Annotated in this window: 35 protein-coding genes (1 of these 35 cut by a window edge); 6 read left to right on the top strand and 29 right to left on the bottom strand. The window is 68.4% G+C overall.

Going from position 1 to position 41,629, the window contains the following annotated elements; all coding sequences use genetic code 11:
* From RKE40_RS08030 to RKE40_RS07975, 12 genes are all read right to left on the bottom strand, one after another.
* Window positions 1–4,657, bottom strand: a 4,657-nt coding sequence (locus RKE40_RS08030; protein WP_390893284.1) for a beta strand repeat-containing protein, incomplete at its 3' end; no start/stop codon positions are given.
* 299 nt (window positions 4,658–4,956) lie between these two features.
* Window positions 4,957–5,877: a LytTR family transcriptional regulator DNA-binding domain-containing protein gene (locus RKE40_RS08025; RefSeq protein ID WP_316017706.1), complete on the bottom strand. Its 921-nt coding sequence runs from the start codon at window positions 5,875–5,877 to the stop codon at window positions 4,957–4,959.
* A gap of 187 nt (window positions 5,878–6,064) precedes the next feature.
* Window positions 6,065–8,428 (bottom strand): heavy metal translocating P-type ATPase, encoded by a 2,364-nt coding sequence (locus RKE40_RS08020; RefSeq protein ID WP_316017705.1) that lies wholly within the window; start codon window positions 8,426–8,428, stop codon window positions 6,065–6,067.
* Window positions 8,429–8,499: 71 nt separating this feature from the next.
* The gene (locus tag RKE40_RS08015; RefSeq protein ID WP_316017704.1) at window positions 8,500–8,766 is read right to left on the bottom strand and encodes a heavy-metal-associated domain-containing protein; all 267 of its coding nucleotides are present in this window, start codon (window positions 8,764–8,766) and stop codon (window positions 8,500–8,502) included.
* Window positions 8,767–8,882: 116 nt separating this feature from the next.
* Entirely contained in the window at window positions 8,883–9,881 is a 999-nt protein-coding gene (locus RKE40_RS08010; RefSeq protein ID WP_316017703.1) for an ABC transporter ATP-binding protein, read from the bottom strand.
* Complete coding sequence (locus RKE40_RS08005) at window positions 9,878–10,924, bottom strand: ABC transporter ATP-binding protein (protein WP_316017702.1); 1,047 nt, start codon at window positions 10,922–10,924, stop codon at window positions 9,878–9,880. Before RKE40_RS08005 ends, RKE40_RS08010 begins: the two co-directional genes overlap by 4 nt.
* A gap of 2 nt (window positions 10,925–10,926) precedes the next feature.
* Complete coding sequence (locus tag RKE40_RS08000) at window positions 10,927–11,787, bottom strand: ABC transporter permease (RefSeq protein ID WP_316017701.1); 861 nt, start codon at window positions 11,785–11,787, stop codon at window positions 10,927–10,929.
* Complete coding sequence (locus RKE40_RS07995; RefSeq protein ID WP_316017700.1) at window positions 11,787–12,728, bottom strand: ABC transporter permease; 942 nt, start codon at window positions 12,726–12,728, stop codon at window positions 11,787–11,789. The genes RKE40_RS08000 and RKE40_RS07995 overlap by 1 nt, the downstream gene beginning before the upstream one ends.
* Window positions 12,729–12,995: 267 nt before the next feature.
* A complete protein-coding gene (locus tag RKE40_RS07990) occupies window positions 12,996–14,531 on the bottom strand; it encodes an ABC transporter substrate-binding protein (protein WP_316017699.1) in 1,536 nt (511 codons plus the stop codon).
* 58 nt (window positions 14,532–14,589) lie between these two features.
* A complete protein-coding gene (locus RKE40_RS07985) occupies window positions 14,590–15,348 on the bottom strand; it encodes a creatininase family protein (RefSeq protein ID WP_316017698.1) in 759 nt (252 codons plus the stop codon).
* A 16-nt stretch (window positions 15,349–15,364) separates the two neighbouring features.
* Window positions 15,365–16,513: a mandelate racemase/muconate lactonizing enzyme family protein gene (locus RKE40_RS07980; protein WP_316017697.1), complete on the bottom strand. Its 1,149-nt coding sequence runs from the start codon at window positions 16,511–16,513 to the stop codon at window positions 15,365–15,367.
* A 300-nt stretch (window positions 16,514–16,813) separates the two neighbouring features.
* On the bottom strand, window positions 16,814–17,698 hold the full coding sequence (locus RKE40_RS07975; RefSeq protein ID WP_316017696.1) for a MurR/RpiR family transcriptional regulator: 885 nt from the start codon (window positions 17,696–17,698) through the stop codon (window positions 16,814–16,816).
* A gap of 347 nt (window positions 17,699–18,045) precedes the next feature.
* Between RKE40_RS07975 and RKE40_RS07970 the strand changes: the two genes are divergently transcribed.
* Window positions 18,046–18,414 carry a hypothetical protein gene (locus RKE40_RS07970; RefSeq protein ID WP_316017695.1) on the top strand — a complete coding sequence of 123 codons (369 nt, stop codon included), beginning with the start codon at window positions 18,046–18,048 and terminating at the stop codon, window positions 18,412–18,414.
* A 219-nt stretch (window positions 18,415–18,633) separates the two neighbouring features.
* Here RKE40_RS07970 and RKE40_RS07965 read toward each other — a convergent pair whose 3' ends face one another.
* From RKE40_RS07965 to RKE40_RS07935, 7 genes are all read right to left on the bottom strand, one after another.
* Entirely contained in the window at window positions 18,634–18,759 is a 126-nt protein-coding gene (locus tag RKE40_RS07965; RefSeq protein WP_282568049.1) for a hypothetical protein, read from the bottom strand.
* A gap of 777 nt (window positions 18,760–19,536) precedes the next feature.
* Window positions 19,537–19,740: a CsbD family protein gene (locus RKE40_RS07960; protein ID WP_066476002.1), complete on the bottom strand. Its 204-nt coding sequence runs from the start codon at window positions 19,738–19,740 to the stop codon at window positions 19,537–19,539.
* 55 nt (window positions 19,741–19,795) lie between these two features.
* Window positions 19,796–20,332 (bottom strand): general stress protein, encoded by a 537-nt coding sequence (locus RKE40_RS07955; RefSeq protein ID WP_316017694.1) that lies wholly within the window; start codon window positions 20,330–20,332, stop codon window positions 19,796–19,798.
* Between the two features lie 33 nt (window positions 20,333–20,365).
* Complete coding sequence (locus RKE40_RS07950; protein ID WP_316017693.1) at window positions 20,366–20,665, bottom strand: PepSY domain-containing protein; 300 nt, start codon at window positions 20,663–20,665, stop codon at window positions 20,366–20,368.
* Window positions 20,666–20,836: 171 nt separating this feature from the next.
* The gene (locus RKE40_RS07945) at window positions 20,837–21,532 is read right to left on the bottom strand and encodes an aspartate/glutamate racemase family protein (RefSeq protein WP_316017692.1); all 696 of its coding nucleotides are present in this window, start codon (window positions 21,530–21,532) and stop codon (window positions 20,837–20,839) included.
* A gap of 46 nt (window positions 21,533–21,578) precedes the next feature.
* Complete coding sequence (locus RKE40_RS07940; protein WP_316017691.1) at window positions 21,579–22,658, bottom strand: TRAP transporter substrate-binding protein; 1,080 nt, start codon at window positions 22,656–22,658, stop codon at window positions 21,579–21,581.
* Window positions 22,642–23,049: a Rid family hydrolase gene (locus tag RKE40_RS07935; protein WP_316017690.1), complete on the bottom strand. Its 408-nt coding sequence runs from the start codon at window positions 23,047–23,049 to the stop codon at window positions 22,642–22,644. Before RKE40_RS07935 ends, RKE40_RS07940 begins: the two co-directional genes overlap by 17 nt.
* Before the next feature lie 78 nt (window positions 23,050–23,127).
* Here RKE40_RS07935 and RKE40_RS07930 point away from each other — a divergent pair, with 78 nt between their 5' ends.
* Together RKE40_RS07930 and RKE40_RS07925 are read left to right on the top strand one after the other, a co-directional pair.
* On the top strand, window positions 23,128–23,601 hold the full coding sequence (locus RKE40_RS07930) for a MarR family winged helix-turn-helix transcriptional regulator (protein ID WP_316017689.1): 474 nt from the start codon (window positions 23,128–23,130) through the stop codon (window positions 23,599–23,601).
* Window positions 23,602–23,771: 170 nt separating this feature from the next.
* Window positions 23,772–27,776, top strand: a complete 4,005-nt coding sequence (locus RKE40_RS07925) for a Pls/PosA family non-ribosomal peptide synthetase (protein ID WP_316017688.1) — start codon at window positions 23,772–23,774, stop codon at window positions 27,774–27,776.
* Window positions 27,777–27,788: 12 nt separating this feature from the next.
* Here RKE40_RS07925 and RKE40_RS07920 read toward each other — a convergent pair whose 3' ends face one another.
* Together RKE40_RS07920 and RKE40_RS07915 are read right to left on the bottom strand one after the other, a co-directional pair.
* The gene (locus RKE40_RS07920; protein WP_316017687.1) at window positions 27,789–28,394 is read right to left on the bottom strand and encodes a TetR/AcrR family transcriptional regulator; all 606 of its coding nucleotides are present in this window, start codon (window positions 28,392–28,394) and stop codon (window positions 27,789–27,791) included.
* Window positions 28,391–28,861, bottom strand: a complete 471-nt coding sequence (locus RKE40_RS07915) for a MaoC/PaaZ C-terminal domain-containing protein (protein ID WP_316017686.1) — start codon at window positions 28,859–28,861, stop codon at window positions 28,391–28,393. Before RKE40_RS07915 ends, RKE40_RS07920 begins: the two co-directional genes overlap by 4 nt.
* Before the next feature lie 148 nt (window positions 28,862–29,009).
* On the opposite strand from RKE40_RS07915, the gene RKE40_RS07910 reads away from it, so the two are divergent.
* Both RKE40_RS07910 and RKE40_RS07905 read left to right on the top strand, forming a co-directional pair.
* Complete coding sequence (locus RKE40_RS07910) at window positions 29,010–30,608, top strand: acyl-CoA carboxylase subunit beta (RefSeq protein ID WP_316017685.1); 1,599 nt, start codon at window positions 29,010–29,012, stop codon at window positions 30,606–30,608.
* 5 nt (window positions 30,609–30,613) lie between these two features.
* A complete protein-coding gene (locus RKE40_RS07905; protein WP_316017684.1) occupies window positions 30,614–32,608 on the top strand; it encodes an acetyl/propionyl/methylcrotonyl-CoA carboxylase subunit alpha in 1,995 nt (664 codons plus the stop codon).
* 70 nt (window positions 32,609–32,678) lie between these two features.
* On the opposite strand, the gene RKE40_RS07900 is transcribed toward RKE40_RS07905, so the two are convergent.
* The 8 genes from RKE40_RS07900 to RKE40_RS07865 all read right to left on the bottom strand — a co-directional run bounded on the left by RKE40_RS07900 (window position 32,679) and on the right by RKE40_RS07865 (window position 40,919).
* Window positions 32,679–33,449, bottom strand: coding sequence for an enoyl-CoA hydratase-related protein (locus RKE40_RS07900; RefSeq protein ID WP_316017683.1), 771 nt, complete (start codon window positions 33,447–33,449; stop codon window positions 32,679–32,681).
* A gap of 270 nt (window positions 33,450–33,719) precedes the next feature.
* Window positions 33,720–35,438, bottom strand: coding sequence for an ankyrin repeat domain-containing protein (locus tag RKE40_RS07895; RefSeq protein ID WP_316017682.1), 1,719 nt, complete (start codon window positions 35,436–35,438; stop codon window positions 33,720–33,722).
* Between the two features lie 179 nt (window positions 35,439–35,617).
* Complete coding sequence (locus tag RKE40_RS07890; protein ID WP_316017681.1) at window positions 35,618–36,052, bottom strand: Ivy family c-type lysozyme inhibitor; 435 nt, start codon at window positions 36,050–36,052, stop codon at window positions 35,618–35,620.
* Window positions 36,053–36,129: 77 nt separating this feature from the next.
* On the bottom strand, window positions 36,130–37,320 hold the full coding sequence (locus RKE40_RS07885; protein ID WP_316017680.1) for an ABC transporter substrate-binding protein: 1,191 nt from the start codon (window positions 37,318–37,320) through the stop codon (window positions 36,130–36,132).
* Between the two features lie 49 nt (window positions 37,321–37,369).
* On the bottom strand, window positions 37,370–38,398 hold the full coding sequence (locus RKE40_RS07880; RefSeq protein WP_316017679.1) for an N-acetylglucosamine-6-phosphate deacetylase: 1,029 nt from the start codon (window positions 38,396–38,398) through the stop codon (window positions 37,370–37,372).
* Between the two features lie 7 nt (window positions 38,399–38,405).
* Window positions 38,406–39,149: a glucosamine-6-phosphate deaminase gene (locus tag RKE40_RS07875; protein WP_316017678.1), complete on the bottom strand. Its 744-nt coding sequence runs from the start codon at window positions 39,147–39,149 to the stop codon at window positions 38,406–38,408.
* Window positions 39,150–39,312: 163 nt separating this feature from the next.
* A complete protein-coding gene (locus RKE40_RS07870) occupies window positions 39,313–40,557 on the bottom strand; it encodes an RNA polymerase sigma factor (protein ID WP_316017677.1) in 1,245 nt (414 codons plus the stop codon).
* Window positions 40,554–40,919: a YciI family protein gene (locus RKE40_RS07865; protein ID WP_316017676.1), complete on the bottom strand. Its 366-nt coding sequence runs from the start codon at window positions 40,917–40,919 to the stop codon at window positions 40,554–40,556. Before RKE40_RS07865 ends, RKE40_RS07870 begins: the two co-directional genes overlap by 4 nt.
* A gap of 254 nt (window positions 40,920–41,173) precedes the next feature.
* Here RKE40_RS07865 and RKE40_RS07860 point away from each other — a divergent pair, with 254 nt between their 5' ends.
* A protein-coding gene (locus tag RKE40_RS07860) for a FadR/GntR family transcriptional regulator (RefSeq protein WP_316017675.1) crosses the window boundary here: on the top strand, window positions 41,174–41,629 show its 5' portion. It continues 270 nt past the right edge of the window; only the first 456 of its 726 coding nucleotides appear in the window; it begins with the start codon at window positions 41,174–41,176; its stop codon lies beyond the right edge, outside the window.

Here is a 41,629-nt window from a genome sequence, read left to right as displayed (position 1 = left end):
GCGTGATCAGGCCGGGCGCGGCGGTGAGGGCGGTCACGCCGCCGCCACCGCCGATGCTCTGGGCGAGGATACCGACCGCGTTGCGCCCTTGCGTGGCGACGAGGCCGCCGGTTGCGAGCGTGACTCCGACCGCGCCGCCATCGCCCCTGGCGCCGGCGCTCGCGCCCAGCGTCGCCTTGGTCGGCGTATCGAGAAGCCCGTCGCCGGCGGCCGCGACGGCATAGCCACCGCCATTGCCGATGCTCTGGGCGAGCACGCCGAAGGAGGCGGCGCCCCGCGTGGTGATCGTGCCCGCGATATCGTTCGTCACGGTGCCGCCATGGGACGTGCCCGAGCCGCCGGTCGCGCCCAGCGCGTAGGTCGGCGCGAGGGCCGGGGCGTCGGAGGTCTTGGGCAGCACGAACAGATGAGCGCCGCCACCATTCGAAATGCTCTGCGACAGGATGCCATGCGACAGGGGCCCGCGTGTCGCGATGCTGCCTGATGTCGTGACCGTGACGTCGCCGCCGGCGCCGGTGGCGCCGTCCGCGCCCATCCTGACCTCGCCGCTGCCGCCGAGGCTTCCGGTCAGGGCATTACCGCCGCCACCGAAGATCTCGGCGCTCTTGCCGCCGCCGCCGCCGATACTCTGCGCGAGAATGCCGGAAGAGCCCGCCCCGCCGGTGGTGATGGTGCCGGCATTGGCGACCGTGACCAGGCCGCCGGCCCCACCGCCGCCGCCCTTGCCGCCGTGCTGGAAGCTGAGGTTGAGGGTCGCTCCGGCCAGCGTCGGCGCGGCGTGCGCGCCATTGCCGCCGCCGCCGCCGATGCTGTGGGCGAGGATGCCGTCGGACGCATCGCCCTTGGTGGAAATGCTGCCGCCGGCGCCGTTGGTGACCGTGACGGTTCCGCCCGTTCCGGCAGCGCCGCCGGAGCCGCCGATATTGACGTTGGTGGTAGCGGAGAGCTTGAACGGCAGGATGTTGCGGAGAACGTCGAGCATCGCCGACCCTTCCGGCGAGGCGTCGAGATCGCCGTTCTCCTTGCCGAAGCCGCCGCCATTGCCACCGCCGCCGCCGATGCTCTGGGCGATCATGCCCGCCGCAGCGTGGCCAGAGGTCGCGATCGCTCCGCTGTTGCTCACCGTGACAGCGCCGCCATCGCCGCCGGCGCCTCCCGAGCCGCCGACGCCGATATTCGCGCCGACCGACAGCGAGAATTTCTTGTAGCTGCTGGCATTGCCCAGGAACCGGGCCAGGGTGTCGTTCAGGGCCGTCAGATAGGCGGCCTGCATGCCGGCATAGGCATGGCCGCCCTTGCCGCCGCCGCCGCCGACACTCTGTGCCACGATGCCGGCGGAACCCGCGCCGCTCGTCGTCACCGGCCCTGTGCTGGAGACGCTGACCGTGCCGCCATGATTGCCGCTGCCACCGCTGCCGCCGACCGAGACGGAGGCGTTGACGCTCGGCGTGAAGTCGGGGTTGTCCCAGCCTTCCGAGCCAAGTTTTCGCAGGAAGGTGACGAGCTTGCCGAGCGCGCTGGCATCGCCGACCAGCGAGTTGAAGGTGTCGCCGGTGAGGCGCTCCGCATTGCCACCGGAGCCGCCACCGCCGCCGATGCTCTGCGCGAAGATCGCGGTGGCATCGACGCCGCCGGTCGTGATCGTTCCGCCGTTCGTGACCGTGACGGCGCCACCGAGATTGCCCGAGCCGCCCTTGCCGCCGATGTTCACCGCGCCGCTAAGAGTGGGGAGCGACGATGCGAGCCCTGCGGCGTTGCCGCCGGAGCCGCCGCCGCCGCCGGTGCTTTGCGCCTGCACGCCGTAGGACGCATCGCCATGCGTGACGATGCTGCCGGCATTGGTCACGGTGACGCTGCCGCCCTGGCCGCCGCTGCCGCCGGTTCCGCCGACAGCCACGCTGAAATTGCCGGTGATCTTGGTCGCGGCGCTCGGGTCGAGCCCCGTCGGCGGCAGCGAGCCGAGCGTGACCACGCTCATCGTGTTGCCGCCCGAGCCGCCACCGCCGCCGACGCTCAGGGCGGAAATGCCCGCAGCGCTCGTGCCCCGCGTCTCGATCGCCGGCGGCTCGTCGCCCTGTTCATGCACGACATTCGAGACGGTGACCTGACCGCCATTGCCGCCGGCGCCGCCGCGTCCACCCACGGCAGTCGAGACGGCGAGCGAGGCTCCGGTCGCCAGCAGCACGCTTCGGGAAATCGCCGAGCCGCCGGAGCCGCCGCCGCCACCGACGCTGTTGGCGAAGATGCCGGCGGCATTGTCGCCGGCGGTGGCGATCGTCGCATTGTTGGTGACGGTGACGAGGCCACCTGCGCCGCCCGAGCCGCCTGCACCGCCGACCACCGTGTTCACGCCGAGGCCCGAGGGGTAGTTGGGCGGCGCAACGCCGATCGTGAGCTGGTTCGAGGTTGCGGCTCCGCCCGCGCCCCCGCCGCCGCCGATCGATTGGGCGTCGATGCCGAGGCTTGCGGTGCCGCGCGTCGCGATGGTGCCGAACGGGCCATTGGTCACCGTGACAGAGCCGCCGGAGCCGCCGCCACCGCCCAGGCCGCCGACCGCCGTCGCGACATTCACCAGCGCCCCCACTGCGGTCATCTCGGCGGGGCCGCCCTTGCCCCCGGCGCCGCCGATGCTGTGCGCCAGGATCGCGCTCGCCTTCGTGCCTTCGGTCCTGATGTCGCCTTCGTTCTCGACCGTCACGGCGCCGCCATTGCCGGTACCGCTGCCGCGCGCGGCGTCGCCGCCGACGCCGACGCTGACGACCGGGAACACGTTGACGGAGAATGTGTAGGTGCCGCCGGCATTGCCGCCGCCGCCGCCAATCGACTTGGCGTCGATACCGGTGCTGCCGGCGCCCTTCGTCAGGATGGTCTGGTCGATGTTGGAGACCCGGACCTCGCCGCCATTGCCGGCGGCACCGCCCTTGCCGCCGATGGCGACGTTGACGAAGCTGACGCCGATCAGCCGCGCCTGGTTGGCATTGCCGCCGCCGCCGCCGATGCTGTGCGCCACGATGCCGGCCGCATCGTGCCCGAGCGTCGTCAGATCGCCGGAGTTCCGGACCGTGACGGCGCCGCCATCGCCGGCCGCGCCGCCATCGCCGCCGAGACTGACGCCGACGCCATAAGGGACGCCCGGCGTCGCGAGCGAGCCGCCGCCTAGGCCGCCACCGCCGCCGATGCTCAAGGCCATGAGGGCGTTGGCGCCGTCGCCGCTGGTCCGGATGCCGACGAGCTCGCCCTGCGCCGTTCGGACCAGTGCGCTGTTGGTCAGCGAGACCGTGCCGCCGCTTCCGGCATTGCCGCCCTTGCCACCGATCGAGACGAAGCCGCCGCTCGCGCTGCCGGCGGAAGCGCCGCCACCGCCGAGGCTCTGCGCCACGATGCCGTGCGAGCCGATGCCGAAGGTCGAGATCGCGCCGCGATTGATGATCCGCAGGTCTTCTTCGGCGCCGCCGCGACCGCCGGCACCGCCCTTCGAGTAGATGATGCCGGAATCCGAGCCGCCGGCGCCGCCTATGCCGCCGGCGACGATCGCGTCGATGCCGACCGAGTTGGTGCCATGCGTTTCGATGCCGATGGCACTGTCGATGGTGATGCTGCCGCTCGAGCCGCCATTGCCACCGGCCTTGCCGGTGTGTGGATTGCCGGGATGGCTCGATCCGCCATGGCCGCCACTGCCGCCGGTGCTCGTCGCGAATACGGCGTCGACGCCGTCCGCCGTGACGGTGATCAGGCCTTGCCCGAGGCTGAGCGCGATGTTGCCGCCCGCGCTGCCGTAGCCGCCCGGCGTCTGGTAGTCGTCGCCATTGCTGTCTTGCGCGGCGCTCCCGCCCGCGCCGCCGCGGCTTTCGGCATAGATGCCGTAGCGCCGCGATTGTATCGTGCCGGAGAAGTTCAGGCCGATCGTGCCACCCAGCCCGCCGTCGCCGCCGCTCCGCGGCCAGGCGCCGCCGCCATCCCCCGCACCGTTGCCGGCAGCGCCGCCATTGGCGCTCAAGGTGATCGCGCCGTCGCCGCCGGCTCCGGTCGTGGTCAGGTTGCCGGAGATATTGGCGATGATCTGCCCGCCATTGCCGCCGGCTCCGCCGCGCGGATTGTGAGCGGCCGGCCGGATCGCGCCGTTGGCGCCGTCGCCGCCGCGCACGTTCACCTTGACGCCGCTCGCCTGCGTCGCCGTGGTGATGCCGCTGAGATCGACGACGACGACACCGCCCGCGGCGCCATAGCCGCGGTCGCGCCCGTCATAGTCGTTCTCTGCCGCATTGATCGCCGAAGGGCCGCCATTGCCGCCGCGCGCCCAGATGTCGATGCCGTAGCCGGCATTGTTGATGACGCTCGTACGGGTCCCGTTGACGTGCAGCCCGCCGGCCGACCCGCCATTGCCGCCCCAGCCATAGCTCGGGCGGGAGCGGTCGCCCCAGCCACCGTCGCCGCCATTGCTCGCTATCGTCGCGGCGGCCGATCCGTTGGCGTGGACGGTAGAAGGCAGGGTGACGTTTCCGCTGCTTCCGTAGTCGCCCCATTGCCCGTCGCCGCCGAGATAGTCGTTGCCGCTATGGCCGTCGAAGCCGCCGGCGCCGGAGATGTTGAAGCAGAACCCGCTGGGCAGGGCGGGGCAGTCCGCCCGCGCCGGAGTGATCGCGGCCCCCAGGCTCAACGAGCCGATCAGGGCCGAAAGCGCGAGATGGGAAACCGAAAGGCAAAATTCCACTGCACGCGAGCGGGCATGGGAAAGGCTCTCGCTGCGCCTTGCGGCGCGGCCTGCAATCCCGCCCTGTCTCATAGGCCCAGCCCCGAATCGTCGTTGCGTCGCCACGCTCCCGGAATGGTCCCACAGTTCGGGCGGTTGGCAATTGCGAGCGGACCAATCGACATGTGGGGTGGACGAACGGCGTAAGGGCGCGAAACATCGTAAACGAATTCCGTGCCGGAACGCTCCGGCTGCCGGCGCGAGGGTTAGATGCCGAGGCGCGAACGCAGTTCCTGACGATGAGGACGCGACACCGGCCAGGCGCGGTCGAGCGCGCGCAGCTTCACCTGCCAGCGGTCGCCGGAGGGTCGCTCGACATCCTGGACATGAAGCAGGTTGACCAACGCCGTGCGGTGGATGCGCAGGAACGAGGCCTGCGGGACGAGCGCCAGCCAGAGCGCGAGCGGGCGCAGGTCGAGCACCGAGGACCCGTCTGCGAGCCAGACCTCGGTGTAGTTGCGCGCCGCCCGCAGGCCGACGATCAGGCTCGCCTTCACGCCCTGCGCGCCGCCGCGCTTGCGCAGATAGATCAGCGGCTCGAAATCCGGCTTGCCCGCGCCGGGCTGTGCCGCGTCATTGCGGCCATAACGCGCGCTCGCGATCAGGTCGGCGCACTGGAAAAGCCCCTTCACCTCGGCGCCTGGCCAGCGATGCTGCGCCCTGACCGCATCAAGGCCGATGCAGGCGCGCAAGCATCCGTCATGGAAGACCGGGACCGACAGCACGCTCTTGTCGCCCTGCCGCAACATCTCGACCTGCAGCACCCGCGCCGCCCGCGGCAGGGCTTCGACGCGGTCGATCATCACCGCCCTTCCGGCTGCCAGGAATTGCTGCAGCCAGGCAATCATGGTGACCGGGGCGCCCTGCAGATCCTCGACGAAGGAGGCCACGCCCGGGCGGCACCATTCATGCGTATTGCGGAAGCGCAGCAGCTCGGCGTCGTATTCGAACATCCAGGCCCGGTCGGCCGCCGCTTTGTGCCCGAGCTCCTCCAGCAACGAGGAGATCGCGGCATCGACCGGCTGCGCCAGCAGATGCAGGGCGGATCGGAAGGCCCAGTCCGGTGCCGTCAAGTCTGCGAGCTCGTCGCGCGCCAGTGTCTGGTAGCTGGAGGTCAAGCTGGTCACCGCTCGGGAGCGCGGCAGTCAAGCGCGCGCGTCATCGCTTGGCAAGGCGGGGCGGCGGTGGAGACGGCACGAAAAAGCGCCAGTCGCGGGCGAGTCGGGCTGGCGCCTTCGCCATCAAGCGATGCGGGCCCGGAGTTTCCTCCGAGCCCGCGAGTAGACGGCTGCTCCGCCTGAAATCAGCTCGCGATCAGTCGAGCGCGGTGACGCGCAGGCGCAGCGCGTTGCCGATCACGCTGACCGAGGACAGCGCCATCGCCGCCGCAGCGATGATCGGCGAGAGCAGGATGCCGAAGAACGGATAGAGCAGGCCCGCTGCGACGGGGACGCCGGCGGCGTTGTAGATGAAGGCGAAGAACAGGTTCTGCCGGATATTGCTCATCGTCGCGCGGCTGAGCTGGAGCCCGCGCACGATGCCCTGCAGGTCGCCCTTGACCAGGGTGACGCCGGCGCTCTCGATCGCGACATCGGTTCCGGTGCCCATGGCGACGCCGACATCGGCGGCGGCCAGCGCCGGGGCGTCGTTGACGCCGTCGCCGGCCATCGCGACGACCCGTCCCTGGGCGCGCAACTTGTCGACCACGGCGCTCTTCTCCTCCGGCAGCACCTCTGCCTCGACCTCGTCGATGCCGAGCTGGCGCGCCACGGCCTGCGCCGTCGTGCGGTTGTCGCCGGTCAGCATGACCACGCGGATGCCGGCGTCGCGGAGCGCGCGGATCGCAGCCGGTGTGGTCTGCTTGATCGGATCGGCGATCGCCAAGAGGCCGGCGATCTTGCCGTCGATGGCGACGAAGATCACCGTGCCGCCTTCGCCGCGCAGGGTTTCCGCCTCGGCGGACAGGGCGGAGAAGTCGATGCCGAGCTCGCCCATGATCCGGTGGCTGCCTATGACCAGCGCGCGGCCTTCGACGCTGCCGGTCACGCCCTTGCCGACCGGGCTGTCGAAATCCCGGGCTTCGGCGAGGGCGAGGCCGCGCTCCTTGGCGGCCTCGACGATTGCATTCGCGAGCGGATGCTCGCTCGCGCGCTCGAGCGAGGCGGCGAGCCGCAGCAGCTCGTTCTGGTCGATGCCGCCTGCCGTTCGCATGGCGATCAGCCGGGGCTGGCCCTCGGTCAGCGTGCCGGTCTTGTCGACGACCAGCGTGTCGACCTTCTCGAAGCGCTCGAGCGCCTCCGCATTCTTGATCAGCACGCCGAGGCCGGCGCCGCGCCCGACCCCGACCATGATCGACATCGGCGTCGCGAGGCCGAGCGCGCAGGGACAGGCGATGATCAGCACCGCGACCGCGGCGATGAGGGCGTGGGCGAGGCGGGGCTCCGGGCCGAACATCATCCAGGCGGCGAAGGCCGCGATGGCGATGACGATGACGAGCGGGACGAACCAGCCGGAGACCTGGTCGGCCAGCCGCTGGATCGGCGCGCGCGAGCGCTGCGCGTCGGCGACCATTTTGACGATCCGGGCGAGCATGGTGTCGCTGCCGACCTTGCCGGCGCGCATGATGAAGCCGCCGGTGCGGTTGAGCGTGCCGCCGATCAGCGCCGCGCCGACCTCCTTGGTGACCGGCATGGATTCGCCGGTGACCATGGATTCGTCGAGCGAGCTGCGGCCTTCGATGAGTTCGCCATCGACCGGCACAGTCTCACCCGGGCGGACGCGCAGGCGGTCGCCGACATGGACGGATTCGAGCGGGATGTCCTCGTCCTCGCCATCCTCGCGCACGCGGCGTGCGGTCTTCGGCACGAGGTCGAGCAAGGCGCGGATCGCGCCGCCGGTCTGCTCGCGGGCCCTGAGCTCCAGCACCTGGCCGAGCAGCACCAGCACGGTGATGACGGCGGCGGCCTCGAAATAGACGGCGACCGAGCCGTCGGCGGCGCGCAATGTCGGTGGGAAAATGCCGGGGGCGAAGGTCGCGATCACGCTGTAGATCCAGGCGACGCCCGTGCCCATGGCGATCAGCGTGAACATGTTCAGGCTGCGATTGACGAGCGATGCGAAGGCGCGCTCGAAGAAGGGCCAGCCCGCCCAAAGCACGACGGGCGTCGCCAGGACAAATTGCAGCCAGTTGGAGTTCTGCGGCGCGATCAGGCTGTGCAGGCCGATGAGATGGCCGCCCATTTCGAGCACGAAGACCGGCAGCGTCAGGACGAGGCCGACCCAGAAGCGCCGGGTCATGTCGACGAGCTCGTGGCTCGGCCCCTGGTCGGCAGTCGGCATCTCCGGCTCGAGCGCCATGCCGCAGATCGGGCAGCTGCCCGGGGCGGGCTGGCGGATCTGCGGATGCATCGGGCAGGTATAGATCGTGCCCTCGGGCGCCGGCGCCGCGGGCTTCGACGTCGCGCCCTCGGCATAGGCGGCCGGCTTGGCCTCGAACTTGCCGCGGCAGCCATCGGAGCAGAAGAAGTAGCGCTTGCCGGCATGGGAGGCGCTGTATTTTGCCGTCGCGGGATCGACGGTCATGCCGCAGACCGGATCCTTGACGCTGTCCGGCGTGGCGTGGCCATGGCCGTGATGGTGACCGTGCTCGTGATGTCCGTGATGCTGGTGATCAGCCATCGTGCCTTCTCCCCTTTCCCGCAGCGCCGCGATGCGCAGCCGGCGGGATGCCCGCCGGCTGCGCGTGCTTTTCAGCGGACTAGCTGCGGGCCGGGCGTGTAGCCGGCGGCGGTGACGATCGACTTGAGCGCCGAAAAGTCAGCGCCGCCGCGGACGCTGACCAGCTTGGATGCAGGGTCGGCGTCGACGGACGTCCCCGGCAGCTTGCTCTCGATCGCGGTCTTGATGGTGCCGGCGCAATGGCCGCAGGTCATGTCGTCGACGCGAAAGCTGATCGCGCCTTCGGGCGGTGCCGCGGTGGTCGCGGCAGTCTGGGAACGTGGCTGGCAGCAGCTCATGACTCGATGTCCTGGTTGACGATGGCAGCAGCCTGCACCTTCCCACAGTGGTAAGGTCAAGGCCTTCTGCGCACGCCAAAGGGCGACGAGCGGGTCTGCTCGCCGCCGAGCCTGCGTCAAGCCGTACCGGCGAGCTCCTTCTGGCGGATGCAGGCGACGCTGTGGCCGGAGCCGACGTCCTCGATCGTAGGGATCGCGCTGGCGCAGGCGTCGATCACGTGCGGGCAGCGCGTGCGAAAGACGCAGCCCGAGGGCGGGTTCAGCGGGCTCGGGATGTCGCCCTTCAGGATGACGCGTTCGCGCTTGACGCTCGGGTCTGGCACCGGCGCTGCCGAGAGCAGCACCTTGGTGTAGGGATGGCGCGGATTGGCGTAGACCTCCTGCGCCGGGCCCTTCTCCATGATCCGCCCGAGATAGAGCACGACGATGTCGTCGCAGAGATACTCGACCACCGAGAGGTCATGGCTGATGAAGACCATGGTCAGGCCGAGCTCGCGCTGCAGTTCCTGGATCAGGTTGAGCACCTGCGCCTGCACCGAGACGTCGAGCGCCGAGACCGGCTCGTCGGCGATGATCAGCTCGGGCTCGACCGCGAGTGCCCGGGCGATGCCGATGCGCTGGCGCTGGCCGCCGGAGAATTCATGCGGGTAGCGCCGAGCATGCTCGGCATTGAGGCCGACCCGGCCGAGCAGCTCGGCGATCCGCGCCTCGCGCGCCTTGCCCTTGGCGAGGCCATGCGTGTCGATCGCCTCGCCGATGATCTCGCCGACGCGCATGCGCGGGTTGAGGCTGGAATAGGGGTCCTGGAAGATGATCTGCAGCCGCCGGCGATAGGCGCGCAGCGCTTTCTCCGGCAGGCCGAACAGATCGACGCCGTCGAACACCGCCTCGCCGCCGGAGGGCTCGACCAGGCGCAATATGCAGCGCCCGACCGTGGTCTTGCCCGAGCCGGATTCGCCGACGATGCCGACGATGCTGCCGCGGCGGACCTCGAAGGAGACGTCGGAGACCGCCCGGACCTCGCCGCCACGGGTCGAGAAGACCTTCTGGAGATTGCGGACGGAGAGCAGTGGCGCTTCCGAGCCGAGGGTTTCGGTCGTGCTTGCAGCCGTCACAGCGCGTCGTGCCTCCAGCAGCGGGTGAGATGGGCGGCCGCGACGTCGAGCAGCGGCGGCACGGCTTCAGTGCAGCGCGCCTCGACGAGCGGGCAGCGCGGCGCATAGGTGCAGCCGGGCGGCAAAGCGAGAGGGCTCGGCACGCTACCGGGGATGGCGTTGAGCAGGCGGCGCCCCTGGCCGGGAACGCGGTCGCGCCGCGCATCGGGAATGCAGGAGAGCAGGCCGCGCGTATAGGGGTGGCGCTGGCGCGCGAAGACGCCGGCGACCGGCCCCTGCTCGACGACGCGCCCGGCATACATCACCGCGACCTCATGGGCGATCTCGGCGACGACGCCGAGATTATGGGTGATGAACAGGATGCTCATGCCGATCTCGGCCTGGAGCCGGCGCAAGAGGTCGAGGATCTGCGCCTGGATGGTGACGTCGAGCGCCGTCGTCGGCTCGTCGGCGATCAGCAGGGCCGGATTGCAGGACAGAGCGAGCGCGATCATCACGCGCTGGCGCATGCCGCCCGACATTTCGTGCGGATACTGCGCGAGGCGCCGCTCGGCCGCGGGGATCTCGACCAGCTCGAGCATGCGCTTGGCCCGCGCCCGTGCCTCGCTGCGCGACAGCTTCTCGTGCAGCAGGATCATTTCCATGATCTGGTCGCCGACGGTGAAGAGCGGGTTCAGGCTCGTCATCGGCTCCTGGAAGATCATCGCGATCTCGCTGCCGCGAATGGCCCGCATCTGCTTCAACGGCATCTGCGCGAGGTCGACGACCGCGCCGCTGCGCAGCCGGTAGAGGATGCGCCCGCCGACGATGCTACCGGGATGGGCGAGGAGCCGCATGATCGACAGGCTGGTCACCGACTTGCCGGAGCCGGACTCGCCGACCACCGCGAGCGTCTCGCCGCGGCGCAGCGAGAAGCTGACGCCGTCGACCGACTTGATCGCATTCGAGCCGATCAGGAAGTGGGTCTGCAGGTCCTCGACCCTGAGCAGGATATCGTCCTCGGCCGCGCGCGTGGCGACGGGTGCCATTTCCGTGGTCGCCATGGTCAGAGGTCCTTGCGCAGGCGCGGATCGAGCAGATCGCGCAGGCCATCGCCGACCAGCTGCAGCGATAGCACGCTGAGCACGATCGCCGCGCCGGGGAAGAGCATCATCCAATCGGCCTGGCCGATGTACTGGCGGCCGCCGGCGATCATCGTGCCCCAGGTCGGGATCTCCGGGCTGACGCCGACGCCGAGGAAGGACAGGCTCGCCTCTGCCAGCATCGCATAGGCGAAGATGAAGGTGGCCTGGACCAGGATCGGCGAGACGAGGTTGCGCAGGACATGGCGGGTCATGATCCGCCAGGTCGGAACGCCGAGCGCCCGGGCCGCCTCGACATAGGGCAGCTCGCGGATGATCAGCGTCGAGGCGCGCACGATGCGGGCGAGGCGCGGCGCGTAGACGATGCCGAGCGCGACGATGACCGTGGCGAGCGAGGGGCCGAGCGCCGCGACCAGCGAGATGGCCAGCAGGATGTCGGGGAAGGCCATCATCGCGTCGATGATCCGGGCGATGACGCCGTCGGCCCGGCGGAAGAAGCCGGCAACGAGGCCGAGCGTGATGCCGAGGATGGCGGCGAGCGCGGTCGCCGCCGCGCCGACCAGCAGCGAGAGCTGGCCGGCATAGATGGTGCGGCTGAAGATGTCGCGGCCGAACTCGTCGGTGCCGAAGAACCAGCGCTCGCTAGGCGGCTTCAGCCGGTTGACCACCGAAAGCCGGCTCGGCGAGTAGGGCGCGATCAGCGGCGCGAGGATCGCGAGGAGGGCGATGATCGCGAGGACGACGAGGCCGATCACCAGCGTCTTGCGCTGCAGGATCAGGCTGGCGAGCCGCGGACGGGCGGCGGGCGAAGAGGGGGCGGCCATCAGTAGCGCACCCTTGGGTCGATCGCGAGATAGAGCATGTCGATCAGGAAATTGATCAGCACATAGAGGGCGGCGATGACGAGCAGCGCGCCCTGGATGACCGGATAGTCGCGGCGCAGCACGGCCGAGACGACGAGATTGCCGATGCCCGGCAGGCTGAACACCGTCTCGGTGACGACCGCGCCCGAGATCAGCAGTGCCGCGGTGAGGCCGATCACGGTCAGCACCGGGATCAGCGCGTTCTTGAGGGCGTGCTTCATCACCACGCCCCACTCGCCCATGCCCTTGGAGCGGGCGGTGCGAACATAGTCGTCGTTGAGCACGTCGAGCATCGAGGCGCGGGTGAAGCGGGTGATCAGCGCCGAGGAGACGATGCCGAGGGCGAGCGCCGGCAGGACGAGATGGCGCAGCCGCTCGAGGAAGGAGGCGTCCGGGCCGCCATAGCCGGAGGCCGGCATCCAGCCATAACGCACGGCGAAGACCTGGATCAGGATCAGGCCGAGCCAGAAGCTCGGAATGCTCGCCGCGAACATGGCGAACGTCGTGGCGAGCTGGTCGAAGAGCGAGCCGCGCTTATAGGCCGAGAGGATGCCGACCGGCAGGGCGATGGCGCTGGCGATCAGGATCGAGAACAGGGTGAGGAAGAAGGTCGGCTCGGCCCGTTCGGCGAGCGCGCTCAGCACCGGCATGTTGAGGAAGATCGACTGGCCGAGATCGCCGCGCAGGAGCTGGCCGAGGAACAGCACGTATTGCGTCGGCAGCGACTGATCGAGCCCGAGCCGGCTGCGCAGGCCGGCGATGTCGGCCGCCGTCGCATCGGGGCCGAGCATCACCGCAGCGGGGTCGCCGGGGGCGATGCGGACGATGATGAAGACGATCGTCACGACCGTGAACATCACCGCCAGCATGCCGAGGATGCGCTGCATCACATATCGCGTCATCGCGTGCCGATCTTCCCTTCTGTGCTTCCCGGCGTTCATCGCCGGTCAGCCGCCGTTGCAGGCGTGTTCTGCCCATCGGCGTTCGAAAAACTCTGGTCATCCCGGACGGAGCGAAGCGGAGATCCGGGATCCATGCCGGAGCCTTTCCGCAAGAGTTTCCGGCATGGATCCCGGGTCTCCCTACGGTCGCCCGGGATGACACGCGCTTGATCGGGAGCAGCCCGAGGCCGCTCCCGAAGCGCGTGGAGTTGGCTTCCTGATGATCGCTCAGGGCTTGAGCGAGGCGTTCCAGAAGTACGGCCAGGGCGAGGCGGTGTAGCCGGTCAGGCGCGGCGACTTGGCGCTGAGGGCGGCGAAATCGCCGACCTTGTAGAAGGGCACCTCTTCGAAGATCAGCTTCTGCAGATCGGCGAAGATCGCCTTGCGCTTCGTCTCGTCGGCTTCGGCGTTGAGCGCGTTGAGGAGCTTGTTCTTGGTCTCGCTCGCCCACCAGCCGGGATAGCTGTCGGGCAGCGGCGCGATCAGGGCGGGCTCGGCCAGGAACGGGCTGTGGGTGATGAAGATATCCCACAGGGCCGGCTCGGCGCGGCGCTGCACCAAAGTCGCCCAGTCGACGACCTGCAGGTCGACCTTGAGGCCGGCGGCCTTGAGATATTCGGCCGCGACCTGCGCCATCTTGTAGTGGAACTCGTATTGGCGGCTGGTCAGGATCCGGATCGGCGCGCCGTCATACTTCGCGGTCTTGGCCAGAGCCTTGGCCTTGTCGGCGTCGCCCTGGTTGTAGGCCTTGATGCCGGCATCGCTGCGCCAGGTGTAACCTTCCGGGTACATGGCGCCGTCGACCTTGTAGAACTCCGGCTTGCCGAAGGCGGCAGCCAGCATGTCCTCGGCATTCAGGGCAGCCTGGACAGCCTTGCGCATGTCCTGGTTGGTCATCATGCCCTGCTTGTTGTTCATGATGAACATCGGCCAGCCGAAGCCCTGCATCAGCAACGGCTCGGTCTTGGCCTGGCCCTTCAGCCGATCGAAAGCCTCGACCGGGATCAGGTCGGCGAAGTCGAACTGGCCGGCAAGCGCGCCCTCGACACGGGTGTTGGCATCGGGAACCGGCACGAAGCGGATCTCGTCGAGATACTGCTTGCGGGCGCCGCCGAAGCCGTCGGGCTCGCCCTGGCGCTGCTTGTAGTCGTCGAAGCGGACAAGCTGGATGTACTGGTCGGGCTTGCGCTCCTTGAGCTGGTAGGGCCCGGTGCCGATCACCTCCTTGATCGGGTTCTCCATCTTGTCGGCCGGCATGATCACGGCCGCGGAGTTGTTGAAGGCGAGCAGCGCGGTGAGCGGCGCGAACGGGGCCTTCAGCGTGATCTTGACCGACTTGTCGCCCTCCGCCTCGATCGAGGCGATGTTGGAGGCGACGAGCTTGCCGCGCGAGGCGAGCTCGGTCCAGCGCTTCAGCGAGGCGACGACGTCCTGCGCGGTCATCGCCTTGCCGTTGTGGAAGGTGACGCCCTGGCGCAACGGGATGGTGTAGACCTTGCCGCCGTCGCTGATCTGCGGAAGCGCCTCGGCCAGGAGCGGGGTCAGCGCCCAGTTCTTGTCGAAGGTGTAGAGCGTCTCGTAGAAATGCTGGGTGATCATGCCCAGAAGGTCGCCGGCGGCGACCATCGGGTCGAGCGTGTTGGGCTCGCCGATCGTGGCGACGTTGAGCGCGCCGCCCTTCTGCTGGGCGAGAGCCGGCGCCGCGGCGCCCAATCCCGCGACGGCGAGCGCGGTCGCGCCGATGCGGGCCAATTTCTTCAACATCTCAGCTTCCTCCCTGTGGTTTCTTGTCAGTCGGTGTTGAAATCAACGGCGCTTCCCATCAGCGCCGGCGGATGGTCTCCACGACATGGGCCAGCTGCTCGACCACCGCGGCAGTGATCTGCTCGCCCTTCTCGCGCGTCGCCAGCGAGGGGTCGCCGACGACGCCGGTGCCGCCGGACATTTCGTGCATGGAGCGGAACAGGGCGCCGCGGGCCGGCAGGATCATGTCGGCATTGGCCCAGTCATGGGTGCCGACATAGCTCATCCCCGAGACCAGCGCGGTTCGTACGCTCGCGGGCGCACCGAGCAGCATCAGCGAGGTCTCGAACTCGCAGGCATGGTTGACGCCGGCGAAGCTGCTCTCGCGGATCGTGCCGAGTTCCTTGGCGGCGAGGCGCCACCAGGTCAGGAAGGCGACGCGGCAGTCGCGATGCTTCGTGCCGAAGGTCTCAAGCAGCACTTGGCCGATCGCCTGATTGCCGCCATGGCTGTTGAACAGCACGATGTTGCGGAAGCCGTGGCGCACGACGCTTTCGAGGATATCCCCGACATAGGCCAGGAAGGTCTCGTGGCGGACGCTGAGCGTCCCGGCGAAATCCATGTGGTGCTCGGAGCAGCACACCTTCACCTGCGGCAGGATCAGGACCCGATCCCCCAGCCTGGCTTCCAGCGCCTGCAGGAAATGATCGCCGATGACGGCGTCAGTCTCGAGCGGCAGATGGGGGCCGTGCTGCTCGATGGCGGCGACGTTCAGGACGACCGGGATGTCGCGATCGAGCGCGGCGACTTCGTTCGTCGTGAGGGTTTCCCAACGCATGGTTCTGGTCCGGCTCTCAGGAGATCGTGCGTTCGGAGACGCGGAAGCGGGCGATGGCGGCTTCGTCGAGGGTGATGCCGAGCCCCGGCCCGTCATCGGGGATACGCACATGCGGCGGCTCGAAGGCGAGCGGCTTGGCGAGCAGGTCGTGGCTGCGGATCATCCGGCCGAAGATGTCGCTCGGCCAGACGCAGCTCTTCGCCGCGGCGGCCTGGTGGACATACATCGCTTCGAGGATGCCGAGATCGACCTCCGAGCCGTGCCAGCAATAGACGCCGGCGGTCGAGGCGATGTGGTCGAGCGTCTGGAACTTGGCGAGGCCGCAATTGAAGTTGAAGCCGTCGACGGCGCCATGGGCGATGGCGTTGATCGCGTCATGGGCGCGCTGGCCCTGGTAGATATAGGGCAGCGAGACGTGCAGCACGATCGGGATCGAGGAGAAGCGGCGCAGCTCCGCGAAATCCTGCAGCATCCAGCGCGGCAGCGGGTCTTCGAGCAGCAGGACGTTGCCGACCTTCTCCAGCTCACGGATGATCGGGCGGGCATTGCCCGAGTTCTCCCAGCGCTGGTTGGGATCGAAGATCACCTTCATGCCGGGCGCGTACTGCTTGATCTGTGCGCACCAGCCGGCGACGTCGTCCTCGAGGTCGCATTTGAACTTGATGACCTTGTAGCCTTGCTCGAAATAGCGCTTCACCCAGGGGCCGACCTCATCCTGGGTGCGATGGCTCGACCAGGCGCTGACATTGACCCGGTCGCGGATGGCGCCGCCGAGCAGGCGGTGCATCGGCACGCCCAGCGTCTTGGCATAGGCGTCCCAGATCGCGCATTCGAAGCCGTCATATTCGCGGCAGAGCGGCAGCGGCAGGTCCTGCAGCGGCAGATCGAAGATCGACTGGCCGATCAGGTTGGCGCAGATCGCCTCCAGGCGCGGCCATTCATGGTCGCGATAGAATTCGCCGATGCCGACGACGCCGTTCTTCAGCTTCATCCGGACGATCAGCTTGGGCAGCTCGTCGAACTGCACGCTCCAGCTCGCCTTGCCGCCGACCGGCAGCATGTGCAGCGGCTTGGCGAGGCTCTCCGAATTGATGACGCCGGGATTGGCGGGGACGATGACCTCGTCGAACTGGAAGGACAGGATCGTTCCGTCGGCTGGCTGCATGGCTCGGCTCGTCTTCTCATCGTTGGCGCTTGGCGCGGCGGCCGGGAATGTAGCTGGATTACATTTACTGTCAATCTAGCCAGTGCGATTTGCACAGTCGGCCGCCTTCCGGCGTCACGCGACAGGAACGAAACGCCCGTGGGCGCGGAGGAGGCGTTTCGGCTTTCGCCAACCTTCTCAATAGTCAAGTGGCTGATTTCGTGAATAATTCTAGATGGACTTATGCGTCGTCAGGCCGCGCCGTATGTCCCGGCCGGCTCTGCTGGTCCGTCAATGTAGCGAAATTACCTTTCGAGGAGATCAGTCGCCGATCGGCTGCCCCTCGGTGCTGCCGTGAAGGGCGATGAGCGTCGCGCGGGCGCGCCAGAGCTTCTTCGAGACGACCTTCATGCGGCGGGCGCCGAGCAGGGTCGCGATGCAGTCGAGCAGGAAGAGCTGCCCGTAGCGGCCGCGATTGGGCATGTAGAAGAACTTCTCCTCGTCGAAGGCCTGCAGCGGCACGAGCACGCTGGCGAGTTCGGCGAGCGGGCTCGGCGGGTGGGTGACGGCAATGACGCCTGCGCCCTGGCTGCGGGCGATCTCGGCGCTGTCGAGCAGCGAGCGCGGCTTGCCGGTGACCGAGAAGATCAGGAGGACGTCGTCGGGTCCGCAGGTCGCGGCCATGACGCGCTGCTGATAGGGGTCGGCTGTCGAGGATGCTGCGACGTCGAGGCGGAACAGCCGGTTCTCGGCCTCGGTCGCGACATTGGCCGAGCTGCCGCCAACGCCGAAGCAGAAGACGCGGCGGCCCTTGTCGAGCAGGTCGACGGCGGCCTCGATCGCTTGCGGATCATGCTGGGCGAAGGCCATCGACAGCGCCTGCACGGTCGCGTTGTAGACGTGCTCGGCGACCTCGTTGCCGGTGTCGGCGGGCTGCTGGCGCTCGGCGGCGAGATACATCCGGCCGATCGCATATTCCTGGGCCAGGCGGATCTTGAAATCGGTGAAGCCGTCGCAGCCCATGCGGCGGGCGAAGCGCACCACCGTCGGCTCGCTGACATGCGCCTGGGCCGCCAGGTCCCTGGTGCTGATCCGCGCTGCGCCGTCGATATCCGCCAGAATGATCTCGGCGACATTCCGTTCGGCCCGGTTCATCTCAGGTGCTTCGACCCGCATGCGGTCGATCAGGCTGCTCACGTGGCGCATCGTCCCAGTTTCCGGCACTCGCCGCGGTGGCGTCAGATATCTCTCGCCAGGACCCAAGAAAATCCGTGGCGCACTTGATTCCACAGTTTCCCGCCGAGGGCGCGGCGCTTCCGGCGATGCGGCGGTCGATCATTAAGTATTTCGACGGGTGGGCAATCAGGCAAGGGGCGCGGTGCCGAGAGCCAAGGGGTCAAGCAGTTATGCTGCGAGGGCCGGTTGTTTCAGTGCTCGCCACGCACCCGCCGCGAGATGGTCACGAAATGACCCGATTGGGTTCAGCCCGTCATCCCATTTCCGGTGTCTAATCGCGCACTCATCCGCAACCGATGGAAGGAAACTCCATGCGAATGATCACGATTGCCGCTGCCGGTGCCGCGCTCTTGCTGGCGGGCGCCGCCAATGCCCAGACCCGCCCGGCCGATCCGCCAGCGAGCGCGCCGCCTACCACAGCGCCGCAGACGCCATCGACCGCGCCGACGATCAAGTCGATCAATGTGGTGGAGCTCGACGCGCTTCCCGAGGCGACCCGGGCACAGGTGAACCAGGTTGTGGCGACCCGCACGGCGAATGAGCTGCAACAGCTTCAGAAGGCCATCGAGGCCGCTCCGGCGGTGAAATCCGCCATCGAGGCCAAGGGCTTTTCGACCCGCGATGTGGTGCTGGCCGAAGTGAACGACGAGGGCGAGCTGACGGTCGTCACGAGGCGGCTCGGCTGACCGATATGCCGCGCAGGTCAACTGCTCCGAAGGAGCCGTATCTCCCAGGTGGCGGAGGACCATTCAGCCCTCCGCCTCTTCTCAATTGGAATTATCGAGGCAGGGCAGACGGGCGATAGCGTCGCCCTGCGTACTCCAGTCCTGCCTCCGGCGTCGATGATCGACGGATACTGCTTTCAGATGGCAACGCCTGGCACTGCCATTTGAAAGCGTCCGGTACTAGCTCCAGAACCCATCCTGATGGGCGCGTGGCGAGAACGTTTCCGAGTCGTCCTGTTCGGTCGTCTCGATGTCGTTCTCGTGTTCGGCGTCGAGTGCGCCGTCCGAGTCGTGCCGTTCGAGCATGGTTCTCTCCTTTCATAATCTAGGGGGAGGGTTGCTTCAGGCACACCAAAGATAGGGGTTTTTGCTGCGCTGCACAAGGTTTTGGGCAGGGTCTCGGCCTTCCCGAAGGGCAGGTTGGGCTCAGCCATTGCCCCCCGAGCGTGCTTCCGTCGCGGTCGCCGACTGGCTCTCCGCGGCGCGATCCAGGCATTCGGCCATGGCCGATGTTCCCCATGAGTGCTTTGAGCACTGCGCCGTTCCGACGGTCAGATTAGGGGTGGATCCTTGTGGCTGCTGCGCGCCGCTGCATCCGCCGAGGGCCAGGGCGAGTATGGCCAAGGTCAGTCGCATTTTGCTCTCCCGTTTCGAAACCCGGCCAGCCCAGCACAGTGGTTGGGCAGGAGTTTGATGCCGGGCAGGCGCTGATGGTGGCGCGTGATTTGCGCGGAGCAAGGCGACTATGCCGATGCCGTCCAGTTTCGAAACGTTTTGTCCCAAAAACGCGCAATCGGAGACGTCCATGTCGTCGCGCCGCCCATCCCTGCGCCTAGCCCGAATCCTCGACCGCCTCGACAGGCGCAAGCGCGCCGCCCGCAAGGCCGCCGCGGCGGCCCGAGCGGCGGAGCAAGCAAATAGCGCCGAGCCATCGGCACAGATGAGCAAGGACGATGAGGGGGCAGGGCGCGGGAGCAAGTAGCCGGCAGGCGCGGCGCCGAACAAACGGCCCGCCGGTCCTTTCGGGCGGCGGGCCTTCGATCGAGCCCCGCACGGGCAGTGCGCGGGGCTCGTGACATTCGGTTACCAGGTCTGGCGGTTGTACCAGGTATCGACGTCCGTCTTCACGCGGTCCTTCTCGATGCCGTAGCGCTCCTGGATCTTGCCTTCGAGCTGGTCGCGCTTGCCTGCGATGACATCGAGATCGTCATCGGTGAGCTTGCCCCACTGCTCCTTGACCTTGCCCTTGAGCTGCTTCCAGTTTCCTTCGACGCGGTTCCAGTCCATCGGATTTCTCCTGTCAGGCGTTGAGGGTTGAGTGTCCGCTGTCGCGGGAGAGCGGTCAGATCAGCGGGCCGCGATAGGGCTCCGCCCTCTCGTCGAATTGGCTCCAGCCGCTCTGGCGATACTCGGCGAGGCGCTCGTCGCGATCGATCGGCGTCGCGCCCTCCATGATCGCCTCGGCGGTCGGAGCGCGATCGTCGCTGGTCCGCACCGAGACCACCGAGCCTCCGCGGCGCACGGTTTCGGCATAGTAGTTGGCGTCGTCAGCGCTGGTGCCGGCGCTGGTCAGGGCGCCGACAATGCCGCCGGCCGCGCCGCCGGCCACCGCGCCGGCCGCCGTCGAGGCGAGCCAGCCGGCCGCAACCACCGGGCCAATGCCGGGAATCGCGATCAGGCCAAGGCCAGCGAGCAGGCCGGCAGCGCCGCCGAGCGTCGCACCGATGCCGGCGCCTTCTCCGGCGTTGCTGTCGTCCGTCTTCTCGTGACGACCGACAATGCTGATCTCGGAGCTCGAAAAGCCTGCGGCCTCGAGCTGCTCGACGACGATGCGAGCCGATTCATAGTTGTCGTAGGATCGCGTGATGGTCTGGGTCATGTCTTATTTTCTCCCGATATCGATTACGGTCGCTCAGTTGCGGGTGATGTTGCCGCGGTAGTCGACCGATACGTTGACCTGAGCGCCCGAATGGGTGGCCGTTCCCTTCCAGACGCCGTTGTCGTCCTTCTTGAGACCGCCGACATTCGAGTAGCCATTGGCTTCGAGACGGCTCTTGGCCTGGCCCTCGGTGAAGCTGTTGGCGCCCGGAAGCGGCGCATTGGCGTCGGCCGGTGCATTCGGGGCTGGTGTCGGCGATGTGGTCGACGTCTGCGCCAGCGCGCTTGTCGAAAGCAAGGCGCAGAAAATCGACGTGAGAACCACGTTCCGCATCATTATCTCCTTGTGGGTAAACGGCATTTCGTCCGCTGCCGATAAAACCGGCAGCGGCCGCGATGGTTCCCGAAAAAGTGAAGATGCGAGGAAGGTTCTCGCGGCTCAGTAGCCAAGCCGCGGGCGGGTGGATGCGAGGCCTGCGCTTATTGGGGCGGCCTGCGGCCTGGCTCAGCCGGGAAGAGCGAAATCCAGGGCGGCGGCGACATGCAGCTTCGTCGTGTCGAAGACCGGCAGGCTGAAATCGCCCTGCGAGAGCAGCAGGGTCAGTTCGGTGCAGCCGAGGATGACGCTGTCGATCGCTTGCGGGCGCATGCGCTCGACCTCGCGCAGGCAGGTCAGGCGCGATTGCGGGCGGACGATGCCGCGGCAAAGCTCCTCGAAGATGATGTCGTTGATCGCCAGGCGCCCACGCGCGTCAGGAATTACCGGGGAGAGCAGCCCGCTGCGCGCCAGCCGGTGGCGATAGAATTCCTGCTCCATGGTGTAGCGCGTGGCGAACAGCGCCGGCCGACTGCATCCCGCGGCCTCGATCGCGCGTGCGGTCGTGTCGACAAGATGGATCAGAGGGATGCCGACCGCCGCCTCGATCTCCGGGGCGAGGCTGTGCATGGTGTTGGCGCAGATCAGCAGGCCGGCGGCGCCGGCCCGCTCCAGACCGCGTGCGGCAGCCGTCATCAGCCCGGCAAGTTCCGCCATGGCGCCGGCCGCCTGAAGGCGAGCGATCTCGGCGAAATCGAAGGAATGCAGCAGGAGCGGGGCGGAGTGGAGCCCGCCGAGCCGGGCCCGCGCGCCCTCGTTGAGCAGGCGGTAATAGACCGCCGTGCTCTCCCAGCTCATGCCGCCGAGCAGGCCTAGTGGCTTCACGATGCGACAGTTCCCTGCCGGGCGCCGGCGCCGATCTTCAGCTCGCTCATCGCTTCTGCGTATGCGCGAAGACGTCGTAGTTCAGCTCGGCGATGCGGAACCATTGCTGGATCTCGTCGCGGAAGCGCGTCCACGGCTCGTAGATCCGCCGGAACTCGGCATTGCGGGCCGCTTCCTCGCGATAATAGGCGTCTGCCGCCTTGAACGCGGCTTCCATGACGTCGCGTGGGAAGGAGCGAAGCTGCACGCCAGCGCCGACCAGACGGCGCAGCGCCGCCATGTTCTGGGTGTCGTATTGCGCGAGCATCAGCATGGTCGACTCGGCGCTCGCGGTCTCGATCGCAGCCTTGAAATCGTCGGGCAGGGCGGCCCAGGCCTTGTCGTTGATGTAGAGGCTGATCTGCGGGCCGCAATCCCACCAGCCCGGCGAGTAATAGTAGCGCGCAACCTTCTGGAAGCCGAGGCGCTCGTCATCGGCCGGGCCGACCCATTCGACCGCGTCGATGGTGCCGCGCTCCAGCGCGGAATAGATGTCGCCGGCGGCGATGGTTTGCGGCACGACGCCCATGCGCGACAGGATCTCGCCGCCGATGCCGGGAATGCGCATCTTCAGGCCGGAGAGGTCGGCGACGCCATTGATCTCCTTGCGGAACCAGCCGCCCATCTGGCACCCGGTGTTGCCGAGCGGGAACTGGACGATGCCGAAGCGGGCGAAGAGCGGCCGCAGCAGTTCGAGGCCGCCGCCCTGCATCATCCAGGCGATGTGCTGGCGCGAGTTGAGGCCGAAGGGCAGGCCGGTGTCGAAGGCGAGCGCCTTGTCCTTGCCGGTGTAGTAGAAGGTGGCGCTGTGGCCGCATTCGATGGTGCCGGCGCCGACCGCATCGAGCACCTGGAGCCCGCCGACGATCTCGCCGGCCGCGAAGACCTGGATCTTGAAGCGCCCCTTGGTCAGCTGATCGACCCGGCGTGCCAGGTTCTCGGCGGCGTTGAACAGGATGGGCAGCGATTTCGGAAAGCTCGAGGCCAGGCGCCAGCGCACCTCGCCGGATTGCTGCGCCACGGCCGGTGCCGCGACCGTCGTGGCCGCGGCTGCCCCGGCCAGCATTCTCCTACGCGTGAACGCCATCTTCTTCTCCCCCGAGAATTGCGTCAGCTTCGATTTCGATCAGGATGTCCGGGTGGATGAAGGTGATCCCGGCGAGAAAGGACGTGACGGGCTGGATCTGCCCGAAGAACTCGCCGTGGATGTTTCCGACCTTCTCCCAGTCTTCGGCATGGCGCAGGAAGATGCGGGTGCGGACCGTGTTCGCCAGCCCGTTCATGCCGCAGGCCGTTAGCGCTTCGGCGATCTTGCGCAGGCTTTCCCGGGTCTGGATTTCGACATCGTTCGCCCCGATCACGCCGTCCGGGCCGAGGGCTGTGGTGCCGGCGACGACGGCATGGTTGCCGACGCGCACCGCGCGGCAGTAGCCGATCCGCTTTTCATAGGGCCCGTCGCTGACTACCTGCTGTCTCACAACCGTCTCGCTCTCTTATGTTCCGTTCGGAACATAAGAGAGCGGGCATAGATTCCTGTCAATCGGATTCAGGGCGCGATGCGAGATTCTGCGAAGGCCATGCTCACCGGCAATGCGATCACCACGGGCTATCGCATCAGCTTCCTGGCCAATTATCTGATGGGGGCGATCTATGCGCGGGTGCAGGCCGATCTCGGCTTCAACCGGGCCGAGGCCGCGATCCTGTTCTGCCTGGCGCATATGGCGCCGCTGAGCGGCATCGAGATCGCGGAGATGACCGGCCGGCCGCGCAACAGCATCAGCCCGGCGGTCGGCAAGCTGCTGCGGCTCGGCATGATCGTGAAGGAGCCGGCCGAGCAGAACCGCAAGATCGAGCTGCTCTCGCTGACGGGGGAGGGCAAGGCGATGAGCGAGAAGGTCGTCGCCTATTTCGTCGCGCGCGAGCGCCCGATGCTCGAGCCTTTGGCCTCGGCCGCCGATCGCGCAGCGCTGGACGGGCTTCTCGCCCGGCTGATCTTCCGGAGTGACGACTGGCTCGACACCACCGTCTAGAGCGACGGCGCCGCCTGTCGGCGACAGTGGGACCGCTCCGCTTTTCGGTCAGGCGATAACGCAATTTACACAACGTCACCCCTATCAACGGTGCGATGCGGGGGCGTCGCGGCGCCGTCTTGCCCCCGGCCGGAGCGGCCAAGCGCGTCCGCAAAGAGGGGTGGGATTCGATGGAGATGTCCGTAAGCGGCGACCGTGCCGGCGTGCTGCATGGTGTCGTGGATCCGTCGCTGCTCCGGGACGAGCTGCTTTCCGAGATCTTCGAGGCTTCGGCGGTACGGACGCCCGAGCGCACCGCGATCGTCTTCGAGGATCGTCGCATCAGCTATGCCGAGCTCAATGCGCAGGCCGACCGGGTCGCCCGGGCGCTGCGCAAGCAGGGCGTGAAGCCGGGCGAGTTCGTCGGGCTGTGGATGTCGCGCTCGCTCGACCTGCATGTCGGCCTGCTCGGCATCCTGAAGTCCGGTGCGGCCTATATCCCCTTCGACGTCGACGCGCCGGCCGAACGCATCGGCGAGTGCCTGAGCGATTGCGCGGCGAAGGTCATCGTTATCGACGCCGTGACCGCCGGAAAGCTCGACCGCGAATTGCCGGCGACGGCGCGGGATTGCCTCGAACTCGTCGCCGAAGGCGGTGAGGGCGCACCTCTCGACCTGCGCTCCGACGGCGTCACGCCCGAAACCCCGGCCTATGCGATCTACACCTCGGGCTCGACCGGAAAGCCCAAGGGCATCGTCATCGAGCACCGCAACATCTGCCATTACCTGCGCTCGTCCAATGCGATCTACGGGATGACGCAGGACGACGTCTCCTTCCAGGGCGCCTCGGTCGCCTTCGACCTGTCGCTGGAAGAGATCTTCGTCCCCTATCTCGTCAGCGCGACGCTCTGGGTCGCCTCCCAGAAGGTGCTCGGCGAGGTCGAGCGCCTGCCGGAGCTGATGAACGCGGCCGGGATCAGCGTGCTCGACACCGTGCCGACGCTGCTCGCCATGCTGCCGCAGGATGTGCCGAGCCTGCGCATCATCATCCTCGGCGGCGAGGCTTGCCCGCCCTCGGTGAAGCAGCGCTGGTGCCGGCCGGGCCGCAAGATCTTCAATTCCTACGGTCCGACCGAGGCGACGGTCGTCGCGACGGTCGACGAGGTCACGCCGGAGGAGGCGGTAACCATCGGCGTGCCGATCCCGAACTACACCTGCTATGTCGTCGACGAGCAGATGCGGTTGGTCGGCCCCGGCGTCGAGGGTGAGCTTCTGATCGGCGGGCCGGGCGTCGCGCGCGGCTATCTCGGCCGCCCCGACCTGACCGCCGAGAAGTTCATCGCCAACCCCTTCCACCCGATGGCTGGCGACCCGGTGCTCTACCGCTCGGGCGATGCGGTCAGCGTCGCCGAGAACGGCAAGATCCTGTTCCATGGCCGCATCGACGACCAGGTCAAGCTGCGCGGCTTCCGGCTCGAGCTCGGCGAGATCGAGGCGCGCCTCTCCGACCTGCCCGGCATCGCACAGGCGACGGTGGTGCTGCGCCGCGACGACGGTATCGATCGGCTGGTCGCCTTCGTGGTGCCGGCGGGGGGCGCCGCGCTCGACCGTGCCCAGATCCGCGGCGCGCTGAAGCAGACGCTGCCGCCCTACATGGTGCCCTCGCATTTCGAGGAGATGGCGGTGCTGCCGCGCCTGACTTCGGGCAAGGCCGACCGCAAGGCGCTGAAGGCGGCGCCGCTCAGCGCCCCGGCCGAGGCCGAGGAGCAGGAGGAGCCGCAGACCCCGACCGAGGCTGCGCTGCTGGCGGCGGCGAAGCCGCTGTTCCCCGGGCAGAACGTCGGATTCGACGCAGACTTCTTCGCCGATCTCGGCGGTCATTCGCTGCTCGCCGCGACCTTCCTGGCGGCTGTGCGCGGCAATCCCGACCTGCCGGCGATCACGCTGGAGGACATTTACAGCTTGCGCAGCCTGAGGGCGATCGCCGCCCGGCTCGACGAGCGCGAGCAGGCAGCCGGCGGGCGCAAGCGGCGCGATCTCAGCTTCACGCCGCCACCGCTGCTGCGCCGGGTGCTCTGCGGGCTGGCACAGCTCGCCTGCATGCCGCTGCTGCTGCTGGCGCTGACCGGGCCCTGGCTCACCATCTTCGTGACCTATGAGCTGATCACGGTCGACGAGAAGGTCGAGTTCGGCGAAATCCTGATGCTGATGGGCGTCTACATGCTGGTGACGCTCGCCATCCTGATCGCCGGCATCGTCGGCAAGCGGCTGGTGCTATGGCGGACGACGCCGGGGCGCTATCCGGTCTGGGGCGTCTATTTCTTCCGCTGGTGGCTTGCCCGGCAACTGACCTCCTTCATCCATCTCAACCGCATGCAGGGCACGCCGCTCGGGCCGTTCGTGCTGCGTCTGCTGGGGGCGAAAGTCGGCAAGCGCGTCTTCTTCAGCGGCTTCGAGGCCGGCGCGGTCGATCTCGTCGAGATCGGCGACGACGTCACCCTCGGCGGCAAGCTCAGCATCGCCAACGCCGAGGTGATCGGCAACGAGCTGGTGATCGGCACGGTGACGATCGGGCGGGACGCCTATATCGGAACCTCTTGCGCCATCGGCCATGACACCGTTATCGGCGAGGGCGCCGAGCTCGCCGACCTGACCGCGCTCTCGCCCGGCATGCGGGTCGGAGCCTTCGAGCATTGGGACGGCTCCCCCGGCCATAAGGTCGGCACGGTCGATCCGGCGAAGTGGCCGCAGCATGCGCCGGCGCCCTCCGCCCCGGTTCAGGCCCTGCAGACCGTCTATTACGCGCTGATGGTGCTGGCGATGCCGGCGCTCAGCCTGCTGCCGATCTTCCCGGCCTTCTACCTGTTCGACCGCTACGACACGGTCCTCCAGCAGATGGTCGGGGTCGACTATCACTGGTACCTGCCGGTGCTGACCTGGCCGACGGCGATGCTGATGATGCTCGGCACCGTGCTGCTGGTGACCGCGATCCGCTGGATCGTGCTGCCGAGCGCGCCGGCCGGCACCAAGTCGATCCATTCCGGCTTCGCAGTACGCAAATGGACGGTCGGGCTCGCTTCCGATGTCATGCTGGACAGCCTGAGCTCGCTGTTCTCGACCATCTACATGCGGGTCTGGTACCGGCTGATGGGCGCCAAGATCGGCAAGGACACCGAGATCGCCACCAATTTCGCCGGGCGCTACGACACGATCGCGATCGGTGACCAGTGCTTCGTCGCTGACGAGGTGGTGCTGGGTGACGAGGATGTGCGTCGCGGCTGGATGACCTCCGGCCAAGTCAGCACCGGCTCGCGCGTCTTTATCGGCAATGATTCCGTGCTGCCGCCCGGCGCCTCGATTCCCGATGGTGCCCTGATCGGCATCAAGTCGAAGCCGCCTGCCGACCAGCCGATGGCGCCGAACGAGACCCGTTTCGGCAGCCCGCCGATCCTGCTGCCGGCCCGCCAGCGCTTCGACGATGCCGATGTCGCCAAGACCTTCCGGCCGCCGGCCTGGCGGCGCGTGCTGCGCGCTGTGTTCGAATTGTTCAGCGTCTCGATGCCGACGATGATGTTCATCACGCTCGGCACCTTCGCCGCCGAATACGTGCTGTTCCCGGCCTTGGAGAAGTCGCAGAGCTGGGCCGAGTTCGCGCCGACCTTCATCGCGACCGCCGTCGCCTGCTCGATCATCCTCGCGAGCGTCGTGCTGGTGGTGAAATGGCTGATGATGGGCGTCTATCGCCCCGGCAATCACGGGCTCTGGTCATGGTGGGCGCTGCGCACCGAGGCGATGACGACCTTCTACTGGGGCACCGCCGGGGCGCTGCTGCTCAACGCGCTGCGCGGCACGCCGATGCTGCCCTGGGTGATGCGTCTCTTCGGCGCGAAGATCGGCAAGGGCGTCTTTCTCGACAGCACCGACATCACCGAGTTCGACTGCGTTTCCATCGGGGACCATGCGGCGATCAATGCGACCTCGAACCTGCAGACCCATCTCTTCGAGGACCGGGTGATGAAGATCGGGCAGATCGAGATCGGCCAGGGCACTGCGATCTCGGCGCTGACGACGGTGCTCTACGACACCCGCATCGGCGATTATGCCCGGCTCGGCAACCTCACCATCGTGATGAAGGGCGAGGCAATCCCGGCCCATACGCAATGGGCTGGCGCCCCGGCACAGCCGGCGGCCGCGTAGAGAGGCGGCGGGTCAGCGCAGGATGCTGGCGGCGAAGTCGCGGGCGATCTCGTCGATGCTCATGCGCTCGGGCCGGTACCATTCGCCGGCCCAGTTCACCGCGCCGAGCAGCAGGAGGCGCACCGAGTCCTGCGAGACGGCGGGGGCGAGGAGCCCCGCCGCGGCGGCCTCCGCCACCAGCCCGCGCCAGATCTCCTCATAACGCCTGCGCTCGACGCGGCAGCCCTCCTGCACCGTGGCGGGCAGGAAGGAGAAGGCGCGGATGCTGGCCGAGGTATAGGCGCTGTGCTCGAGTGAGGAGAGCAGATGCGCCTTGATCGCGGCCTCCAGACGCTGCCGCGGCGTCGCTTCCGGTCCGAGCGCTGCGAGCGCGGCTGTGACGGCCTCATGGACGACACGCACGCCTTCGTTGACGACGGTGCCGACGATGTCGTCCTTCGAGGCGAAGTGGTGATAGATGCTTCCGGCCTTGATCCCGACCCGGGTGGCGATCTCGCGCGTGGTCGTGGCGTCGTAGCCCTGGCGCAGCAACGCCGCGGCGGCGTCGAGGATCTGGCGGCGCGCGCCGCCTTCCGGGCGCTGGCCGGCCGCCGGATTGCTGGCCGGGTCCTGCTTCACGAAATCTCGCCCCAGGCGGTGCCGGCGATCCGCTCACGGCGCATCAGGAGCCGGGCCGTGCCGTTCTGGACCACTGTGCCGTGCTGGTTCTCCAGCGCGATCGCAAGCGCGATCAGGCCGCGATCGGGGTGCTTGACTGCTCGCATCTCGGTGACCTCGATCACGGCGCGGATGGTGTCGCCGGGGCGGACGGGGGCGGCGAAATCCCAGCTGACGCCGAGCAACGCGATCACCGTCCCGTCGATCAGGTCTAGCCGCGAGGCGAGGCCGAAGGCAATGCCGATGCCCATCGGGCCATGGGAGATGCGGGTCTTGAACTCGGTCTTGGCCGCAAACTCGGCATCGGTGTGGACGGGGTTGTAGTCGCCGGTCAGGCCCGCGAAATCGCCGATATCGGCTTCGGTGATCGTCCGGCCCGGCGTCACGAAACGCTGGCCGGGCGAAAACTCGTCATAGACGCGGCCCATCGATTTCCTCCCGGATTGGCAAGGCATCCTCCGTTCGCCCGGCGCGGAATGACCCTTGCCTTTGCTGTCTCCCTAACGGTAGTTAGGTAGCAACGCCGCGGCGCGCTGGCAAGGCGCCGGGGCGGCAGATGACGGGAGGCACGGGCGAATGCCGGTGATCGAGAGCAGGCTGCGCGGCGGGGCCGAGCAGGATGAGAGGCGGGCCGCCTATGCGGCGCTGATCGAGACCTTGCGCGAGCGGCACGGCCGCGTGCTGGCCGGCGGCGGCGCGAAGCTGCAGGCACGCCATCGCGAGCGCGGCAAGATCCCGGTGCGCGAGCGCATCGACCTGCTCGTCGACCCGTTCTCGCCCTTCCTGGAATTGTCGCCGCTCGCGGCCTGGGAGCTCTATGGCAACGAGGTGCCGGCCGCCGGCATCGTCACCGGCATCGGCATGGTCTCGGGCACCCCCTGCATGATCATCGCCAATGACGCGACGGTGAAGGGCGGCTCCTTCTTCCACGAGACGGTGAAGAAGCATTTGCGGGCGCAGGAGATCGCCTTCGAGAACCGTCTGCCCTGCCTCTATCTCGTCGATTGTGGCGGCGCCTTCTTGCCCGAGCAGGACCGCGTCTTCCCGGATCGCGACCATTTCGGCGGCAGCTTCCTGCAGCAATGCCGGATGTCGGCTTCTGGCCTGCCGCAGATCTCGGCGGTGTTCGGCGGCTGCACGGCCGGCGGCGCCTATATTCCGGCGCTGTCCGACGAAGTGGTGATGGTGCGCGGAACCGGCCGCATCCATCTCGGCGGCCCGCCGATCGTCAAGGCGGCGATCAACGAGATCGTCGACGGCGAGACGCTGGGCGGCGCGGAAATGCACACCCTCGTCTCCGGCGTCAGCGACTATCTCGCCGAAAGCGAGTTCGAGGCGATCGCCAGGCTGCGCGACATCGTCGGCGCACTGAACTGGCCGCCGGCGCCGCGCCCGCAGGCGCGCCCGGCAAACCCGCCGCTCCACGACCCCGCAGAGATCGAGGGCATCGTCGGCACCGATCTGAAGCAGCCCTTCGACGTACGCGAGGTCATCGCCCGCATGGTCGACGGCAGCGTCTTCGACGCCTTCAAGCCGGACTATGGCGCGACGCTGGTCACCGGCTTCGCCCATATCCATGGCCAGCCGGTCGGCGTCCTCGCCAATAACGGCGTGCTGTTCTCCGAGAGCGCGCTGAAGGGCGCGCATTTCATCGAGCTCTGCGACCAGCGCCGGATTCCGCTGCTCTTCCTGCAGAACATCACCGGCTTCATGGTCGGTACCGAGGCCGAGCGCGGCGGCATCGCCAAGCATTCGGCGAAGCTGGTCTACGCCGTCTCGAACGCCCGTGTGCCGCGCTACACGGTGATCATCGGCGGCTCCTATGGCGCCGGCAATTACGGCATGTGCGGCCGGGGCTTCCAGCCGCGCTTCCTCTTCGCCTGGCCCAATGCCCGGATCGCGACGATGTCGCCGGAGGTGGCGGCGACGGTGGTGACCGAGCTCAGGCGTTCCAGCCTGACGCGCGGCGCCGCCGACGAGAGCGAGATCGAACGGGTCGACCGGGCGACGCGGGCGCAGTTCGAGGAGCAGAGCACGCCCTATTACGCCACCGCCCGCCTCTGGGATGATGGCATCATCGAGCCGGCCCAGACCCGCGACGTGATCGGGCTCTGCCTCGCGCTCGCCGCGCGCGAGGTCGAGCTGCCGGGGCACCGCCCCGTCTACCGGATGTGACAGCGATGATCGGTTCCCTTCTGATCGCCAATCGCGGCGAAATCGCCGTGCGGATCATGCGCACCTGCCGGCGCCTCGGCATCCGCACGGTCGCCGTCTTCTCGGATGCCGATCGCGATGCGCTCCATGTGGCCTGCGCCGACGAGGCTGTGCGGATCGGCCCGGCTGCGGCGCGCGACAGCTATCTGCGCGCCGAGGCGATCATGGAAGCGGCCGCGCGCAGTGGCGCCGAGGCGATCCATCCCGGCTATGGCTTCCTCTCCGAGAAGCCGGATCTGCCGCTGCTCTGCCGGGAGGCCGGGCGCATCTTCGTCGGTCCATCCGCCGATTGCATCCGCGCCATGGGGCCGAAGATCGGCTCGAAGCTGATTGCTGAACAGGCCGGCGTGCCGAGCGTGCCGGGCTATGCGGGCGAGGACCAGTCGAATGCGGCGCTGGCCGAGGCTGCGGCGCGGATCGGCTATCCCGTGATGATCAAGGCCTCGGCCGGCGGCGGCGGCAAGGGCATGCGCCGGGTATTCTCGGCGGCGGAGCTCGTGCCGGCACTCGACCTCGCCCGCGCCGAGGCGCAGGCGGCGTTCGGCGATCCGGCGCTGCTGATCGAGAAGCTGGTGCTGCGCCCGCGTCATCTCGAAGTGCAGGTCGCCGGCGACAAGCACGGCAATGTCGTGCACCTGTTCGAGCGCGACTGCTCGGTCCAGCGCAACAACCAGAAGGTGCTGGAGGAGGCGCCGGCGCCCAATCTCGCCCCGGCGATCCGGGCCAAGCTGCTCGAGCGCGGCGTCGCGCTCGCCCGGACCATCGGCTACGACAATCTCGGCACCGTCGAGTTCATCCTCGAGGAGGGCTTCGACGAGCCCTGGTTCCTCGAAATGAACACGAGGCTCCAGGTCGAGCATCCGGTGACCGAGGCGATCACCGGCTACGACCTCGTCGAATGGCAGATCAGGATCGCGGCGGGCGAACGGCTGCCGGCGCTGCAGCATGAGATTCGCGAGAGCGGCCATGCGATCGAGGCCCGCATCACAGCAGAACGGGCCGATCAGAGCTTCCGTCCCGATGCCGGCCGGATCGAGGGTTATCGCGAGCCCGGCGCGATCCGGGTCGACAGCGGCGTGCGGGCCGGCTCCGAGGTGACGCTGTTCTACGATTCGCTGCTCGCCAAGGCGATCGCCACCGGAGCCGACCGGGCCGAGGCCTGCGCCCGGCTGGCGGCCGGCCTGCGTGATTTCGCCATTCTCGGCCCGGCGACGACGCTGCCCTTCCTGGCCGACGCGGTCGAGCATCCGCTGTTCGCCGAAGGACGGGCGACGACGCGCTTCATCGAGGAGGCCTTCCCCGATGGCTGGGCGGCGAAGCGCCCGAACCAGCGCTTGGCACGTGCGGTCGCGGCCCTGCTCTGGCTCGCGCGGCAGGAGGCGGCGCGACCAGGCGGCGATGCCTGGGCCGGGCTGTCCGGTTTCCGCGTGCTGGCGCCGGCCGGTGGTCTTGCCGCGAGCCATGTCGTCGCGAGCGAGGAAGGCACGACGACCCGGCTTGAGGTTCGGGCTCTGCTGGACGGAGGGCGTGCGGTCCGCGATGGGGAAGGAGAGATCGAACTCGTGCTGCGCAGCGGCGACGAGAGCTTCGAGGTTACCTGCGAGGGCAGGCTGCTGCGCGGCAGCCACGCCGTTGCGGACGGGCGCGTCAGGCTGGTGCTCGACGGCGAGAGCTTTGATATCGGTCTTCTGAGCGCGACGCGGATCGCGGCCGGCGCCAATGGCTCCTCGTCGGGATCCGGCGCCGTCAACGCCTCGATGCCGGGCGTGGTCGCGGAGGTCCGGGTCGCCGCGGGCGAGCGGGTCGAGGCCGGACAGGTCGTCGTAGTGCTCGAATCGATGAAGCTCTTCACCTCGCTGACCGCCGGGATCGCCGGCACGGTCGCCGACATCGCCTGCCAGACCGGCGAGACGGTCCCGGCCGGCAAGCGGCTGGTGATGATCGAGGCGTCGCCGGCCTAACGCGTGCGATTGTCCGTACGAACGCGTTGGAATCGGCCTTCCGGGGGCAGCTCAGTCCGGCGAGCGGCGTTCAACGTCCCGCGAAGAGAGGCTGGCGCTTCTCGATGGCGGCTTGGGTGGCCTCGCGCGCATCCTCGGTATGGAGCAGGCGGAGGCTGTAGCCTTGCTCCAGCGCGTAGCCGTCCTCGACCGACAGGAACTCGACGCGGTTGAGCGCTTCCTTGCCCATGCGCAGGGCGAGCGGCGCCTTCGAGGCGATGACGTCGGCGAGCGTGCGGGCGGCGTCGCCGAGATCGGAAAGCGGGAACACGCTGTCGACGAAGCCGGCCCGCCAGGCCTCCTGGGCGCCGATCGGCTTGCCGGTGAAGACCATGCGCCGCAGCAGGCCCTGCGGCAGGTGTCGCCCCATATGCGTGATCCCGGCACAGCTGCCGACATTGATCTCGGGCAGGCCGAAATTGGCGTTCTCGGCGGCGAGGCGGATGTCGCAGGCCGATGCGATGACGCAGCCCGCTCCCAGCGCCGGGCCGTTGACGGCGGCGATCACCGGAATAGCACAATTGCGGATGGCGCTGAAGACGCGGCGGACCACCGCGGCGTGGGCTTCGTCATCCTCTGCCTTGTGGGTCCTGAACTCGTTGAGGTCGAGCCCGGCGCAGAAGGCCTGGGCGCCGGTCGCGCCCAGTACGGCGCATTGCACGTCGGTGCGCTCGCTGGTCTGCTCGAAGATGTCGGCGATCTCGGTACAGAGCGCGAGGGACAGCGCATTCACCGGCGGCCGGTTCAGCGTGAGGTGAACGATATTGCCTCGAGTCTCGACCAGGATTGCGCTCATCAGCATGGCCTTTCGCAGTGGCGGCGGGTCAGTCGGTTTCGATTCAGAGCAGGTTCCGGGGATTGTCGGCAGGGAGCGGCGGCGGCAGCCCGCCCTTGCCGTGCCAGTCGAGCGGACGGCTGGGACAGGTCTGCAGCGGCCATGTTGGCACGCGATCGGCGCGCGGCGGAAGTGCCATGAATCGGTATGGCCGGGCGTTGTGCCTTGTCTTCCTTCCGCAGGATGCGGGCGGTTGCGAGGCGTGACCGGGCCGGAGGACCGGCCCGGCCGGATCGCTCAGTGGCCGGCCGGCGCGTCCAACAGCGCGGCGGTGTCGAGCAGGCCACCGCGGCGCGCGGCCTCGGCCGGTGTCAGCCCGGCGCCGTTGCGGACCTGCGGATCGGCGCCGGCCGCCAGCAGGAATTCGGCGAGGTCGGCGGCGCCGGCATCGTCGTCCGGCAGGCAGAACAGCGGTGGCTCGCCGGAACGGGTCGGTGCATTGGCAATCGCGGGATCGTCGGCGAGCAGCGTCTCAAGCCTTTCGCTCTCGCCGGCGCGGCAGAGCGCGCCGATGTCGCGACTATGGACGGCGAGAAGTGCCTGCGCGATCTGCGCACCCTGGTGATGGGCCCAGCCGAGCGGGGTCGCGCCATAGCGGCGTTCCACCGGGTCGATCTCGGCGCCGGCCTCGGTCAGCAGCGTGACGATTGCCGCTGCATCGGCACCGGCCGCCTCGTGCAGCGCTCGCACGCCGTCACGGCTTTCGGCATCCGGGGACACGCCGAGCCGCAGCGCCAGCGCCGCAATTTCGGGGCGGTCCTGCCGGATCGCGACCCGCAGCGGGCCGGGATCGAGGCGAAACTCGGGATACGCCTGCAGCAGCCGGCTCGCCTCGGCTTCGTCGGCACGGGCGATGGCGGCGATGAAGGCCTCGCGTTCGCTGAGTTCGACCGGTGCGGCGCCATGGCCGCGCAGCAGCGCGACGAGGTCCTCGCGCCCGTCCAGCAGCGCCTGCCTGACCAGGCTCTGCTTCGAATAGGCGTTGACCGCGTCGGCGCGGGCGCCATGGGTGAGAAGCCAGGCAGCGCGCCGGGGCTGGCGCGGCACGGCGTTGCCGAGCAGGTAGTCCAATGGCGGCGCCGGCAGTTCGCGCACCGGCTCGCGCCAGCGCCCTTGCTCACCGCGCTTGGCCGTCTCCTCCCAGAACAGCTCCAGCCAAAGCGTCTCGTCGGCGCCGAGCGAGCTGTTGTAGAGCGCCTGCCCGTCGAGCGGATCGGCGCCATGGGCGATCAGCAGCCGGGCCAGGGCCTCGGCCTGCGGATGGGCCGGCTGGCCGTTCTCGCCGCCACCGACGGCGCCGGTCAAAGCGGTGAAGTGGTTGCTGCCATCGCTCCAGAAGCCGTTGGCGGCAGCGCCATGAGCGATCAGCAGTTCGGCGATCCCCAGCGCATCGGCCGATGGCGCGTGGTCCGGAAGCCGTGTGAAGGCGAGGCGGAGCAGCGGCGTCCAGCCGTCGAACTCGCTCGGGCGGGTCGCGAGCGCAGGATCGCTGGCTAGGAAGGCGCCGACGGCGTCGAGGTCATGCGCCGCGACGGCGCTGTGGATGCTGTCGCGGGCGATCTCGGGATGGCGTTCGAGCAGGCGCAGAGCGAGAGCGCCGCGGGCAGGGCGGTCGGCCTCGTAGCCGCCCCATCCTTCAGTGCCGGGCCTGACGCCGTAGCGCAGTGCCGATTTTTCCAGAAAGAGCGCGACGATCGCGGCCCGGCCACGGGTCGCAATCTCGCGGGCGGCAAGCTCCTGCTTCAGGCTAGCCCAGCTGGGGAAGCCGTATTCCCGGGCGAGGGCATGCTGGACCTCGCGCAGCTTCGGCGGGCTGGCCGGGTTCAGGATCAGGGAACGCAAACGGGCGAGCGCGGCGGCGTCGCCGGTCTCGATTTCCTTCAGCCAGCGTTTGGCCTGTCGGCGGAGAGTTTCGAGGTTCGAGCGGGCGGAGAGTTCGCGGGTGCGCGAAGACATGGTTCTTCCTTCCGGAAAGAGCCTGATGTCCGCTTCGCAGGCCGGAAGAAAGCGATGATGGATGCGCTCTAGCCGATTGGGTGGGAGCAGGCTCCCTTGCCGCGGACAGGTGGCGCCCCAAGCGCTCTGCCGCGATGAGAAGCCCAAGGCCGGGGCGAAGTCAACCGAAGGTCGTATGCTCAGACGCCGAGCAGGGTGCGCCGCTCCGCCGCCGTCGGCGAGCCGAAGATGCGGGCCCGTCCGGGTTGGCGGAGCACACCGACGGCGCGCGTGCCGCCGGGCGCGAACAGCACATCGAAACGGTTGTCGCCGCAATCATGGCGCTTGCAGGTGTCGGCCCGTTCATAGCTGCGGCCGGCGATCCAGACCTCGCGGCTCGGCCCGCCCGGACCCGAAAGCCTGTCGGCACGGAGCCAGCGTTCACGCGGGCCGGGATTGCCGATCATCCGCGACCAGGCCCGGCGGTAGACGGGGTCCTTCAGGATGTCGGTGAGATAGCGGCCTTCGGTCGGCTCCGGCGTCGCGGCCTGCGCGCCGCCGCCGGCAAGCAGGATGGCGAGGATGAGGAGCCCGGCTGCGCGGCGCAGGAACCAGCTGGCTGGGATCATCGGCATCGACCTCGGCAATACATGTTTCGCCCCTTCGCACCGTCCGGCGCGAGGGGGCAGTTTCAATCAGCACGTCAAGAGTGTCACTTGGCCCGCTTGACGCCGACCAGCTCGTCCCATTTGCGGAAGGCGACGACCATCTTGTCGGGCTTCAGCGGCAGTTCGATCGGGTTGTTGGCGATCAGGTCGGCATATTCCGGCCGGCCGAATTCGGCGATGACCTTCTGGCTCGCCTCCGGCGCCAGCGAGAGCGGCACGTTCTTCACTGCGGGACCGGGATAGAGATAGCCTTCGTCATAGGAATAGGCCTGCATCTTCGGCGTCAGCACATGCGCCATGATGTCGAGCACCACCGCGAGCCGGTCGTTGGGCAGCCCCTTGGGCACGCACATGAAGAAGGCGTCCGAGACCCAGTGGAAGCCCTTCAGGGTCTGGATCTTCGCTTCTTTCGGGACGATGCCGAGCGCGCGGGGATTGATGTCCCAGCCGGTGGTCGAGATGATGATGTCGCGCGAGCCGTCGCCGAACTCCTTCATCGTCGCGCCGGTGCCGGCCGGATAATACTCGATGTACTGGCCGAGCTCCTGGAGATAGGCCCAGGTCTTGTCCCAGCCATTGACGGGATCCTGCGGGTCCTTGTCGCCGAGGATATAGGGCAGGCCCATCATGAAGGTGCGGCCCGGGCCGGAATTGGTCGGGCGGGCATACATGAACTTGTTCGGGTTGGCCTTGGCCCAGGCGAGCAGCTCCTCGGCGGTGGTCGGCACGTTCTTGACCCGGTCCGGCATGTATTCGAGCAGCGGGCCGGACGGGTAGTAGTTGACGACGACGCCGAAGCCGTCGCCCTGGACCTTGTGCAGGTTGAGCGCGGCCGGTTCGTAATTGGCCTCGATGTTCGGGAACTTGTCGGCGAAATCGGGCAGGATCTTCTGCCAGAGCTTCTGGTCGAGGCCGGCGGCGAGGCCGTCGCTGCCGGTCAGGATCAGGTCGAGATCGACCTTGCCGGCATCCTGCTGCGCCTTGAGCTTGCTGGCGAGCTCGGGGGCGGGCGCCTTCACGAAGGCGATGCGCGAGACCAGCTTGGGATTGGCGGTGCGGTAATCCTCGAAGGCCCGCTGCATCAGGGCGAGCGCACCGCCGACATCCATGACGCTGATCACGACCGGGCTGGTCGGCAGCGGCGGCGAGGCGGCGAAGGCCGGGCCGCCGGCGGCGACGGCCGCAAGACCGCCGAGCACGGTGCGGCGGCTGATGGCATTGAAATCGTCGGTCATCGCGTTCCCCTGTTATTGGCTCGACGTCTTGCTATGGCGTCGCGACAGCTTAGTGCCGGCGTTCGTAGCGGCGCTCGACAGTGCCGATGCGGACCCGCTCGACGAAGAGGACATCCGACCACTCAACCGCGCCTTCGGCAAGGGCGAGGCCATGCGCGTCGAGCGCGGGCCGGATTGCAGCGAGCGGATGGCGCGAGGCCATGCCTAGGGCCTCGTCGGCCGTGGCGATGCCCCAAGAGACGACATTGCGCACCGCCTGGTCGAGGCAGAGCGCCGAGCCGGCGAGCAGGCCCTCGCTTTGGCGGACCGAACCGTCGGCCGTGAGGTCGACCGCCATGCCGGCGAAGTGATAGCGACCGACGGGCGCGGCGGCGGCGACCACCGCGTCGGTGACGAGGATCGAGCGTTCGAAGCCCTTGGCCCGGATCAGCGCCTTCAACGCCTTCAGATGGACATGGATGCCGTCGGCGATGAAGCAGGCCATCAGCCGGTCCTCGGCGAGCTGGGCGAAGACGGGGTTGGCGAGCTTGTGCAGGGTCTGCGGCAGGCCGTTGCCGAGATGGGTGGAGAGGCTGAGTCCGGCGTCGGCGGCCGCAGCGACCACCTCGAAATCCGCCGCCGAATGGCCGATGGCGACGATCTTGCCGGCCTCAGCCAGCGCCTTCGTCAAGGCGAGGGCGCCTTCGCGCTCGGGGGCCAGCGTCACCATCAGGATCGGCCGGGACAGATCGCGCTCCAGCTCCGCGACGAGGTCGAGCTTCGCCGCGGTCATCGCGTCAGGCGGATGGCAGCCATGATAGCCCGGCGCCGGATTGAGGAACGGGCCTTCGAGATGGTAGCCCGGGCACATCAGCTTGCCGAGCCGGCTCTGCGAGACCGCGGCGTCGAGCGCCCGGAAGCGCTCCTGCAATTCGTGCTGATGAGCGGTGATCAGGGTCGGCAGGCAGAAGGTGACGCCGGTCGCCAGCATCGCCTCCAGCGCCCGGTCGAGATCGGCGGCGGTGATGGCGGCGTCATTGAAGTCGACACCGCCGAAGCCGTTGACCTGGAGGTCGACGAGGCCGGGCGAGACGGGCATCGCTTCCTCAGCCCTGCTTCAGCAGCGAGGCCGCTGGCGGATCGATGAACATCACCGTATTGGGATGCTCGCGCAGGACCGAGGCCGGGTATTGCGGCGAGATCTCGCCTTCGAGCGCGGCCTGAACGGCCTTGGCCTTGCGGGCGTCCGAGACCGACAGGATGATCAGTTCGCTCTTCAGGATCTGGCGCACGCTCATCGAGATGGCGCGTTCCGGCACGGCGGCAAAGCTCTCGAACCAGCCTTCTCCGAACTGCTGGTTGCGACAGGCCTCATCGAGCGTGACGACGATATAGGGCTCTTTCGTCGCGAAATCGGCCGGCGGATCGTTGAAGGCGAGATGGCAGTTCTCGCCGATGCCGGCGAAGCAGAGATCGATGCGCCGGCCGGCGATCAAGGCGTTGAGGCGCTGCGTCTCGGCCTGTGCGTCGCCCTCGCCATTGACCGGGACGAAATGGACCTTGCCGCCGAGCGGGGCGACGAAACGCTCCTGCAGATAGCGCCGGAAGCTCGCAGGATGCGATACGGGCAGGCCGACATATTCGTCGAGATGGAAGGCGGTGACCTTCGACCAGTCGATACCTTCGGCGGCGACGAGGTGCTGCAGCATCTCGAACTGGCTGGCGCCGGTCGCGACGATGATGTTCGCCTCGCCATGGCGGGCGATGGCGGCGCGGATGGTCTCGGCGCCGAGCGCCGCAGCCTGCCGGCCGAGCTCCTGCTTGTCGGCGAGAATGCGGATGTCGATCATGCGGCCTGCCCTCGAAGCTTGGCGCATCGCGCGCCACGAATTGCGGATCGAGGTCTAGCATGGCTGCCGCGGAAGGCATCGGGCAAGATGTCGGGGCAGGTCCAATCTGCGGACATGGAAGCGCGAGCCGATATCGCCTGCTCCGGCGAGGATGACGCCGTGACTAGCGCTCCGCTGGCGCGAGAATCTGCAATCGCCGTTCGAGGAAGCGGCGCTCGGCGGGTTGCTGCGTGAGCGCCAGGGCGCGCCGGTAGGAGGCTGCGGCGGCCTCGTCCTGGCCGAGCCGCCGGTGCATGTCGGCGAGCGCCGCATGGGCGAGGGGGTAGCTGTCGAGGGCGCCGTCGCGAAGAGCGGTTTCGACGGCGGCGAGCCCCGCCTTGGCTCCATCGCGTTGGCCGATCGCGGCGGCGCGGTTGAGGGCGCCGACGGGGGAGGGATCGAGCCGCAGCAGCAGGTCGTAGAGCCCGACGATGCGGTTCCAGTCCGTGCCGGCGACGCTTTCAGCTTCCGCATGGGTCGCAGCGATCGCCGCCTGCAGCAGATAAGGACCGAGGCTGCGCCGCGCGAAGCCCTGTTCGATCAGGTGCCCGGCTTCGGCGATCGCCGCGCGGTCCCAGAGCGAACGGTCCTGATCCTCGAGCAGGACAAGCTCGCCGGCCTCGTCAGTGCGCGCGGTGCGGCGCGATTCGTGCAGCAGCATCAGCGCCAGAAGGCCCAGTGCCTCGGCGTCGGGCAGCAGGGCCGCGAGCAGGCGGCCGAGCCTGATAGCCTCGGCGCAGAGGTTCTGCCGTGTCAGCTGCGGGCCGGCCGTGGCGGAATAGCCCTCGTTGAAGACGAGATAGACCACCCGCAGCACGCTTTGCAGGCGGGCCGGCAATTCGGCGCGGCCGGGCACTTCATAGGGCAGGGCCTCGTCGCGGATCCTCGCCTTGGCCCGGACGATGCGCTGGCCGATGACGGGCGGGCGGGTGAGATAGGCGCGGGCGATCTCTTCCGTCGTCAGCCCTGCGACCTCGCGCAGGGTGAGGGCGATCTGCGCGTCCGGCGGCAGGGCCGGATGGCAGCAGGTGAAGACCAGCCGCAATTCGTCGTCCTGAATCTCCTCCGGCAGGGCCGGCTCGGCAGCGGGGTCGGCCAGCGCCGTAAGCTCTGTGGTCGCTGCCGCCAGCCGCGCCTGGCGGCGCCAGCGATCGATCGTCCGGAAGCGGCCGGCCGAGACCAGCCAGGCATAGGGATTGGCCGGCACGCCCTCACGTGGCCAGCGCTCGGCGGCGGCCGCGAAGGCCTCGTGAAGCGCCTCCTCCGCCGCCTCGAAGCCGCCGAGCAGGCGGATCAGCGTCGCGAGCACGCGCCGCCGCTCGCCGCGATAGGCGGCCTCGATGGCGGCGCGTGCTGCGTTCGTGCTCACAGCTGCGGCGGTGGCGTGCTGAAGTCGACGACCGGGCGGACCTCGATGGAGCCGATGCGCGCGATCGGGTGGCCGGAGGCGACGCGAACGGCCTCGTTGAGGTCGGCCGCGTCGATCAGGACGATGCCGCCGAGCATCTCGCGGGTCTCCATGAACGGGCCGTCGGTCGCCGACATCTTGCCGTCGCGCATCTGCACGGTCATTGCGGTGTCCGGCATCTCAAGCGCCTCGCCGGCGACGAAATGGCCGGTCTCGGTCAGTTTGACGTCGTAGTTCGCGCATTCGGCGAGAACCGCATTGGCCTCGGCGCCGCCGCCGAACAGGGTCTTGGGATCGTAATAGATCAGGCAAGCGTAACGCATGTTGGAACTCCTCTTCCTGTGCATCGACGCAACTTGTCGTTCGGCGGCGGTCGATTTCGACAGGGACCCGTTTCTTTTTTAGCGGGGTCGGTGGCCGGGTCACCTGCGGGTTTCGAAAAGGACGCGCCGGAGCCGCAATCGCACAGGCACGGCACAAAGATCGGATGTTAAACATCGGATGAATGGTTGCGGGCGGGCCGGCGCCGTGCGAAAGAGCTGGCACGAAGCCAACAAGGCGAAGTCAGGGAGGCGGAATGCGGCGCGGCGCCAAGCCCGGCAAGATCGGTGCGATTGTCGCCCATCTCGGCGCGGCGATCGTGCGCGGCGAGGTCGCTCCAGGCGAGGCGCTGCCGCCCGAACACGAGCTCGAGGCGCGCTACCAGGCCGGCCGCGGCGTCGTCCGCGAGGCCGTGAAGATGTTGGCCGCTAAGGGCCTCGTCAGCGTCCGGCCGCGCCACGGCACCCATGTCCGTCCGGCCCATGACTGGTCGATGCTCGACCGCGACGTGCTCACCTGGCTGCGCGGCGGCGACGGGCTCGGCCGGGAAATCCTGCTGGCGCTCGACGAGACCCGCGCCATCATCGAGCCGGCTGCGGCGGCCCTCGCCGCCGAGCGTGCGACGGCGGAGGATTGTGCGCGGATCGAGGCGGCTCTCGCCGCGATGGAGCGCGGGCAGGACGATCCGGCGGCCGCGATCGCCGCCGACAAG

The sequence above is a fragment of the Allobosea rubneri genome, from assembly GCF_032464875.1.
GTDB lineage: Bacteria > Pseudomonadota > Alphaproteobacteria > Rhizobiales > Beijerinckiaceae > Allobosea > Allobosea rubneri.
This window is presented reverse-complemented; position numbering and strand designations above follow the sequence as displayed.

Bases quoted from the DNA above. Each gene is read 5' to 3' on its own strand.
- RKE40_RS07875 (WP_316017678.1), bottom strand. From the start codon at position 39,149: ATGATCGACATCCGCATTCTCGCCGACAAGCAGGAGCTCGGCCGGCAG.
- RKE40_RS07925 (WP_316017688.1), top strand. From the start codon at position 23,772: ATGGAGATGTCCGTAAGCGGCGACCGTGCCGGCGTGCTGCATGGTGTC.
- RKE40_RS07985 (WP_316017698.1), bottom strand. From the start codon at position 15,348: ATGCGTTGGGAAACCCTCACGACGAACGAAGTCGCCGCGCTCGATCGC.
- RKE40_RS08000 (WP_316017701.1), bottom strand. From the start codon at position 11,787: ATGGCCGCCCCCTCTTCGCCCGCCGCCCGTCCGCGGCTCGCCAGCCTG.
- RKE40_RS07995 (WP_316017700.1), bottom strand. From the start codon at position 12,728: ATGACGCGATATGTGATGCAGCGCATCCTCGGCATGCTGGCGGTGATG.
- RKE40_RS07895 (WP_316017682.1), bottom strand. From the start codon at position 35,438: ATGTCTTCGCGCACCCGCGAACTCTCCGCCCGCTCGAACCTCGAAACT.
- RKE40_RS07905 (WP_316017684.1), top strand. From the start codon at position 30,614: ATGATCGGTTCCCTTCTGATCGCCAATCGCGGCGAAATCGCCGTGCGG.
- RKE40_RS08020 (WP_316017705.1), bottom strand. From the start codon at position 8,428: ATGGCTGATCACCAGCATCACGGACATCACGAGCACGGTCACCATCAC.
- RKE40_RS07865 (WP_316017676.1), bottom strand. From the start codon at position 40,919: ATGCGTTACGCTTGCCTGATCTATTACGATCCCAAGACCCTGTTCGGC.
- RKE40_RS08005 (WP_316017702.1), bottom strand. From the start codon at position 10,924: ATGGCGACCACGGAAATGGCACCCGTCGCCACGCGCGCGGCCGAGGAC.
- RKE40_RS07965 (WP_282568049.1), bottom strand. From the start codon at position 18,759: ATGCTCGAACGGCACGACTCGGACGGCGCACTCGACGCCGAACACGAG.
- RKE40_RS07900 (WP_316017683.1), bottom strand. From the start codon at position 33,449: ATGCTGATGAGCGCAATCCTGGTCGAGACTCGAGGCAATATCGTTCAC.
- RKE40_RS07970 (WP_316017695.1), top strand. From the start codon at position 18,046: ATGATCACGATTGCCGCTGCCGGTGCCGCGCTCTTGCTGGCGGGCGCC.
- RKE40_RS07955 (WP_316017694.1), bottom strand. From the start codon at position 20,332: ATGACCCAGACCATCACGCGATCCTACGACAACTATGAATCGGCTCGC.
- RKE40_RS07910 (WP_316017685.1), top strand. From the start codon at position 29,010: ATGCCGGTGATCGAGAGCAGGCTGCGCGGCGGGGCCGAGCAGGATGAG.
- RKE40_RS07975 (WP_316017696.1), bottom strand. From the start codon at position 17,698: ATGCGCCACGTGAGCAGCCTGATCGACCGCATGCGGGTCGAAGCACCT.
- RKE40_RS07890 (WP_316017681.1), bottom strand. From the start codon at position 36,052: ATGCCGATGATCCCAGCCAGCTGGTTCCTGCGCCGCGCAGCCGGGCTC.
- RKE40_RS08015 (WP_316017704.1), bottom strand. From the start codon at position 8,766: ATGAGCTGCTGCCAGCCACGTTCCCAGACTGCCGCGACCACCGCGGCA.
- RKE40_RS07980 (WP_316017697.1), bottom strand. From the start codon at position 16,513: ATGCAGCCAGCCGACGGAACGATCCTGTCCTTCCAGTTCGACGAGGTC.
- RKE40_RS07960 (WP_066476002.1), bottom strand. From the start codon at position 19,740: ATGGACTGGAACCGCGTCGAAGGAAACTGGAAGCAGCTCAAGGGCAAG.
- RKE40_RS07930 (WP_316017689.1), top strand. From the start codon at position 23,128: ATGCGAGATTCTGCGAAGGCCATGCTCACCGGCAATGCGATCACCACG.
- RKE40_RS07990 (WP_316017699.1), bottom strand. From the start codon at position 14,531: ATGTTGAAGAAATTGGCCCGCATCGGCGCGACCGCGCTCGCCGTCGCG.
- RKE40_RS07915 (WP_316017686.1), bottom strand. From the start codon at position 28,861: ATGGGCCGCGTCTATGACGAGTTTTCGCCCGGCCAGCGTTTCGTGACG.
- RKE40_RS07950 (WP_316017693.1), bottom strand. From the start codon at position 20,665: ATGCGGAACGTGGTTCTCACGTCGATTTTCTGCGCCTTGCTTTCGACA.
- RKE40_RS07885 (WP_316017680.1), bottom strand. From the start codon at position 37,320: ATGACCGACGATTTCAATGCCATCAGCCGCCGCACCGTGCTCGGCGGT.
- RKE40_RS07940 (WP_316017691.1), bottom strand. From the start codon at position 22,658: ATGGCGTTCACGCGTAGGAGAATGCTGGCCGGGGCAGCCGCGGCCACG.
- RKE40_RS07880 (WP_316017679.1), bottom strand. From the start codon at position 38,398: ATGCCCGTCTCGCCCGGCCTCGTCGACCTCCAGGTCAACGGCTTCGGC.